Source organism: Microvirga arabica (assembly GCF_016811235.1).
GTDB classification, from domain to species: domain Bacteria; phylum Pseudomonadota; class Alphaproteobacteria; order Rhizobiales; family Beijerinckiaceae; genus Microvirga; species Microvirga arabica.
On sequence record NZ_JAFBID010000013.1, the window covers coordinates 55,794 to 106,650 of the forward strand.

Below are 50,857 nucleotides of genomic sequence, written 5' to 3' on the forward strand. Positions count from 1 at the left end.
GGCAGCCGCCCATGTAGAAGCCGTTCTCGTAGCCCTGCATCTTGAAGTCGCGGCCGTCGACCACGAGCTTGGCGCCTTCCTGCACGCCGATGTCCACGTAGGAGCGCACCTTCTCCATGTGGGCTCTCGTGACCATCGGGCCAAAATCGGCTGACGGATCGGTGGAGGGACCCACCTTCAGGCTCTCGACGCGCGGGATCAGCTTGTCCATGAGCGCGTCGGCGGTGGCCCGGCCCACGGGTACTGCCACCGAGATCGCCATGCAGCGCTCGCCCGCCGAGCCGTAGCCGGCGCCGATGAGCGCGTCCGCCGCCTGATCGAGATCGGCGTCGGGCATGATGATCATGTGGTTCTTGGCGCCACCGAAGCACTGGGCGCGCTTGCCGTTCGCAGTGGCGCGGGAATAGACGTATTGCGCGATGGGCGAGGAGCCCACGAAGCCCACGGCCTTGATGTCCGGATCGTCGAGGATCGCGTCCACCACTTCCTTGTCGCCGTTGACCACGTTGAGGATGCCGGCTGGCAGGCCCGCTTCCATCATGAGTTCGGCGAGGCGCATCGGCACGCCCGGATCGCGCTCGGAGGGTTTCAGGATGAAGGCGTTGCCGCAGGCGATCGCCGGCGAGAGCTTCCACAGCGGGATCATGGCCGGGAAGTTGAACGGCGTGATGCCGGCCACCACGCCCAGCGGCTGGCGGATCGAGTACATGTCGATGCCGGGGCCGGCGCCTTCCGTGAACTCGCCTTTCAGCAGGTGCGGAATGCCGGTGCAGAACTCCGCGACCTCGACACCGCGCTGGATGTCGCCCTTGGCGTCCACGATGGTCTTGCCGTGCTCGCGGGCGAGCAGCTCGGCGAGCGAATCGGTTTCCTGGGCGATGAGCTCGAGGAACTTCATCATCACGCGGGCGCGGCGCTGCGGGTTGGTGGCGGCCCAGGCGGGCTGGGCTGCCTTGGCGTTCTCCACCGCCTGGCGCAGCTCGTCCTTGGACGCCAGCGCGACCCGGCCGATGGTCTCGCCGGTCATGGGCTGGAAGAATTCGGTGGTGCGGCCCGATTTGCCGGCAACCTGCTTGCCGCCGATGAAGTGTCCGACCTCGCGCATGGCGTCTCTCCTCCTGAAGGGATGTTTTTCGTAAGACCTCTTCTATCATTGTTGAAATCGCACGACTATGGGTGAAGCTGAGGCACCGTTGTGCGAAAACGCCCATATGAAGGGGTTCATGAGCGCATTCGATTGGGACGATCTCCGCTTCTTCCTGGCCGTCGCCCGCGCCGGCCGGCTCACCGCTGCCGCCCGGCAGCTGGAGGCGGACCACACCACCGTGTCGCGCCGGATCTCGGCCCTCGAAGCGTCGCTGAAGGCCAAGCTCTTCGAGCGCAGCCCTCAAGGGTACACCCTCACCGAGCCGGGGGAGCGGCTGCTCCGGCACGCGGAGGCCATGGAGACTCAGGCGCTGTCCGTGGCGAGCGAACTGGGAGGCGCGGATCTCGCCCTGTCCGGCACCGTCCGCATCGGCGCGCCGGACGGGATCGGCACCTACTTTTTGGCGCCGGAACTCGGGGCCTTGGCCGAGCGACATCCGGGGCTCACCCTCCAGCTTGTTGCCCTGCCGCGCACCTTCTCGCTCTCCAAGCGTGAGGCTGACATTGCGGTTACGCTGGAGCAGCCCACAGAAGGGCGACTCGTGTCGCGCAAGCTCACGGATTATCGGCTCAGGCTCTACGCATCGAAGGATTATCTCAAGCGCCACGGGCCAATTGCGGACCTTTCGGACCTCTCGGGCAAAACCCTGGTGACCTATGTGGCGGACCTGCTCTACAGCCCGGTGCTCGACTATTTTTCAGGTCTCGAGAAATACACCGCCCGCCGCTTCGAATGCGCCAGCGTGGTGGCGCAGGCCGAGGCCGTTCGGGCCGGAATTGGCATCGGCATCCTGCACGATTACGCGGTGCGGCAGTTCCCGGAGCTCGAGGTGGTGCTGCCGGAAATATCGTATCTCCGCACCTACTGGCTCGTGACCCACGCGGATGTGCGGTCCTTACGCCGTGTGGAGGAGGTTTATTCCTTCATTCTGAGCCGCGTGAGAGCGAACCGGGGGCTGTTCGTGTGACCCCTCCGTGTCATCCCCGGCGGTCCGCAGGACCGGGAAGGGGATCCACCCACAGACGCTGAGCTAATGGATTCCCTTCCTCTCCGCTTTCGCTCCGACCGGGAATGACAGCGCGGATGATCCTTTGCCCTTCACGAAGCCCCCTGAACCCACTAAGTCAAATCCAAACAAACCCACGGAGATCCCGATGCCCTCCAAGCTCGACCAACTGCGCGCCATGACGGTCGTCGTCGCCGATACCGGCGACCTCGATGCGGTGCGCCGCCTGAAGCCCCAGGACTGCACCACCAACCCGACCCTGCTCCTGAAGGCGGTCGAGACCCCGGCCTATGGCCACATCATCGATGAGGCCCTGGCCTGGGGCCGCTCTCAGGGTGGCTCCCGCGAGGGTGTGATCGCGGCGATCTGCGACCGGCTTGCCGTGGCCTTCGGTGCGGAGCTCGCCGGCATCGTGCCGGGTCGGGTCTCGACGGAGGTGGACGCGGACCTCTCCTTCGACACGGACGCGACCCTCGCTAAGGCGCGGGCCATCATCAAGGCCTACGAGGAGCGCGGCATCGGGCGCGAGCGGATTCTCATCAAGATCGCCGCCACCTGGGAGGGCATCCGCGCGGCGGAAGTGCTCCAGAAGGAAGGCATCGACTGCAACCTCACCCTTCTCTTCAGCCAGGTGCAGGCCCAGGCCTGCGCGGAAGCCGGCGTGTTCCTGATCTCGCCTTTCGTCGGCCGCATCCTCGACTGGCACGTGAAGGCGGGCGGCGGACCCTACACGGGCGAGACCGATCCGGGCGTGCTCTCCGTGCGCAAGATCTACGCCTCGTACAAGGCTCAAGGGATCAAGACCGTGGTGATGGGCGCCTCCTTCCGCTATACGGCTGAGATCGAAGCACTCGCGGGATGCGATCGCCTCACCATCTCGCCTGCGCTCCTCGACGAACTTGCGGGCTCGCAGGGCGAACTGCCGCGCAAGCTCTCGCCCGACAATGTCGAGACGATCGCGCCGCTGCCGCGCACGGACGAGAAGAGCTTCCGCTTCGCCATGAACGAGGATGCGATGGCGTCCGAAAAGCTCTCCGAAGGCATCCGCTCCTTCGTGAAGGATCTGCGGTCCCTGCGCAGCCTCGTGGCGCAGCGGCTGGAGGAGAAGGAGGCGGCCTGACACCGCCTCCCGCTTTAGCATACCAGAGCCGGCTCAACGATTGTCGGGCCGGCTTCTCACTGCCTGCAATCCCTGCCGCGTGATGCGGTAGGGGCCGCCGTTCATTGATGCGATCAGCCCTTTCTGGCGCAGCGCCTTGAACAGGTCGAGCGTGCAGAGGGTGAGCAGCCACCCTTCGCGGGTGAGGCATTCGATATCGGAGATGCGGCCGTTGTCGTCCTTGTAGTGATGGATGACGCCGCCTTGCGCGAGCACGTGGAGCACGCGCTGCCCATTGCGTGAAACGTTCACGGGAATAACCTGAAGCTTTGATGATAGTGTCGGAGGGTGCGCGCACGTGCGCGTTCGGCTGAACGGTCAGCCGCTGCCCGCTGTACTGCCAGCGGGCCTTACCGGGTCTCGGTCTCTCCGCGCATAAAAGCTCCAAAAGGAAACGGCGGCGTTATAAGCGCCGCCGTATCGTGTCGTCAAGATTGCGCGAATTGCCACCACTGTCATTCCGGGGCCGCGCAGCGGAGCCCGGAATCCATAACCGCCAACGGAATGAACAAAGGCGCTGCGGTACATGCAGCGCCTTTTTCTTGAGATGTCGTGTTTATGGATTCCGGGCTCGGCCTATGGCCGCCTCGGAATGACAGTGGAGAGCTATTTCTTCTCCGCCAGCGCCTTCTCGCGGATGGCCGAAAGCGACATGCTGGGCGTAATCGCTTCCGGGTCGAGGATGCAGTGCAGGATCGCGGGCTTGCTGGAGGTGAGCGCCCGCTGGAGGGCCGGGGCGAAGTCCTCCGTCATCTCGACGCGCTCGCCGTAGCCGCCGAAGGCGCGGGCATAGGCGGCGAAGTCCGGGTTCTGCAGCATGGTGGCCGAGACGCGGCCGGGATATTCGCGTTCCTGGTGCATGCGGATCGTGCCGTACATGCCGTTGTCGAGCAGCACCACCAGGATCGGCAGATCGTATTGCACGGCGGTGGCGAATTCCTGCCCGTTCATGAGGAAGTCGCCGTCGCCGGCGAACACCACCACGGGACTGTCGGGCCGCAGGCGCTTGGCGCCCACCGCTGCCGGCACGCCATAGCCCATGGAGCCGGAGGTGGGCGCGAGCTGCGTGCCGTACTCCCGGAAGGGCCAGAAGCGGTGCACCCAGGTGGCGAAGTTGCCTGCCCCGTTGCAGAAGACCGTGTCGGTTGGCATCACCTCGCGCAGGTGCCGCATCACCTGGCCCATCTGAAGCGCGCCGGGATGCTTGATCTCGCTCGGGTCGCTCCAGGCGAGATAGCTTTCATGCGCCGCCTTCGTGCCCGCGCTCCAGGGCAGCGAAGCCGGCGGATGCACGGCCTCGAGCGCTGCCGTGAAGGCGTTGGGCGAGGCGTTGATGGCGAGATGCGGCGCATAGACCCGCCCGAGCTCGCTCGAATCGGGATGGATGTGCACCAGCGTCTGCTTGGGAGCCGGAATGTCGAGCAGCGTGTAGGCCTGGCTCGGGATCTCGGAGAGACGCCCGCCGACGAGCAGGACGAGATCCGCGTCCTTGATGCACGCCAAAAGCTTCGGATTCACGCCGAGCCCGAGATCGCCGATGTAGGAGGCGTGGTCGGCGGGAAACAGCATCTGGCGACGGAACGTGCAGGCGACCGGCAGCTCGAAACGCTCGGCAAAACGCACGAAGCGCTGCACGGCCGCTTCCGACCAGCGACTGCCGCCGAGGAGTGCAATCGGGTTCTTCGCGCCGTGAAGGAGCTTCTGCAATTCGGCCATCTGCGCGGGACCGGGATGCGTCTCGATCACCTGGTAGCGCGGCGCGTCGGCCACAGTTGCCATCTCGGTGAGCACGTCTTCCGGCAGCGCGATCACCACGGGGCCGGGACGGCCCGAGGTGGCCACATGGAAGGCGCGGGAGACGATCTCGGGAAAGCGTGCCGGATCGTCCACTTCCGTGGCCCATTTGGCCAGCGGGCCGAAGGCGGCGCGGTAGTCGAGCTCCTGGAACGCCTCGCGCTCGCGCATGCCGCGCTCGATCTGGCCGACGAACAGGATCATCGGCGTCGAATCCTGCTTGGCGATGTGGATGCCCGGCGAGGCGTTGGTGGCACCGGGGCCGCGGGTGACGAAGCAGATGCCAGGCCGGCCCGTGAGCTTGCCGTAGGCCTCCGCCATCATGGCCGCGCCGCCTTCCTGGCGGCAGACCGTGATACTGATGTTCGCGTCATGCAGCGCGTCGAGCGCCGCGAGATAGCTCTCGCCCGGAACGCAGAAGATGTGATCGACTCCGTGCAGAGTCAGCTGATCGACAAGAATCTGGCCGCCGGTGCGGGAGGGCGCTGTCATGGAAGGCTCACGATGTAAGAGTGCTTGAACAGAAAAAAGGAGGGCATTGCTGCCCTCCGTGTGTCGTTTCAGACGATCAGGCGTCCACGTCGAACTTCACGCCCTGGGCGAGCGGAAGCGTGTTGCCGTAGTTCACCGTGTTGGTGGCGCGGCGCATATACGCCTTCCAGGAATCCGAGCCGGATTCGCGGCCGCCGCCCGTCTCCTTCTCGCCCCCGAAGGCTCCGCCGATCTCGGCGCCCGAGGGGCCGATATTCACGTTAGCGATGCCGCAATCGGAGCCCGTCGCCGAGATGAAGGCTTCGGCCTCGCGCATGTTGAGCGTGAAGATCGAGGAGGACAGGCCGGCGCCCACTGCGTTGTGCAGTTCGATCACCTCGTCGAAATCCGAATAGCGCATCACGTAGAGGATCGGCGCGAAGGTTTCGCGTGTCACCGGGCCGGTTTGGCCAGGCATCTCCACGAGGGCGGGACGGGCATAGACGCCGTCGCCCGCCACATCCGTGAAGCGTCCGCCGCCATGCACCTTGCCGCCGGCTGCACGGGCCTCGTCCAGCGCACGCTCCATGCCGTCGAAGGCAGCCTGATCGATCAGGGGGCCGACGAGCGTGCCGGGCTCGCGCGGATCGCCGATCTTCACGCTGCCATAGACCTTGGCGAGGCGCGGCACGAGGCTGTCATAGACGCTCTCATGCACGAAGAGGCGGCGCAGCGTGGTGCAGCGCTGGCCCGCCGTGCCCATGGCGGCAAACGCGATGCCGCGCAAGGCGAGGTCGAGATCGGCGGAAGGAGCGACGATGGCGGCGTTGTTGCCGCCGAGCTCCAGGATCGCCCGGGCAAAGCGTTCGGCGAGCTTGGGCGCGACCTGACGGCCCATGGCGGTGGAACCGGTGGCGGAGAGGATCGGCACGCGGTGATCCTCGACCAGGATCTCGCCGACCTCGCGGCCGCCGAGCAGCACCTCGCACAGGCCCTCCGGCACGCCGCCGAAGCGCTTGGCCGCGCGCTCCACGATGGCCTGTGTGGCGAGCGCAGTCAGCAGGGTCTTCTCGGACGGCTTCCACACCACGCTGTCGCCGCACACGAGCGCAAGCGCCGCATTCCAGGACCACACGGCCACGGGGAAGTTGAAGGCGGAGATCACGCCGCAGACGCCGAGCGGATGCCAGGTTTCCATCATGCGGTGATCGGCGCGCTCGGTGGCGATGGTGAGGCCATAGAGCTGGCGCGAGAGGCCGACGGCGAAATCGCAGATGTCGATCATCTCCTGCACCTCGCCGAGGCCCTCGGAGACGATCTTGCCGGCCTCAAGCGTCACGAGGCGGCCGAGATCGTCCTTGGCGGCGCGCAGCTCCTCGCCGAGAAGGCGGATGAACTCGCCGCGCCGGGGGGCCGGGATCTTGCGCCAGGTTTTGAAGGCGGCGTCGGCCCGGCCGATGGCGGCCTTGGACTCCTCCGGCGTGGTCTCGCGCACATGGGCGATCACCTCGCCGGTGATCGGGGAGCGGGCCGGGCGGCCACCGGCGGCAAAGGCGCTGTCCGGCACGCCGAGGCGCGCGAGAATGGCGCGGGCCTCGTCCGCCACGGAGGCAGGCGCGGAGGATACGGGTTTCAGGCTCGCGGTCATGGTTATCTCCCTCGATGCGGGCTTAAGGCTCGGCATGGAGCCCTGGCCGTCGCTGGTCCTTGGAACGAAACGACGGCGGCTGTCAGGCCACCGTCTTAAAGCATTTTCGGAAAAGCAGGGAACTGCTTTTCCCGAATAGGGTCATGCGGTTTTGGTAAGAAGCTTGGCTCAGAGCATCCTCCTCACAAGGGAAGCTGTCATCCCCGGCGAGCGTCAGCGAGGGAAGGGGATCCATGATTGCGCTCGGCGCTATGGATTCCCTCCCCCTCCGATGGCTGCGCCATCTCCGGCCGGGAATGACATTCCCCTTACGCCACCGCGTCGAGGCGGATGTTCTTCACCGCCGGCTCGTGGCTCTCGTCCAGGCGCTCGCCCGCATAGACGCGGCCGAAGCGGTTGGCCAGGAAGCTGTCGAGGTCGATCTCCTCCTGGCGGACGAAACCCTGTTTCGTCAGCTTGCCCTCGACCAGCAGGTCGAGCATGGCGCAGATACCGGCAGCCGTCGTCACCTGAATGGCCGTGCGCTGGGTGCTGGCCACCTTTTGGCCATAGATGCTGCGGGCATAGGTCTCCTGCACGTAGCGGCCGCCGCGCTCGCCGGTCACCGTCACGAACACGATGACCATGTCCTGCATGGTGGCCGGCACGGCGTTCTCCAGGATGTCCTTGAGCACCTCGCGACGGTTGCGCAGCTGCAGGTCGTTGAGCAGCACCCGCATGAGGGCGCAGTGGCCCGGATAGCGGATGGTCTTGTAGTTCAGGTTGCTCACCTTGCCTTCGAGCGTCTCGCACAGGGTGCCGAGGCCCCCGGAAGTGTTGAAGGCCTCGTAGCGCGTGCCGTCGAGAGAGAACTCTTCGAGTTCCTCCATGGCCGGGACCTCGCGCAGCTTGCCGTCGACCACGGCCTCGCAGCGCTCGATATACTCGTTGATGACGCCGTCCGTGCTCCAGGTGAGGTTGTAGGACAGGGCGTTCGACGGATATTGCGGCAGGGCGCCGACGCGCAGGCGCACCGTATCGAGCTTGTCGAAGCGGCTCGCGATGTCGTGCGCCACGATGGAGATGAAGCCCGGCGCCAGACCGCATTGCGGGATGAAGGCGGTCGAGGCGCCCTCGGCCAGTTCCTTCACCATGCGGGTGGTGGCGACATCCTCCGTGAGATCGAAGTAGTTGACGTCGGCCAGGCGCGCAGCCTGGGCCACGTGGCCGGTCAGGTGGTAGGGGGCGGCGCTGAGCACGGCGTAATGGCCCTTGAGGGCGTTCTGCAGGGCGACCGCGTCACCGAAGTCGAGCTGGATCGTCTGCACGCCATCCTTGGCAACGGCTTCCAGGGCCTCGGCTGAGGCATCCGCGACGATGACGCGGTAATCGCCGGTCTCGTGGAGCAGGTCGACAATGGTGGAACCGATCTTGCCGGCGCCGATGACGAGAATCGAGTGCATTCAAACCTCCCTGTGAGGGAAGCAGAAAAAGGCGGATCGCTGCAAAGCGCCATAGACAAGCTGACGAAAAGCCGGGTAGCTTTCGGCATAATGCCATCATAACTGGTCATAACGATGCTCGATGCCACCGATCGTGCCTTGATTGCCCTGCTGCGGGAGAATGCCCGCATCGGCCATGCGGAGGCAGCGAGACGCCTCAATCTCTCCCGCACGACCGTGCAGGCGCGGGTGGAGAGCCTGGAACGGCGCGGCGTGATCGCCGGCTATACCCTGCGCCTTGCGGAAGAAGTCACCAGCCGCATGGTGCGGGCACATGTGACCATTGTGGTGGCGCCCAAGGCCTCGGGTGGCGTGGTGTCGGCGCTCCAGCGCATGCCTGAATTGCGCGCGCTTCATTCAGTCGCGGGTGTTTTCGATCTTCTGGCGGTGGTAGAGGCTCAGGACGTCCCCTCCCTCGACGCCGCCATCGACAGGATCGGCGCGGTCGAGGGCGTGGAGCGCACCCAGTCTTCCATCATCCTCTCAACGAAGTTCGAACGATGACCCTAGCCAGATCCCTCTCAGCCGATGTGGTGATCGTCGGCGGCGCCGTCATGGGCTCCTCCGCGGCCTATCACCTGCTCGCCGATTCCAGCTTCAAGGGACGCGTCATCGTGGTCGAAAAGGACCCGACCTATCAGCTCTCGGCCTCGGCGCTCTCGGCGGCTTCCATCCGGCAGCAATATTCGAGCGCCGTGAACATCCGCATCTCGCTCTACGGTATCCAGTTCCTGCGGGGCATCGGGGATCACCTGGCCGTCGATGACGACCGGCCGGAGCTCGGGCTGCGGGAGGGCGGCTATCTCTATTGCGCCACGGAGGCCGGCGAGCAGGTTCTGCGCGAGAACCAGGCGCTGCAGGCGACAGAAGGCGCGGACATCCTTTTCCTGGAGCCGGACGAGCTGAAGAGCCGCTTCCCCTGGCTCAATGTGGAGGATCTCGCGGCCGGCACCTGGGGCCGCTCGGGCGAGGGCTGGTTCGACGGCTGGGGGCTGCTCCAGGCCTTCCGCAAGAAGGCGCGGTCGCTCGGCGCCGAATACGTGAAGGGCGAGGTGGCCGAGATCGAGCGGGAGGGCGGTACTGTTACGGCGGTGCGCCTCAAAGACGGCACGCGGATTGCCTGCGGCACGCTGATCAACTGCGCCGGCTCCGGCGGGCGGGCGATCGCCGCCATGACGGGCCTCAACATTCCGGTCCAGGCCAAGCGCCGCTACGTGTTCACCTTCGCCTGCAAGGAGCCGGTGGAGAACTGCCCGCTGCTCATCGACACGTCCGGCGCCTATGTGCGCCCGGAAGGCGAGGGGCATTTCATCTGCGGCGCCTCGCCGGAAGCCGAGCTCGATCTCGACTGGTCCGACGAGGATCCGGCCAGCCAGGAAATCGACCACTCGTTCTTCCAGGAGTTCATCTGGCCGTCGCTCGCCCATCGCGTGCCGGCCTTCGAGGCGATCAGGCCCGGCCGCGCCTGGTCAGGCCCCTACGACATGTGCCTGCTCGATCACAACGCCATCATCGGCCAGGCGGGCGAGCTGAAGAATTTCTATCTCTGCAACGGCTTCTCGGGCCACGGCCTGCAGCAGGCCCCGGCCGTCGGACGCGGTCTCGCCGAGCTGATCGTCCACGGCAGCTATCGTACGCTCGACCTGTCCGAGCTCGGCTACGAGCGCGTGCTCGCCAACCGGCCGCTTCTCGAAAGAAACGTGATCTAGAGCCCCATCTCGTCCGACGTGCTGTAGGCCCAGATCCGGCCGCCGCGGTTCATATGGCGCTGCATCAGACCCGGCTGGTCGGCGGAAGGCCGAGTGTCGACGGCAAGTTCGTTGACGCCTTCGCGATTCGCCCGCTCATCGCTGCGGCGGGCGCCGGTGCCCACCGTCGTGCTCGAGCCCTGATTGGTCTGGGCGAACTCGTCCGTCCTCAGGTCCGTGGTGCCGAGATCGTCCGCGCCCTCCGCCATCAGGCCCATGCCGGGCAGGCTGCTGGTGGTGGTCATGCCGCCGCCGGAGCCGCCCGTGATCCCGGCGCCGAGCGGCGCACCCGCATCGGCGCCTGTCCGGTCACTCCCATTCTGCGAGAGCCATTCCCGGCTGCTGCCGTCGAGATCGACCGGGTCGAACATCTCCAGCACGCGCATGGCGTCCTCGGCATCGTCCCGGTCGACCCGGGCGGCGATCAGGGTATGGCCCCGGTGAAGCCCCTGCTCGAAGAGCCGCCGGTCGGATTCCGGCAGGTTCAGGTCGTGGAGGGCCTCCATAGAATCGTCCCGGGCCGAGAGGCTGCGGAAGCCCGAGATCGAGGAGATCTCGCGGGCATCCTGGTTGCCGACGGCAACGATTCTGTTCTGGGCGATCCCCGTCTCGAGCAGGGACTGGAGGGCCTGACGGGCTTGGGCCGGATCCCTGAACAGGGCTGTGATCATCTGGGGCATGGGGCTCTCACCTATGGTTACTCCCTCAACGAAGAGGCGCTCGGGCCTGTTCCCATGGGATGCCATTAAGCCTTTTGGTGAAAGGGGCTTCCATTTTGAAGCCGGCTATGATTGTCATGTTTTTGTCATAGAACCGTCATCCGGGCTTAATGCAGGGATGATGAACGACAAGAACGTCCCAGACGGGATGATACGGGAGAGATTAGAATGATGAAGAAGTCGCTCCTCGGCGCCCTGGCCCTCGGCCTCGCGACGAGCACCTCCGCCTTCGCCCAGACGGAGATCCAGTGGTGGCACGCCATGACCGGCGCCAACAACGACGTCGTGAACCGTCTGGCTGAAGAGTTCAACGCGTCCCAGAAGGACTACAAGGTCGTCGTCAGCTACAAGGGCCAGTACGCCGACACCCTGAACGCCGGCATTGCCGCGTTCCGTGCGGGCAACGCTCCCCACATCCTGCAGGTGTTCGAAGTCGGCACGGCGACCATGATGGGCGCCCGCGGCGCGATCAAGCCGGTCCAGGAGATGATGAAGGAAGCGGGCGAGAGGTTCGATCCGCAGGCCTATCTCCCGGCGATCACCGGCTACTATTCCACGGCGAAGGGCGAGATGCTCTCCTTCCCGTTCAACTCCTCCTCCATGGTCATGTGGGTCAACCGGGACGAGCTGAAGAAGGCCGGCGTCGCCGAGATTCCGAAGACCTGGCCCCAGGTGTTCGATGCCGCCAAGAAGCTCAAGGCTGCCGGCCACGACACCTGCGGCTTCTCGAATGCCTGGGCGTCCTGGGCCAATGTCGAGCAGTTCTCCGCCTGGCACAACATCCCGATGGCCACCAAGGCCAACGGCCTCGACGGCTTCGACACGGAGATGAAGTTCAACTCTCCGACCCACGTGAAGCACCTGCAGAACCTCGTGGACCTGCAGAAGGACAAGACCTACGACTACTCGGGCCGCGACTCGAAGTCCGAGGGCCGCTTCACCTCCGGCGAATGCGCGATCTTCCTCACCTCCTCGGGCTTCTACGGCAACGTGAAGGCCAACGCGAAGTTCGACTGGGCGAATGCGCCGATGCCGTACTACCCGGACGTCCAGGGCGCTCCGCAGAACTCCATCATCGGCGGCGCTTCCCTGTGGGTCATGGGCGGCAAGAAGGCTGACGAGTACAAGGGCGTCGCCAAGTTCTTCACCTTCCTGTCCGACACGGATCGTCAGGCAAGGCTGCACCAGGAGTCGGGCTATCTCCCGATCACCAAGGCGGCCTACGAGAAGACCAAGGCGTCGGGCTTCTACGAGAAGAACCCCGCTCTCCAGACGGCCCTGATCGAGCTGACCAACAAGGAGCCGACCGAGAATTCCCGCGGTCTGCGCTTTGGCAACATGGTCCAGATCCGCGACGTGATCTCCGAGGAGATCGAGTCGGCTCTCGCCGGTCAGAAGTCCGCCAAGGACGCTCTCGACGCGGCCGTGAACCGCTCCAACCAGATCCTGCGTCAGTTCGAGCGCACCGTTCGCTAAGCTGATCAGGCACTAACAGATATCCATCCCGGGAAGCTTGAAGACGCTTCCCGGGATGATCTTATGGATCACCCTCGCAGACCGGTTGATGCCGTCATCTGCCCATCACCGGACCGACGTTAGAGCGATGGAAAAACGAGCTCACATTTCAGGTTGGACGCTGCCGCTCCTGCTGATCCTTCCGCAGATGGCGATCACCGTCATCTTCTTCTACTGGCCGGCCTCGCAGGCCATCTGGCAGTCCTTCCTGCGGGAGGATGCCTTCGGCCTCGCGTCCGAATTCGTCGGTTTCGAAAATTACGCCGCGCTGTTCGAGCAGCCCGAATATTACCGGGCGATGATCACGACCGCGATCTTCTCGTCGCTGGTCGCCTTCTTTTCGCTTGCCTGCGCCCTGCTGCTGGCAAGCCAGGCCGACAAGAACATCCGCGGCGGGCACGCCTTCAAGACCCTGCTGGTCTGGCCCTACGCTGTGGCCCCTGCCATCGCGGGCGTGCTGTGGCTCTTCATGTTTCATCCGACGCTCGGCACGCTCTCGAAGCCCATCAAGGCGACCGGCATCGACTGGAATCCGATGCTGAATGCCAACCACGCCATGACCCTCCTGGTGCTCTCCGCCACCTGGAAGCAGATCAGCTACAACTTCCTGTTCTTCCTGGCGGGCCTGCAGGCGATTCCGAAGAGCGTGATCGAGGCTGCCGCCATCGACGGCGCCGGACCCCTGCGCCGCTTCTGGACCGTGATCTTCCCGCTCCTGTCGCCCACCACGTTCTTCCTGCTCGTTGTCAACATCGTCTACGTGTTCTTTGACACCTTCGGCATCATCGATGCGGTAACGGGCGGCGGCCCTGCCGGGCAGACCACGACCCTTGTCTACAAGGTCTATGCGGACGGCCGTCTCGGCGGCGATCTCGGCGGCTCGGCTGCCCAGTCGGTGATCCTGATGATCATCGTGATCGCGCTCACCGCCATCCAGTTCCGTTATGTCGAGCGCAAGGTGCAGTACTGATGGTCGAGAATCGTCCCTTCGCCCAATTCATGGCCTATCTGACGCTGGCCCTGGGTATCCTCGTCGTAGCCTTTCCGGTCTATCTGGCCGTCATGGCGTCCACCTTCGACACGGCGACCATCATCAACGGCAACATGCCCCTGGTGCCCGGCGATCAGGCGGCAGAGAACTACAACCGAACGCTGCTCTACGGCGGCATGCATGCCCGCCAGCCTGTCGGCGGCATGATGTTCAACTCGATGATCATGGCGCTGGGCATCGCGATCGGGAAAATCCTGATCTCGATCCTCTCCGCCTATGCGGTGGTGTACTTCAAGTTCCCGTTCCGCAAGACCGCGTTCTGGATCATCTTCATCACCCTGATGCTGCCCGTCGAGGTGCGCATCTACCCGACCTACAAGATCGTCGCGGATCTCGGGCTGCTCGACACCTATACGGGTCTCATCATGCCGCTCATCGCGTCGGCCACCGGCACGCTGCTCTTCCGGCAGTTCTTCATGACGATCCCGGACGAGTTGCTTGAGGCCTCAAAAATCGACGGTGCGGGCGCGTTCCGCTTCTTCAAGGACACGCTGCTTCCGCTCTCCATGACGACGATTGCGGCGCTCTTCGTGATCCAGTTCATCTATGGCTGGAACCAGTATCTCTGGCCGCTGCTGATCACCACCAAGAGCTCGATGCAGACCATCGTCATCGGCATCAAGATGATGATCACGACGACGGACGCGCTCACCGAGTGGAATGTCGCCATGACTACCGCCGTGCTGGCCATGCTGCCGCCGGTGCTTGTGGTGATCCTGATGCAGAGGCTCTTCGTGAAGGGTCTCGTCGAAACGGAGAAGTGACGCGCTGAACCGCGCTTAGCCCTCGCGGTGAGACGCCGTGAGGGCTTCTTCTCGAAAAGCTTGAACGATTTTCGCCCGACGCTTTGAGCCGAGCGGGCCACGGTTAAAAGGAAGAGTACGATGGCAGGGGTGACGCTGGATACGGTCAGGAAGATCTACGCAGGCAATGTTGAGGCCGTGAAGGGCGTGTCGCTCGGCATCGAGGACGGCTCCTTCTGCGTGCTCGTCGGTCCGTCGGGCTGCGGCAAGTCCACGCTGCTTCGCATGATTGCCGGCCTAGAGACGATCTCCGGCGGCGAGGTGAAGATCGGCGACCGGGTGGTCAACCAGGTCGAGCCCGCCGACCGCGACATCGCCATGGTGTTCCAGAACTATGCGCTCTACCCGCACATGAGCGTCTACGACAACATGGCCTACGGCCTGCGCAACCGCGGCACGCCCAAGGACGAGATCGAGAAGCGCGTGAAGGAAGCGGCCCGCATCCTCGCCATCGAGTCCTTCCTCGGCCGCAAGCCGCGCCAGCTCTCCGGCGGCCAGCGCCAGCGCGTCGCCATGGGCCGCGCCATCGTGCGCAAGCCGCAGGTGTTCCTCTTCGACGAGCCGCTCTCCAACCTCGACGCCAAGCTGCGCGTTCAGATGCGCGTGGAGATCAAGCGCCTGCAGCGGGCCCTCGGCGTCACGTCGATCTACGTCACCCACGATCAGGTCGAGGCGATGACCCTCTCCGACAAGCTGGTGGTGATGTCCGGCGGCCAGATCGAGCAGGTCGGCACCCCTGCCGAGGTGTATCGCCGTCCCGAGACCCGGTTCGTGGCCACCTTCATCGGCTCTCCGCCCATGAACATCCTGCCCGGCACCGTGGAAGGCCCCGGCCGCGTCTCCGTCGGCGGCCAGTCGATCGCCGTCACCGACATGCGCGACGGCCTGACGCCGGGCTCCGCCATCGAGGTGGGCCTGCGGCCCGAGGACGTGCAGGCGGGCGGCACCGGCACGAGCTCGCTGTCCATGGATGTGGACTTCGTCGAGGAACTCGGCGCCACCCAGCTCTTCCACGGCAAGGTCGCCGGCGCGGAGTTCATCGTCCAGGCCTCCACCGGCCAGCTGCCGGCGGACACCCGCAAGCTCACGCTCGCGGTCGATCCCGGCAACGTCCACCTCTTCGACCCGCAGACCACGAAGCGTCTCGGCCGGGTGTAATTACGGCTTCGGCTGGTCCACTGCGCATTACAGGCCTCGGGCATGCCCCGGGGCCTTTTTTGTTTTGATTAAGGAGCGCCGCTGTCATCCCCGGCGGCCGCAGGCCGGGAAGGGGATCCACTTACACGCTCGGTGCTATGGATTCCCTTCCCCTCCGCTGCGCTCCGGCCCTCTCCAGTCCTGACACTCTCCCCGTCATCCCCGTCCCGGACTTGATCCGGGGATCAGTTCTGGGGATCCGCGTCTTCCCTCGTGTTCCGCTTGATAGACCTCATCCTGAGGAGCAGAGGGAGACGCAAGGGATTGCAGACGTGGATGGCCGCAACAAGTGCGGCCATGACGAGCAGGGGGCGCGTGCATGTTCTCACTTTGTTCTTGACTGTTGCTGCAAGCTCGGCTATAAGGTTGCGTAGACCTGCCTCTGTCGGGGGGCGCGCTCGCGAGGCGTCGCAGTGTGGAGGCAGGCACGGTCTCGCAGGCTTGCCTCGCAAGCGGGTCTGGCGGGAGGCCCAGGCTGTGGGCCGGTGGTCGGAATCGGTCTCAGGCCCCCGTCGAGCAGACGGACCCCGCCTGAGGCGGTCACCGGGCTGGCCTCGCTTGTCCTCCTAAAGAAGCCGTGCGCGAAGAGGCATTCCGGCTCTTCCCTTTCACCATTCATCATCGAGCCGGGCTGCCTGTCGCGCCACCCTCGATCCTACCCACAGGCTCGCAGCTCACGCTGCGGGCCACACGGTGCTGGCTCTTTGACAGAGACCGTCATCCCGGACGGCAAAGCCGATCCGGGATCGCGCAAACTAGCCTGGCACTGTTATCCCGGGGCGGCTTCAGCCGAGCCCGGGATCCAGAAGCCGACGGTGCCGGACAAGGCGCGACGCTGATCGCCTTTCCTGAGATGTCGGCGGTTCTGGATCTCCCCGCCTGCGCGGGGATGACAAGGTTGAGGTTCAGGCGCTTCATTCGGAAAGCGGTCCCGGATCGGCTTGCGCCGTCCGGGATGACGCTGAGAAGCAGCGCCGCGACGCAGCGGTTGCACCGCATCCGAACCCCCGGTATCCCTTTAGGTTCAACGTGAGGAACAGCGATGACGGTCAAGCTCGACGGGGCCACTCTCGGCATTCAGGACGTGGTGCGCGTGGCGCGCCGCGATGCTCAGGGGGCCTACGCGCAGGCGGCCTTGGCTTCCGAGGCGCGTGAGCGGATTGCCGCGACGCGGGATTACATCGACCGCACCTGGATGCATGACGACGCGCCGCTCATGTATGCCTTCAACACCGGCGTCGGCCTGTTCAAGGACCAGCGCGTGCTGATCTCCGACATGGCGGCGTACCAGCGCAAGACCGTCTATGCGCACGCCACCGGCGTCGGCGAGCCCTTTGCCGAGGATGTGACGCGCGCCATGATGCTCCTGCGCGCCAACGCCTTCGCGTCCAATTATTCCGGCCCACGGGTCGAGCTTGTCGAGCGGCTCATCGCCTTCATCAATGCGGGCCTGCATCCGGTGATCCCGCAGAAAGGGTCCGTCGGCGCCTCGGGTGATCTCGCGCCGCTGGCGCACATGGCCGGTGCGGTCTGCGGCTTCGACGAGGCCGACATGATCTATCAGGGCCGCGTCATGCCGGCGCGTGACGCCATTCGTCTCGCGGGCTTCGATCCCGATTTCGAGCTCGGGGCGAAGGACGCCTCCGCGCTCATCAACGGCTCGACCACGTCGCTGGCGCTCGGTGCTCTCGCCACCCACGATGCACGCCGCCTGCTCAAGCATGCCGATATCGCCATGTGCCTGTCGCTGGAAGCGATGCGCGGCGAGCTGGCTGCCTTCGATCCCCGCGTGCACAAGGCCCGTCCACACCCCGGCCAGGCCAAGGTCGCGCGCAATCTCCTGCGCATCCTCGACGGCACGAAGCGCTGCTCGCAATCGGCCCGCGACATCGTCTTTCCCGACGAGCCGCGCCAGCCCGGCCAGCCCGCATCGCCCCGCGTGCAGGACGTCTATTCCCTGCGCTGCACGCCGCAGGTTCATGGGCCTGTCATCGAGGCGGTGGAGTATGTGGAGCGCATCATCGGCACCGAGATGAACTCCGCTACCGACAACCCGCTCATCTTCGACGACGGGCAGGGTGGCTACGTGTCGATCTCGGGCGGGCATTTCCACGGGCAGTACATGGCGCAGGCCATGGATTTTCTGGCCATCGCCATGGCGGATCTCGGCACCATCTCCGAGCGGCGGCTTGCACGCCTCGTCGATCCCACCATGTCCTACGGGCTGCCGCGCAACCTGCTCGCGGGCAAGCGCGGGCTCAACACGGGCTTTGCCACCGTGCAGTGCTCCATGTCGGCGCTGGTCATGGAAAACCGCGGGCTTGCGACGCCCGGCTCGGTGGACTCGATCCCGGGCAAGTCCAACGCTGAGGATCACATCTCCAACTCCACCTGGTGCGGCCGGAAAGCCCGCACAATCGTGGAGAACGTAGAGCAGATCGTGGCGGGCGAGTTGCTGATGGCAGCCCAGGCGCTGACGCTGGTCGAGCCGCTCGCGGGCGACTATCCGCTGGGCAAGGGCTCGCGTGCCGCCATGGAAGCGATCCGTGCCGTCATTCCGCCGGCGCTCGAGGGCGACCGCTGGTACGCAACCGAGATGCGCCAGGCCCTTGAGCTCGTGCGCTCCGGCGCTGTCGTCGAGGCGGTTGAGGGCGCCATCGGCGAGCTGGAATAAGCAAAAAGGCCCGGGATGACCGGGCCTTTGATTTTTGGAGGCGATGCTGATCAGCGGCAGCGTCGCACCGTGCGGTAGACCACATTGCCGTTCGGGCGCACGATGCGCTCGCGGATGGTGCGGCAGCGATCCACCCGGCGCTGCCAGGCGGGGACTCCGCACCGGCGCACGGTGCGGTAGACCACGCGGCCGTTGGGGCGCACGGTGCGGATGCGGCGCGTCACGCATTGCACATTGTCCACCAGCGACGGCGCCTGAATCTGCTCAGGGCTGAAGCGCGCATGAGCCTCCTGTGGGGCGGCGAAGAGGCCTGCACCGAAAACAAGAGCGAAAGCGGGGAGAATGATGGCGCGCATGATCCATTCCTTATCGTTGGAGGAGGGGGCTGACGACAACGACAGGTCTATGGCATGGTTCCTGAAGCCGGAATGAACCTCATGTTGTCACGCGTTGCAATTCGCCCCGTTCAAGCCTCGGACGGCGCCGAGCTGGTAGCGGCCAACCTCGCCAGCATCGCCCTGCACGAGCCCTGGGTGTCGCCCTGCCGCAATCATGCGAGCTTTCTCGGTTATCTCACCCGCTGCGATGGCGAGCGCTCCATGGGGTTCATCGCCCGCGAGCGGGAGAGCGGACGAATCGTCGGGGTGGTGAACCTGAGCGAGATCGTGCGTAACTTCTTCCAGAGCGCCTATATGGGCTATTACGGCACGACCGGGATGAACGGGCGCGGGCTGATGCGGGAGGCCGTGGGCCTCGTCGTCACGCACGCCTTTCGCGATCTCGGGCTGCATCGCGTGGAGGCGAACATCCAGCCTGCGAACCAGCCCTCTCGCGCCCTCGTGCAGCGGCTCGGCTTCCGCCAGGAGGGCTTCTCGCCGCGGTATCTCAAGATCAACGGCGAGTGGCGCGATCACGAACGCTGGGCGGTGCTGGCGGACGAGTGGAAGGGCTGATGTTCAGATCTTGGGGGCGAGCTTCTTCTGCAGGAAGAAGCGGCTGCTGCCGACCGGATAATCCTTGAGCTCACCGAAGATCTCATAGCCCAGGCGTTGGTAGAGGGTGAGTGCCTGCGGGTTCATCGTATCGAGCCATGCTGAATGATAATCGCGGCGCTTTGCTTCCTCCTCGGCCATGGCAATCAGTTGCGTGGCAAGCCCCATGCCTCTGAAAGACTCGGGCACGAAGATCAGCTCGATGGCAAGCCAGCCGCCTGCCGTTCGGCCGCAGAGGCCGCCGACAGGCTCATTGCGTTCCGGATCACGGATTTCAATCGCGAGATCCTGGCCGGGCGGATGATTGGCAAAAAGCGTTCTGTTGAATCTGCGCACGCCTTCAAGGACGACTTTCTGGAGCGCGGAGTCGTCCTCGACGAACGCGAGTGTGGGCACTTGTGTCATCGATTGAGTCTCACGCAGTGATCTGCTTGACCGCCGCGAGCAGCACCCGCGCTGCCGCATCCGCATCCTCGACCGTGATCGATTCCGCCGGGTTGTGGCTGATGCCGCCTTTGCAACGCACGAAGAGCATGGCGGACGGGCAGAGATTGGCCATCGCCACCGCATCGTGGCCCGCGCCGGAAGCGAGATGAAGCGGCTCGATGCCGAGGCCCCGCACGGCGGCCTCCAGCTGCTCGATCAGGTCTTTGTCCATGGGCGTGGCGGGCGAATCCATGAACGGCTCGATGACGAGTTCGACGCCGCGCCTTTGCGCGGCCGCTTGGCACTCGGCCATGATGTCCTGCACCATGGCCTCGCGCACCGCATCGTCCGGCGCTCTGGCATCGAGGGTGAAGTCGACGCGCGCAGGAATGACGTTGATCGCGCCGGGCTGCACCTGGGCCACGCCCACGGTCGCCACCGTGTCGGTGCGCGTGGAGCCGGCCCTCTCCACGATGCCGATCATCTCGGCCACAGCGGCCAATGCATCGCGGCGCATGGTCATCGGCACGGTGCCAGCGTGGCCTGCCTCGCCGATCAGGTGAGCCCGAGCCCGGGTAATTCCGTTGATGGCGGACACGATGCCGACCGGCAGGTCCTGCGCCTCAAGCTGCGGGCCCTGCTCGATATGGACCTCGAGATAGCCAAGAGTGCGCGCCGGATCGCGGGCCAGCGCCACAGCACCGTCCGGATCGCCCCCGAAGGCGATCAGAGCATCGCGCAGTGCGATGCCGTCCTGATCCCGCCCGTCGAGCCATGCCGGGTTGAAGCGGCCGGCAAGCGCCTGGGAGGTTGAGAGATTGGTCGGGAAACGCACGTTCTCCTCGTCGCCGAAGGCCACGATCTCGATCGGACAGGAAGGCTTGATCCCCTGTTGCTTCAAGGCCTCGACCACGGCGATGCCGAGCACGACGCCGAGATTGCCGTCATAGCGACCGGCATCGACGACGGAGTCGATATGTGAGCCGATGAGGAGGGCGGGCGCGTTGGAGTCGGTCCCCTCCATGCGGCCGATCACCGAACCGAGGGCATCGATATGCGCATCGAGCCCTGCCGCCTGCATCAGGCCGAGCGTTGCTTCGGCAGCCTTGCGATGCGCGGTCGACAGATAGAGCCGCGTGATGCGGCCGGGCTCGTCCGTATGCTGGGCGAGGTCTTCGATCATCGCCATCACGCGATGGCCGAGGGTGAGATCGGTGGCGTTTGTCATAGGCCTGAGAGTTTCAGGAACCGGACCGCTTCGCAAGGGGAGGTGGGCCGGATCCAGAGCATTCACCTCCGTCGTCATCACCGGCCTTGTGCCGGTGATCCCGATCAAAAGAGTGCGGCGCTTTACAGAAGCGGGATGACCGGGACAAGCCCGGCCATGACAGCTGGAGTTCGTACAGAAAACCTTAAGCCGCGACGCCGAGCTTCTTCTGCAGGCTCGTGGACGAGGTCGTGTATTGGAACAGGAGCTTCTTCTCCGGATACACGTAGCGGTGCACTTTCTGCGCCGCCAGCGCGCCCTCGTGGAAGCCGGAGAGGATGAGCTTCAGCTTGCCTGGATAGGTGTTGATATCGCCGATGGCGAAGATGCCCGGGACATTGGTTTCGAACTTCTCCGTATCCACGGGGATCAGGTTCTCATGCAGGTTCAGGCCCCATTCGGCGATGGGCCCGAGCTTCATGGTGAGCCCGAAGAAGGGCAGCATCACGTCGCAATCGACAAGGTGCTCCGAGCCGTCGTCCTTGCGGATCACGGCGCCTTCCAGCACGTGATTGTCGCCCTTGAGCGCGCTCACCTGACCGAGGTGAAGGTCCATGTCGCCGGCGGCGACCAGGGAACGCATCTTCTCCACCGTGTGGGGCGCGGCACGGAAGGCGTCACGGCGATGGAGCAGGGTGAGGCGCTTGGCGATGGGCTGCAGGTTCACGGTCCAGTCGAGAGCGGAGTCGCCGCCGCCGACGATCAGCACCTTCTTGTTGCGGAACATCTCCATCTTGCGCACGGCGTAGAACACGCTCGTGCCCTCGTAAGCCTCGATGTTGTCGATCGGGGGCTTCTTGGGCTGGAACGAGCCGCCGCCGGCCGCGATGATCACCGACTTGCAGACGAAGGTGGTGCCGTTCTCGGAGGTCTTGACCCGGAACAGGGGCGCCTCGGGCGTGCCGATGGATTCCAGGCTCTCCACCATCTCGTTGAGATGGAAGGTGGGATTGAACGGCTCGACCTGCGCCATGAGGTTGTCGACGAGGCCCTGGCCGGTCACCATCGGGAAGCCCGGAATGTCGTAGATCGGCTTCTCAGGGTAGAGCTCGGCGCATTGGCCGCCCACTTTCGGCAGAATGTCGATGAGGTGGCATTTAATGTCGAGGAGGCCCAGTTCGAACACGGCGAACAGGCCCACGGGCCCGGCACCGATGATGACGACGTCCGTTTCGATATGGTCGGTCATAAACAGGCTCCTTCGAGAGGCCTTTTCGAAAGCACGGCCTCTCCGTCTTGGCAATGTGACAGGCTGGCAATCAAGCGCCGGTGGGCGCCAGGGTGACTTCCAGGCCGTCGAGTTCGGGGGTCCACAGGATCTGGCAGGACAGGCGGGAACTGGGCTTCGTGACCACCGTGTCGAGCTGGTCCTCCTCCTCCTCCGTGGGGGGAAAGAGCTTGTCCATCCACTCCTCTGCCACGAAGACGTGGCAGGTGGCGCATTCGCAGGCTCCGCCGCACAGGCCCTCGATGGGCAGGCCCCAATCCCGGATGATCTCCATGACCCGCCAGCCCTCGATGGCGTCGAGGGTGTGGCGCTGGCCGGCCCGGTCGGTCACATGGATGACGCCCATGAAGCGGGAATTCCTTCGTGCGGATTCTGGGATGGGGCGCAGGAGGGTGCGCCGGATGGGCTGGATATCGGACTTTCAGTCCGCTCCGTCAATGGTTTAAGGCCCCGTTTGTTTCGGGCTTAGACCCCCAGGGTCTCCGCCCTCAGGGTCTCGTTCGCCATAAGCTCAGCCATGGAGCCCTGGAAGCGGATTTCGCCGCGTTCGATGACGCACGCCCGGTCGCTGATGCCCGCCGCAAAGGCCCAGTTCTGCTCGGACAGCAGCACGGCCACGCCTTCCGCCTTCATGGCCCTGATCGCCTCGGCCATCATCTGGACGATCACCGGGGCGATGCCCTCGGAGGGCTCGTCGAGCAGGATCGCATCCGGGTTGCCCATGAGGGTGCGGGCAATCGCCAGCATCTGCTGCTCGCCGCCGGACATCTGGCTGCCTCGCCGGCCGCGCATCTCGGCGAGGTTCGGAAAGAGCCGGAAGAGCCGCTCCGGCGTCCAAGGGGACCGGCCGGAGCCGGCCGGCCGGCGGCCTGTCTCCAGGTTTTCCTCGACGGTGAGATCGGTGAAGATGCGCCGGTCCTCGGGCACGTAGCCCAGGCCCAGCCGGGCGATCTTGTAGGTGGGCAGCTTGCCTAAGGAATGTCCCTTGAAGGTGGCCTGCCTGGCCGAGGCCGAAACCAGTCCCATGATCGCCTTCAAGGCGGTGGTCTTGCCAGCCCCATTGCGCCCGACCAGGGCCATGACCTCGCCGGCCTGGAGCCGGAAGGTGAGGTTGAACAGCACTTGGGCACGGCCATAGAAGGCACAGAGATCCCAGACCTCGAGAAGCGGCGCATTCATGCGGGGCTCACCCCTCTCAGTGGCTCCAGGGCGCGCGCGTCGCCCAGATAGGCGCGCTTGACCTGCTCGTCCTGCCGGACCTCGTCAGGCGTTCCGGAGGCGATGATCTGGCCACGCAGGAGCACCAGCACGCGGCCCGCATGGCCGAAGACCACGTCCATGTCGTGCTCGGTGAAGAGAACCCCGATGCCCTGGGATTCGGCGATTGCAGCGGTGAGGTCCATGAGCGCCGCCCGCTCCCGCGGAGCCATGCCGGCGGTGGGCTCGTCCATCAGGAGCAGTTTGGGCTGGCCGGCGAGCGCAATGGCGAGCTCCACCCGCTTCACGTCGCCATAGGCGAGCGCGGAACACGGAGTATCCGCCGCCTCCGCCATGCCGACCCGTGAGAGCAGCTCGACGGCCTTGTCGCGATGGCGCTCGCGAGCCGGGCTCCAGAGGCCGTGGCTCTGGCGGTAGCAGCTGATGAGCGCCATCTGGACGTTCTCGGCAGCAGACATGGACAGGAAGGTCTGCGCCACCTGGAAGGTGCGCCCCACGCCGCGGCGGAAGCGCTTCTGCGGCGACGCGTGGGTGATGTTCTGCCCGTCGAGCAGAACCTGTCCGCGGTCGGGCCGCAGCTGGCCGCCGACCATGTTGAACACGGTGGATTTGCCGGCACCGTTCGGTCCGATGATGGCCAGCATTTCACCCCGCGTGACCGTGAAGCTCACGTCGCGTGCCGCCACCACGCCGCCGAAGGATTTGTGCAGACCTTGTACCGCAAGAAGCGTCATGTCCGCGCCCCCCACCAGTCGCGAACGGTGCCGACAAGACCGCGCGGGAAGATGAGAACCATGGCGATGATGCTCAGGCCCAGCAGCAGCCGCCAGAGCGGCGTGAGCGGCATGATCCAGTCACGCAGGCCGTGCAGGGCCGCGGCACCCACGAGCGGCCCCATCACGGTCTGGATGCCGCCCAGCAGCAGCATGGTGAGCGCGTCCACGGAGGTGGAGATGCCAAGCAGGCTTGGATCGACCGAGCCACGGGAAAACGCATAGATGCCGCCGGCAAGGCCCGCCGCGGCACCGGCAATGGTGAATGCGAACCAGCGGTGCTGGCGGATCTTGAGACCGATGGCCTCCGCGCGGGCTTCCGAGTCGCGGGCTGCGCGCAAGGAATAGCCGAACGGCGCGTCGATGATGCGTTTCAGAAGCAGCACCGTGATAACGGTCAGGACCGCGGTCAGGAGATAGTAGGGGATTGGCCCGCTTGCCCAGGGCGAGGGCCAGACACCCACGATGCCGTTGTCGCCGCCGGTCACCTCCACCCATTGGAACGCGACCGCATAGAGAATCTGCGCGGCGGCCAGGGTCATCATGGCGAGATAGATGCCGGACAGGCGCACCACGAAGGCGCCGACCAGAGCGGCGCCCAGTGCCGCCAGCGCAAGGCCGAGCGGCAGCGCCGCCTCCATCGAGACCCCGTACCATTTGACCGCGAGCGCTGCCCCATAGGCCCCGAGGCCGAAGAAGGCCGCATGGCCGAAGCTCACGATGCCGCCGACGCCGATGAGAAGCTGCAGGCTGAAGGCGAAAAGCGCGAAGATCAGGATCTCGGTGGCCACCTTCAGGAGATAGGCATCCGCCACCAGCGGGAAGGCGGCGAGGATCGCCATGAGGGTGATCAGAATGAAGGAGCGGCCCGCCAGCGGCCTGCGGCTTGCGATGCCCACCGCGTGAGTGCCCCCAATGATTTCGGCGCGTCCGAAGAAACCGTAAGGCCGGATCGCCAGCACCACGGCCATGAGCAGGAAGACGACAACGAGCGTGCTCTTGGGAAAGATCAGGATGCCGAAGGCCTGCAGCTGCCCGATGACGAGCGCGGCCAGAAAGGCGCCCGGCACGCTGCCCATGCCGCCCACCACCGTGACGACGAAGGCTTCGGCGATGATCGACAGGTCCATGCCCGTATTCGCCGACACGCGCGGGATCTGCAGCGCGCCGCCGAGGCCTGCAAGGAACGCGCCGAGAAACAGCGTGCCGGTGAACAGCAGGGCCTGATTGACGCCGAGCGACGCCACCATGTCGCGATCCTGCGTGGCCGCGCGCACCAGGACGCCGAAGCGGGTCTTGCGCAGAAGAAGCCACACGAGGCCGAGCACGATGGGGCCGGCGGCGATCAATACGAGTTCGTAGGAGGGAAAGCGTCGTCCCAGAATCTCCACCGGCGCGCGCAGGCCCGGTGCGCGTGGCCCGAGAATGTCCTGCGGGCCGAATACCTGCACCACGAGATCCTGCACCACGAGCACGACACCGAAGGTGGCAAGGAGCTGGAAGAGTTCCGGCGCGCCGTAGATGCGCCGCAGGAGCAGGACCTCGATGATGACGCCGATGAGGCCGACGATGATCGCCGAGGCCAGGATGCCGGCCCAGAAGGTCACGGGCCCGAAGGAGAGTTCGAGCAGCCGCGGCACCAGGGTCGCGGCCGTGTAGGCGCCGATCATGTAGAGCGAACCGTGCGCGAAGTTCACGATCCGCGTGACGCCGAAGACGATCGTCAGGCCGCAGGCGGTGATGAAGAGCGAGGAGGCGCTGGACAGGCCGCTGAGGGCCTGAACGGCGAGGAAGGCGGGGTCCACCGGCTACCCTCCCCTTGAGGGGGAGGGTCGGCCGTCAGGCCGGGGTGGGGTGGGAAGCGCGACGGCTTCGGATTGAGGCGAGCCATACAGGGCCGCGTGAATGGTGTCGAGAACGCCGTTCATGTTCTCGATGAGTTCGGTGTTCCAGAAGCGGATGACGCGGTAGCCCTCGCTTTCGAGCCAGCGGGTACGGGCTTCGTCCTTGGCGGCAATGTCATCATGAGAGTGATGGCCGCCGTCGAGTTCGATGAGGAGACGGGCCTTCAGGCAGGCAAAGTCCGCCACATAGGGGCCGATGGGAACTTGGCGGCGAAAGTGGCTGCCGTAGACGGAGATGTTCTTCAGAGCGCGCCAGAGGGCCTGCTCCGGCTCGGCGGCATTCGAGCGAAGCTGTTTTGCTCTCTCACGTCTGAAGCGGTTGATGTTCGACATGACTGGTTTTCTGTTGTGGTGCCACCCCACCCCGACCTGCGGTCGACCCTCCCCCTCAAGAGGAGGGTAAAGGCGCGGCTAGTCCTTCCGAACCGCCTTCACCTCGGCCTCCGTCGGCATGAACGAGGCGCCGTCCTTGTAAGCCCAGTCGGTCATGCCGCCGGCAGCGCCTTTCAACACGAGCTTGCCGACCCAGGCGCCCATGGTGGCTTGGTTGTCGATGCCGCGCATGGTGACGGGCCCGATCACGGTGTCGAATTTCGCGTCCTCGAGCGCCTTGATCACGGCTTCCGTCTCTGTGGAACCGGCACGCTCGATGGCGTCGCGGATCATGGTCATGACCATGTAGCCGAGGAGCGAGCCGAGGCGCGGCGTGTCGTTGTACTTGGCGCGGTAGGCGTCGATGAAGGCCTTGTGCTTCGGGTCTTTGATCTCGTCCCAGGGGTAGCCGGTCACGGTCCAGCCCTCGGGCACCTCGTCCTTGAGCGGCAGGAGCCATTCGGGCTCGCCGGTCAGGAGCGAGAGAACGGTCGCGCCTTCGAAAAGCCCGCGGGTGTTGCCCTCACGGACGAACTGGGTGAGGTCGGGGCCGAAGAGCACGTTGAAGATGCCGTCGGGCTTGGCCTGCTCGATGGCGGACGCGGTGGCGCCCGCCTCGATCTTTCCGAGCGCCGGGTACTGCTCGGCGACGATCTGGGCTCCGGGCACCCGCTCCTGGATCAGGCGCTTGAACACGGCGGCTGCCGACTGCCCGTACTCGTAGTTCGGCGCCACGATGGCCCAGCGCTTGGCCCCGGAGGCCTTGGCCTGATCCACCAGCATGCCGACCTGCATGAAGTTGTTGGGCCGGATGCGGAAGGTGTAGCGGTTGCCTTGAGCCATCGTCACGGCGTCGGTGAGCGGTTCGGCCGCGATATAGACGATCTTCTTCTGGTTGGCATAGTCGGCCATAGCGACGCCGACATTGGACAGGAAGGAGCCGAACAGGAGCGAGACGCCCTCGCGGCTCACGAGTTCGTCGGCCACCCGCGTGGCGCTGCCCGTCGTCGCGCCGTCGTCGCGGGAGATGATCTCGATCCTGCGGCCCAGCACGCCGCCCTTGGCATTGATCTCGTCCAGAGCCATCTGCCAGCCGTTGCGGTAGGGCACCGTGAAGGCCGCCCACTGCGCATAGGAGTTCAGCTCGCCGATCTTGATCGGAGCCTGCTGCGCCTGAGCCGCCGGTGCTCCGAGGGCGAGCGCCGCTCCAAGAGCAAGCCAGCGGATCGTCGATATCGTCGCCATCACGGCATCCCTTCCATCGCGAATGTGCCTGGATTTAGGGCCAACCGGGCCGAGAAGAAAGATACAAACTGCCAAGGTTGTTCAAATCCTGCCTTGCCCCTCACCGGGAGAGGATGACACATTCGCACCTCCTTCGTTCCCTTAAGTGACAGACCGATGCTCCTCGACCGCGATCCCGCCCATGCCTTCATGCCCTATCCGGCCGTTCCGGTTCCCCATGCGCCGGCAGGGCCGCTGTCCGGCCTGACCTTTGCCGCCAAGGATCTGTTCGATGTCACGGGCTATCCGACGAGCGCGGGATCGCCCCACATGCTCGCCATGTCGGGCATCAAGACCCGCACCGCCCTAACCGTGCAGAAGCTCCTCGATGCCGGTGCGCGCCTCGTGGGCAAAACGATCACGGACGAGCTCGCCTTCTCCATGAGCGGCAAGAACGCCCATTTCGGCACGCCGGTGAACGGCGGAGCGCCCGACCGGATTCCTGGCGGCTCGTCCTCCGGATCGGCGGCGGCCGTGTCGAACGGGTTGTGCGACTTCGCCCTCGGCACCGATACGGGCGGATCGGTGCGGGCACCGGCCAATCATTGCGGCCTCTTCGGCATTCGGCCGACTCATGCCCGGGTGAGCCTCGAACTCTGCCACGACCTTGCCCCCTCGTTCGACACCTGCGGCTACTTCACCCGTGACGGCGCCACCTTCGAGCGGGTGGGCGCGGTGCTGCTGGGCGAGGACACGACGCCTCTGCCACAGAAGCCTCGGGTGCTCCTGGCGCGGGACGCCATTGGGTTGCTGCACGCAGAGGTGCGGGACGCGCTCGCGCCGGCCCGGCGCCGGGCCGTGGCTGTGCTTGGCGAACCCGATGAGGTCGATGTCGCCACCGAGGGCTTCACGGCGCTCTACTGGGCCATGCGCTACATCCAGAGCCGGGAGGCCTGGACGGTCGATGGACCGATGATCGAGCGCTACCATCCGCCCCTCGGACCGGGCGTGGCCGACCGGTTCGAATTCTCCAGGGCCGTGACCGACAGCCAGGTCGCGGAAGCCCAGGTGATTCGCGCTGCGTTCCGCAAGCGGTTCAGCGCCCTGCTCGACGGGGCCGTGCTGATCCTGCCGACCATGCCCGATATCGCGCCGCTCCTCACCGAGAGCGACGAGTCGCTGAACGATTACCGCAACAACGCCCTGAACCTGCTCTGCCTGTCGGTGCTGTCGGGCCTGCCGCAGGTGTCGATCCCGCTCGCCTCCCGCTCGGGTGCTCCGCTGGGATTGTCGATTATGGGGCCAGCCGGGTCGGACCTCGGTCTCGTGCGGCTGGCGCGGCGCATCGCCGAGAGCGCATAGCTAACGGGACCCATCGGACACCGCCGGAGTTACCGGCACAGCGAGAAGCACATCACAAGCCTATAAGGGGAAGCCATGACGCATCCAGCCGTTCACCCGGAAACGCCTCATGTGGCGGTGGCCAGCGCCTGCGTGCTGGGAGAGGGACCGGTGTGGGATCACCGCTCGAACACCCTGTTCTGGGTCGACATCAAGAACCCTGGGGTGTGGCGCTACCGGCCGGACACGAAGGAGCATTTCCGGGTCGATGCGCCCGAGCGGATCGGCTTCATCGCTCTGACGCCTGACGAGGATGTGGTGATCGCAGGCTTCAAGTCGGGTCTTGCCCGGTTCAACCTCAAGACCGGCGCGGTCGAGCCTCTCGTGTCTCCCGACAAGGACAAGCCCAGCAACCGCATCAACGACGGCCATGTGGGGCCGGACGGAGCGATCTATTTCGGCACCATGGACGACGAGGAGGAGAATGCCTCCGGGGCCTTCTGGCGCTGGGACGGCAAGGAGCTGACCCAGTTCCATTCCGGCATCGTGGTTACCAACGGCCCAGCCTTTAGCCATGACGGACAGAGGATCTACGCGACCGACACGACGGGCCAGACGATCTATGCTCTCGATGCCGGCGAAGGGCAGATCGGTGAGCCGCGTCCCTTCGCGCGCTTCGAGCAGAGCTGGGGCCATCCGGACGGCATGGCGGTCGATGCGGAGGGCCATGTGTGGGTCTGCCACTGGGGCGCCTCGCGCATCACGCGGTTTGCTCCTGATGGCACGGTGGAGCGCACCGTGTCGGTTCCCACCGCCCAGGTGACGAAATGCGCCTTCGGCGGGCCCGATCTCACCACGCTCTACATCACCACTGCGGCCATTGGGCGCGATCCGCAGATCGACGTGATGGCGGGCCACCTCTTCAAGGTGGAGACCGGCGGCATCCGCGGGCTGAAGACCAACATCTTCGAAGGATAGGCACCATGAGCATCGAGCACTTCGGCTCCCTCAACGGGCAGGATGTCCTGCAGGTCTCGCTCGCCGGTCCTGACGGCATGGAGATGAAGGTCCTGACATGGGGCGCGGTGGTGCGCGACCTCGTCGTGCCGTCCAAGGCCGGCTCCCAGAGGGTGGTGCTCGGGCTCAACTCCGTCGAGGATTACGTTGCCCATTCCCCCTATTTCGGCGCCATCGTCGGGCGCCACGCCAACCGCATCGGTGGCGCGTGCTTCACCCTGAACGGGGAGACCCATCGTCTCGATGCCAATGAGGGCCGCAATCAGCTGCATGGCGGCAGCATGGGCTTCGGCACGCGGCTGTGGAGCCTCGTCGATCACACCGATGCCAGCGTCACCTTGAGTCTCGTGTCGGAGGATGGCGACATGGGCTACCCGGGCCGGCTTGTGGCTACCTGCACCTACACGCTCCTGCCCTCATGCGGGTTGCGGATCGTGCTGGAGGCCACCTGCGACCAGCCGACGCCCGTGAACCTCACCACCCATGGCTATTTCAACCTCGATGGCAGCGCGGACATCCTCGCCCATCACCTGATGATCGCCGCCGACTACACCACACCGACCCGTCCCGATCTCATCCCGACTGGGGAGGTCCGGCGCGTGGCGAACACCGGCTACGACTTCACCACCTTGCGGCCCATCGGCGCGGCCGAGTTCATGCAGGAGCGCATCCTCTACGACATCAACTACGTGCTTCATGGGCCCTATGGCGAGCTTCGGCATGCCGCGACCCTGGCATCGCTCAAGAGCGGCGTATCCATGGAACTCTGGACAACGGAGCCCGGTGTTCAGTTTTATGACGGTCACCTGATGGACCTGCCGGTGCGAGGCCTGGAAGGAGTCAGGTACGGCCGCCACGGAGGGCTCTGCCTGGAGCCGCAGCGCTTCCCCGACAGCCCCAATAAAGCCCATTTTCCGTCGTCTCTTCTGATGCCAGGACAGGTGTCTCGCCAGGTCAGCGAGTTGAGGTTCGCTCGCTGACGCAGGGAACTTTGCTCACGGGTGCGGGTTCTTCTTTGTAGGCGTTGCGTTTCCAGACAAACACAAACAGTAGGGGAAGGCGCCCATGCCGGTGCTCGATGCAAAAGCCTTGGAAATCGATCCCAAGGGAATGGTTTTCCTCAAGAGCATCCTGCGCCCGCCCGTCTCTTCCGAGGTAACCCCAAAGGATAAGCCCCGCATCAGTCGCATCCGGCTTCACATGCCGCGACGGGTGCGCGAAGCCGTCACCGGGACGGCGTGACGGGCCCTGCCGAGCCCGCCACTTTTCTCACTCAAGCATCCGCACCCGTAAGCACCAGTCCGCGCTTGGCCAGGAGAGCGTCCGCCGTCGGCAGGCGTCCGCGGAAGGCCGTGTAGGCCTCGGCCGGATCGCGCAGATTGCCGGCGGAGTAGATGAAGCGCTTCAGCTTGTCGGCCATGTCGCGATTGAAGGCATCGCCCGTCTCCTCGAAGGCCGTGAAGGCATCCGCGTCGAGCACCTCCGACCAGAGATAGCTGTAATAGCCCGACGAGTAGCCGTCGCCGGAGAACACGTGCGTGAAATGCGGCGTGCGGTGGCGCATGATGATCTCGCGCGGCATGCCGATCTTCTGCAGCGTCTCCGCCTCGAAGGCCGATGCATCGAGGTTGCTGAGATCCTTGCGACGGTGCAGTTCGAGGTCAACGAAAGCCGAGGCGAGGAATTCCACCGTGGCGAAACCCTGGTTGAAGTTGCGCGCTGCCATGAGACGCTCGAGCAGTTCTTCCGGGATCGGCTCGCCGGTTCGATAATGAGTTGCGTACCGGCGAAGGATGTCGGGTTGGGAGAGCCAGTGCTCGTAAAGCTGCGAGGGCAGCTCCACGAAATCCGTCGACACGGCCGTTCCGGCCAGAAGCGGGTAGGTCACGTTCGAGAGAAGCCCGTGCAGCCCGTGGCCGAACTCATGGAACAGGGTGCGTGCATCGTCGAAGCTGAGAAGCGACGGCTCGCCCGTGCCGCCCTTCGAAAAGTTCATCACGTTGACGATAATCGGGCGAATGTCGCCGGTGAGCTTTTCCTGCGAGCGGAAGGCGCTCATCCAGGCGCCGCTGCGCTTCGACGGGCGGGCAAAATAATCGCCGATGAAGGTGCCCAAATGCCGGCCGTCCGCATCCATGACCTGCCAGGCCCGAATGTCGGGATGGTATTTTGGGAAGTCCTTCAATTCCTGGAAGCTCAGGCCGAAGAGCCGTTGGGCGGTCTCGAAGGAGGCCTCGATGATGCGGTCGAGCTGGAAGTAAGGCTTGATCGTCGCCTCATCGAGATTGTGCCGAGCCATGCGGACCTGATCCGCATAATAGCGCCAGTCCCAGGGCTCGATGGCGATGTTGTCGCCGATGGATTGCGCCTGCGCCTGCAGATCCTTGCGCTCCTGCTCCGCTCGGGCGCGGGCTGGTTTCCACACGTCGTTCAGGAGCTTCGTCACGTTGTCAGGCGTCTTCGCCATGGTGTCGGCGAGCTTGAAATCCGCGAAGGTCTCGTAGCCGAGAAGCTTCGCCCGCTCGGCGCGCAGGGCCGCCGTCTCGGCGATGATAGCCTTGTTGTCGGTCGCATTGCCATTGTCGCCGCGTGCCGCCCAGGCCTTGAAGGCCTGCTCGCGCAGGTCGCGTCGCTTGGAGAATTGCAGAAACGGCTCGATGCTTGAGCGGGAGAGCGTGATGACGTGTTTGCCCTTCAAGCCCCGCTCCTCGGCAGCCTGTGCGGCGGCCTCGCGCAGGAAGGAGGGCAGGCCTTCGAGATCCGCTTCGCCATCAAGGACGAGCTGATAGGATTTCTCGTCCGCCAAAACGTTCTGGGAGAACTGGGTGCCGAGGCTCGCCAGCCGCTCGGTGATGGCGGCCAGCCGCTTCTTCTCCTCGGGGCCGAGCTTGGCGCCGGCGCGCACGAAGATGGTGTGATAGCGGTCGAGAACGCGCATCTGCTCAGGGCTGAGACCGAGGCTCTCGCGCTTCTCGTAGAGCGCCGCCACGCGCCGGTAGAGCGCCTCGTTCATGAAGATGCTGTTGCGGTGCTTGGCGAGAACCGGCGCCATCTCGCGCTCGATGGCCTGGAGCGCGTCGTTGGTGTGCGAGCCCGCGAGGTTGAAGAACACGCCGCCCACTGTCTTGAGCGTCCGGCCGCTGCGCTCCAAGGCCTCGATGGTGTTGGCGAAGGTGGGGGCGTCCGTGCTTTCGGCAATCGCCGCGATCTGGGTCTGCTGCTCGGCGAGCGCGGTGTCGAAGGCCGTCCTGTAATGCTCCGGCGCGATGCTCTCGAAGGGTGGAAGACCGAACGGGGTCGTCCATGGCGTGAGAAGGGGATTGCCTGCGAGAGCCGCGTCTGAAGCCGTCATGATCGCTCCTGCCTGTTGATGAGGTGGCCTCAAGTCTTAGAGCATCGTGCGGAAAAGTGGACCCGGTTTTCCAGTCACACGATGCTCTCATCCTAGAAAGAAGCATCGGATTCGATCCCAAAAGTGCAAGTCCACTTTTGGGCCCGATGCTTTGGTCGTGTCAGCCATCCACGGAAAGAGGGTCTGAATCCATTGCAGCCCGACTGCCGGCGAGGTGGCGCTGCAGGAAGGCGAGAGCCCTGCGGGTTGCATCCTCTTCCGCCGCGCCCCTGAAGCCGTGGCCCTGGCCGGGATAGACCTTCACCTCGTGCGGCACGTTCTGCTGGCGCAGCAGGGCTTCCACCGCATAGGCGTTCGCCACCGGCACAATGGGATCGGCCGAGCCGTGCAGCACCAGGGTCGGCGGCAGGCGCGAGGTGGTGGCGACCGCGCCCTGCGGCAGCGGCCCGAAATAGTTCACCAGCGCCTTCACCCGCGGATCGGTGCTCGACACGGCAAGCCCCAAGGCGGCTCCTAAGGAGATGCCCACGATGCCGATCCGGCTCCCGTCGGCACCCGGATGATTCGCCGCAAAGGTCAGGGCATCCTGAACCGTGCTCATCCAGGGCATGAAGTTCTGGAACAGGGTGCTGAACGACGCCCGCTTCTCGCCCGTGCGGTCGAGATAGTGAACCAAGTGAACCTGATATCCGGCTGCCGCCACGGTGCGGGCCGCTTCGCGGTACTGGCTGTTATAGCTCAGGCCGTCGGCGCCGTGTAGCATGAGGAGCGTGGGACGAGGCGAAGTGCCGGAGCCTTGAAAGGTTTCAACGGCAATCGCCTTGCCGCCGCTCTTGAACGTGTTGCGCTGTGCGGTGAGAGGCATCGAGAGGGACTTGTCCTGTTGGGCCTGGGCGTTGGAGGAGACAGCAAGGGCTGCCCCGATCAGAAGGCTGCGTCTGGTGATCGACATGGGAGATTAAAAGCCGCTCGGCGGGAATTTCGTGCCCTTGAAATGGGTGCGCATGCCGGCCGCTTGCAGATGGCAAAAGGTCCCAGCATTTCGAACGGACAAGCTTTCGGCCAAGGTTGAGGATCGTTTCAGGCTTGAGCACGTTGTTTGCAGGCCAGCGGGATCGTCTCGCCGGCCTGTTGAGATCACCTGAATGCGTCCAGCACCCACTCCTGCGCCTTCTCCGGAGACCGAGATCCAGCCCCCAGGCGTCCCGGGGCTTTCCGGCCTGCTGACCCTGGCCGTGGGCGTGGTTGTGCTGGCCGCGCTCTATGTCGGGCGGGAGGTGTTCCTGCCCGTCGTGCTCGCCATCCTGCTGGCGTTCGTGCTTGCTCCGTTCGTCGAGCTGCTGCGCCGGTGGCGCATGGGCCGGGTGCCGGCCGTCATCATCGCGGTGCTGGTCGCCCTCGGGATCATCATCTCCCTGGCGACCGTTATCGGGTTCCAGGTCGCCGGCCTAGCAACCGACCTGCCGCGCTATCAGAGCACCATCGAGACGAAGATCGGCCACCTGCGCGAGGGGTCGCTCGGCAAGCTGCCGGCGATCCTTAAGGATTTCGGCCGCCGCTTCGACCAAGCCGTGGCGGAGCCCCCGCCGGAGCAGCAGGCACCCGCGTCTCCCAATGCAGCCACGCCCCCGCCTCCCGAGGAGCCGAAGCCTCTCCCGGTGGAGGTGCATGAGCCGGATCCGACGCCGGCCCAGGTCGCCAGGAACGTGCTTCTGCCCCTGCTCGAGCCGCTGGCCACCATGGGCATCGTGTTTGTGGTGCTGATCTTCATCCTCATGCAGCGCGAGGATTTGCGTGACCGCATGATTCGCCTGTTCGGGGCGAGCGACCTGCATCGCGCCACGGCCGCCATGGACGATGCTGCGCGGCGCCTGAGCCGCTACTTCCTGACCCAGCTGGCGCTGAACGCGTCCTTCGGCGTCGTCGCAGCGGCAGGTCTCTGGCTGATCGGGGTGCCGAGCCCGATCCTATGGGGCGTATTCGCGGCCCTCATGCGTTTCGTGCCTTACATCGGTTCGTTTCTCGCTGCCGTGCCACCAATCCTGCTGGCCGCAGCCGTCGATCCTGGCTGGTCCATGGCTCTCATGACGCTTGCATTCTACGCGATCGGCGAGCCGATGATGGGTCATGTGGTCGAGCCCGTGGTCTATGGGCAGAGCACGGGCCTTTCATCCTTTGCCGTCGTGATCTCGGCCATCTTCTGGACCTGGATCTGGGGGCCGGTCGGCCTGCTGATCGCAACCCCTCTGACCCTCTGCCTCGTGGTGCTGGGGCGCCATGTGGAGCGGCTCGAGTTTCTCGATGTGATGCTTGGCGACAGACCGGCGCTGACGCCGGCGGAGAACCTCTACCAGCGCATGCTCGCGGGCGATCCGGACGAGGCCCTGGAATCGGCGGAGCTTCTCCTCAAGGAGCGCTCGCTGACGTCCTACTACGATGAGGTTGCCCTCAGGGGCCTGCAGCTTGCCGCCAACGATGCGACGCGCGGCGTGCTCACTCATCGCCAGCTCGATCAGGTCAGGGACGTGATCCGCGCCCTGGTGCAGGATCTGGGTGGGCATGACGATGTGGAGCCCGAGCCGGAGGACACCGAGGACGAGCCGGTCGCGGCTCCGGCCAGCGAGAAGCCCGCCAACAAGGAGCCGGCGGTGCCTGAGCCGATGCCCGAGGAGAGCCGGGTGCCGGAGGCCTGGAGAGCGGACGGCGCGATCCTGTGCATCGCAGGCCGCGGCCCCCTCGATGAAGCGGCCTCCGAGATGCTGGCTCAACTCCTGAGCAAGCACGGGCTCGGCACCCGCGTGGTGCCGCACGAGGCCGTGTCGCGCCGGCAGATCTTCAACCTGGACATGACCGGCGTGCAGATGGTGTGCATCAGCTATCTGGAGATCAGCGGCACGCCGGCGCATCTGCGCTATTTGCTGCGGCGGCTCAAGCAGAAGGCCAAGGCTCCGACCCTGGTCGGCCTGTGGCCCGCCGAGGATGCGGTGCTGAAGAGCGAGACGATGCGCACCCAACTCGGCGCCAATTACTACGTCTCGTCCCTACGCGATGCGGTGGTGCAGTGCCTGAAGGTGGCCACAGGCGAGGAGAAGCAGCCGGACCCGGCCAGTTCAGAGCGTGCAGATGCGGCAACGGCAGCCAAGCGGCTGCCGTTGCCTGCATGATGATTTAGGCCGCTTCTCCCTTCAGGAAATTCTCGGCGTAGTGGCAGGCGACCTTCCGTCCGTCGAGCTCCCGCAGGGCCGGACGCTCGACCTTGCAGCGCTCGGTCACATACGGGCAGCGGGTCGAGAACACGCAGCCCTTCGGCGGGTTGAGCGGCGAGGGGAGTTCGCCTTTGAGCACGATGCGCTTGCGCTTCACGCCGGTGATGCCGGGCGTGGAGGAGAGGAGCGCCTGCGTGTAGGGATGCAGCGGACGCGCGTAGATCTTCTCCTTCGGGCCATGCTCGACTGCGTGACCGAGATACATGACCAGCACGTCATGGGCGATGTGCCGGACGACACCGAGGTCGTGCGAGATGAAGAGATAGGCAAGCCCCATCTCCTCCTGCAGATCGGCGAGAAGGTTGAGCACCTGCGCCTGGATCGACACGTCGAGGGCGGAGACCGGCTCGTCCGCCACCACGAGCTTCGGCGAGAGCATCAGCGCGCGGGCGATTGCGATGCGCTGGCGCTGGCCGCCGGAGAACATGTGCGGATAGCGGTTGTAGTGCTCAGGCCGCAGGCCCACTTTCGCCATCATGGCCCGCGCGCGCTCGGTGCGCTCCGAGCTTGAGAGCTTGGTGTTGATGGCCAGCGGCTCCTCCAGGATCGTGCCCACCTTCTTGCGCGGGTTGAGCGAGCCGTAGGGATTCTGGAATACGAACTGCACCATGCGGCGCAGATCCTTGGCGTAGTTTGCAGGCGGGTTGACCGCATCGATGCCGTCGAGGGTGAGTGCGCCCTCCGTTGGCTTCTCGATGAGTGTCACCATGCGGGCGAGCGTGGACTTACCGCAGCCGGATTCGCCCACGACCGCAAGGGTCTTGCCGGGCTCGATGGCAAAGGAAATGCCGCCGACCGCCTGCAACTCGGCCGGGTCCTTGAACAGGCCGCGCTTGATTTTATAGACCTGCTTCAGGCCTTTGGCTTCGACAACGGGAGCCTTCACGATGCAGCCTCCGTTCCAACGGGATGATCATGCTGAATCTCGGCGTTCCGGTTCGGGTCGCCGAGGGGATAATGGCAGCGGATATGGCCGCCGGCCCAGGCGCGTAGGTCAGGGCGCACGTTGCGCGAATGCTCCGTGGCATAGGCGCAGCGCGGGCTGAACAGGCAGCCCTTGGGACGGTCGTAGAGGCCGGGCACCACGCCGGGGATCGTCGCGAGACGCCCGCCTTCGCTGCGCTCCGGCAGAGCGGCCAACAGAGCCGCCGTGTAGGGATGCTGCGGCGAGGCGAAGAGGTCGACGGCGGAGCGCTCCTCCATGATCTGCCCGGCATACATCACCATCACGCGCTGCGCGGTGTCGGCCACGACGCCCATGTTATGGGTGATCATGACGAGGCCCATGTTGCGCTCCTTCTGGAGCGATATGAGCAGATCGAGGATCTGAGCCTGGATCGTCACGTCGAGCGCGGTGGTGGGCTCGTCCGCGATCAGCAGCTTCGGGTTGCAGGCGATGGCCATGGCTATCATCACGCGCTGGTTCATGCCGCCCGACATCTGGTGCGGATAGGCGGACAACCGGCTTTCCGGCGAGGGAATGCCGACCTGTCCGAGAAGCTCGACGGCCCGGCGCTCGGCGGCCTTGCGATCCATGCCTTCGTGCAGGCGCAGGGTTTCCGTGAGCTGGAACCCGACCGTGAAGGACGGGTTCAGGCTCGTCGTCGGCTCCTGGAAGATCATCGCGACATCTTTGCCGGTGATCTGGCGCCGCTCCTTGTCTGAGATCGTCAGGAGGTCGCGGCCGTTGAAGGCGAGCTTGTCGGCCCGCACCCGGCCAGGGAAGGGGATGAGGCCCATAAGGGCCAGCATCGTGACGCTTTTGCCGGAGCCGGATTCGCCCACGACGCCGAGAACCTCGCCCTCTTCGAGCCTGAGGCTTACGCCGTCGACGGCACGCATGATGCCGCCCTGGGTCGGGAATTCGACCGAGAGATTTTCAATTTCAACAAGAGCCATGATCAGCGCTTCAGTTTTGGATCGAGGGCGTCGCGAAGACCGTCGCCCAGAAGATTGAAGGCAAGCACCGTGATGAGGATGGCGAGACCCGGGAAGGTCACGACCCACCAGGCGCGGAGAACGAACTCGCGGGCATCGGCCAGCATGGTGCCCCATTCGGGCGACGGAGGCTGCGCGCCAAGGCCGAGGAAGCCCAGGGCCGCGGCATCGAGGATCGCGGTCGAGATGCCGAGCGACGCCTGCACGATCAGGGGTGCTGTGCAGTTCGGCAGCACTTCCTTGAACATTAGTCGCGTCGTGCCGGCGCCGCTGACGCGGGCGGCCGTCACGTAATCCTTGGAGGTTTCGGTAATCACCGCCGCGCGGGCCAAGCGCACGTAATGCGGCAGAATCACCAAGGCCACCGCGAGCATCGCGTTCATCAGGCCAGGGCCCAGCACCGCCACGATCACGATGGCGAGCAGAAGGCTCGGCAGCGTGAGGATGATGTCCATCAGGCGCATGATGAAGATCTCGGTCAGGCCGCGGAAGAAGCCGGCCACGAGACCGAGCACGGTGCCGATCGCGATGGAGATCGCCACCACCACGATGCCGATGAGCAGCGACAGCTGCGCCCCGTAGATCAGGCGGGACAGGATATCGCGACCGATGGGATCCGTGCCGAGCGGATAGGCGATCGAGCCGCCCTCCTGCCAGAACGGCGGCTTCAGGGCGATGGTGGTGTTGGTGAGGTTCGGATCGTGAGGGGCGATCACGTCGGCCAGCAACGCGATCAGCACGACGGCCACGATGATCACGAGACCGGCAACAGCGCCGTGATTGGCGCTGAAATAGCCCCAGAACTCACGCAGGGGATGGGGAGGGGTGGCCGTCGGCGCTGCGACAGCCGGAGCTTCCATGGTTTCAGTGGTCATCGCGTATGCCTGATGCGAGGATTGATGAGGCCGTAGGCGAGGTCGACGAGGAGGTTCACGCTCATGACCACCACGCCGAGCAGCAGCGCACCGCCCTGCAGGACGGGATAATCGCGCCGGAAGATGGCGTCGATGAGCCATTTGCCCACGCCGGGCCAGGAGAAGATCGTCTCGGTCAGGATCGCGCCGGTGAACAGCACGCCGATCTGCAGGCCGATCACGGTCACGACGGGAATGAGAGCGTTCCGCAAGGCATGCAGCGCGACGATCCGGAACCGGGAGAGGCCCTTGGCCTTGGCGGTGCGGATGTAGTCCTCGCCCAGCACCTCCAGCATCGCCGAGCGCGTCATGCGGGCGATCACCGCAAGCGGCACGGTGCCCAGCACGATGGTAGGCAGGATCAGGTGCCTGACCGCCGACCAGAAGGCCTCCGGCTCATCCGACAGGAGCGTGTCGATCAGAAGGAATCCGGTGATCGGCTCGATGTAGTACAGCACGTCGATGCGGCCGGAGACGGGCGTCAGGTCGAACTGCACCGAGAACAGCAGGATCAGGATCAGGCCCCACCAGAAGATCGGCATGGAATAGCCGGCCAGCGAGATGCCCATGACCCCATGGTCGAAGATCGAGTTTCGTTTGATCGCCGCGATGATGCCGGCCGGAAGACCGAGCAGAAGCGCGAAGAGGATCGCGCAGGTGGCGAGCTCGATGGTGGCCGGGAACAGCGCCGAGAACTCGCTCAGCACCGGCTCCTGCGTGATCATCGATTTGCCCAGGTCTCCCTGGAGGACGCGCGAGAGATAGATCCCATACTGCACGAGGATTGGCTGATCGAAGCCGTACACCTTGCGCAGTTCTTCCAGGCGGGCGGGATCGATGCCACGCTCGCCTGCGAGAGTTTCGATCGGATCGCCCGGCACGAGGCGGATCAGGAAGAAGGCCAGCAGCGTGATCCCGAGGAAGGTCGGAATGATAAGGCTGACGCGGGTGAGAATGAATCTGAGCATCGGCTGAATGTAAAAAGGCGGAGCGGCCTCAAAAGCCGCTCCGCCGTAGGTTGAAGGGAAGTGAGCTTACTTGCTGTTGATGTCCACGCCATAGAAGGTGTGGCGACCGAACGGCGAGAGCTTGAAGTCCACGACTTCCTTGCGGACCGGCTTCAGCTGCACGGCGTGAGCCACCGTGAACCAGGGAGCCTGCTCCTTGAAGATCAGCTGAGCCTGCTCATAGAGCTTCGTGCGCTCGGCCTGATTCGTGGTGACCTTCGCCTTCGTCACGAGATCGTCGAAGGGCTTGTGGCACCACTTGGCGATGTTGGAGCCCGAGTTGCTCTGCGCCGAGGCGCAGCCCAGCAGGGTGTGCAGGAAGTTGTCCGGATCGCCGTTGTCGCCGGTCCAGCCGAGCTGAGCCATCTGGTGCTCGCCGGCCTGAGCCCGCTTGCGGTACTCACCCCACTCGAAGCTCTTGATCTCGGCCTTCACGCCGATCTTGGCGAGGTCGGCCTGCATGAGCTCCGCGATGCGGCGCGCATTCGGGTTGTAGGGACGCTGAACCGGCATCGCCCACAGGTCGGTCTCGAGCCCATTCGGGTAGCCGGCCTCGGCGAGCAGCTTCTTGGCGGCTTCCGGGTTGTACTCGTCTTCCTTCACGGAGTCGTTGTACGACCACATGGACGGCGGGATCGGGTTCTTGGCCGGAACGCCCGAGCCGAGGAACACGGCGTCGACGATCGCCTTCTTGTTCATGGCCATGTTGAAGGCCTTGCGGACGCGCACGTCGTCGAAGGGCTTCTTCGTGGTCTGATAGGCGAGGTAGCCGACGTTCAGGCCGGCCTGCTCGAGGATCTGGACGTTCGGGTCCTTCTTCATCGCCTCGAGGTCAGCCGGATTCGGATACGGCATGACATGGCATTCGCCCTTCTGGAGCTTCGCCCAGCGCACGGAGGCATCCGGGGTGATCGAGAAGACGAGGTCGTCGATCTTCGCCTTGCCGGCCCAGTACTCGGGGAACGCCTTGTAGCGGATGATCGCGTCCTTCTGGTACTGCACCAGAGAGAACGGGCCTGTGCCGATCGGCTCTTGGTCGATCTTCTCCGGGGTGCCGGCCTTCATCATGGCGTCGGCGTATTCCTTCGACTGCACGCTCGACCACATCATGGCCATGTTGGCCAGGAACGGCGCCTCAGGCTGATTGAGGGTGATGCGGACGGTGTAGTCGTCGACCTTTTCCACCGACTTCAGCAGCTTGGGCATGCCCATGTCGTTGAAGTAGGAGTGGTTCGGGCTCGTGACCTTGAAGAAGGGATTTTCTTCCTTCCACTGACGCTCGAACATGAACACGATATCATCGGCGTTCATGTCGCGGGTCGGCTTGAAATTCTTGTTGGAGTGCCACTTCACGCCCTTGCGCAGGCTGAAGGTGTACACCGTGCCGTCGGCGGAGACTTCCCACTTCTCGGCGAGGCTGGGAACGACCTTGGTGCCGCCGCGCTCGAACTCGACGATGCGGTTGTAGATCTGCTCAGCGGCGTCGAAGGACGTGCCGGTGGTGTTCACGCCGGGGTAGAAGTTCTCGGGGCTGCCTTCGGAGCAGTAGACGAGGGTTTTGGCGGCCAGGGGAGCGGCGGCCAGAAAGGCCGGAACGCAGATGGCTGCGAAAAGGGCTGACTTTTTCATTACCTTTGGTCCTCTGAGACGGCTCTACTCGTGGCCGTTCTGTGACGGAGTTAAGGTGCGAAGCCCCGATATTGTCAATCTGTCCATGCAACAATGGATAATTTTTAGAGGGAATTAACTATTTTCTGAGCCTGCGGCAGTGTCAAGGCGCAGGATTCTTGTCAAATTTCCGCGATTCTTCATGGTTTCGGTCAATTCCCGCCCTGAGCGGGTTTGTCCACAATTGGACGAACAATCCGCCCGGCAGAACGAACCGTCATTTCCGCTGCTGCCCGGACGCTTCACCGACCTTTGCGGCGAGATCGGCGCGGGTAAACGGCTTGTGCAGCATCAGATATCCCTCCGGAACGCGTTTTGGATCGGCATATCCGGTCACGAGCAGGATGCCGAGGCCGGAGCGGACCTCACGGGCCTTGTCGGCAAGCTCGGTTCCCGTCATGCCCGGCATGGCGAAGTCTGCGATCAGCACATCGAGCTGGTCGTCGGCTTTCAGGATGTCGAGGGCTGAAGACCCGTCGGCCGCTTCTACGACCCGGTGGCCCATCTCGTTCAGGTAAGCCGCCGTCACCGTGCGCACTTCCGCGTCGTCATCCACGAGCAGGATGCGCACCTTGGGAGCATCCGGGGCGATAGACTGCTCCTCGAGAGGTGTGCCGCCCTGTGCCTCCACGGCGCGTGAGAGATAGAGTTCCACAGTTGTGCCGACCCCAACCGTGCTGTGGATCGTCACCGTGCCGCCGGATTGCTGCGCCAGGCCGTAGACCATGGGAAGACCCAGGCCTGTGCCCTTGCCCACTTCCTTGGTGGTGAAGAAAGGCTCCAGCACACGCGCCAGCACCTCCGGCGGAATGCCGGTACCGGTGTCGGCCACCGCAATTACCACGTAATCCCCGCCGGCGAGATCGGTGATCCGGCCTTCCTCGACCGCCTCGTTGCGGGTCGAGAGGGTGAGAACGCCGTTCTCCGCCATGGCGTCGCGGGCATTGATGCACAGGTTCAGGATGGCGAGCTCGAGCTGGTCCGGGTCGACCATGGCGGTCCAAAGCTCATCCGTGAGCTGCCGCTCGATCCGAATCACGCCGCCGAGCGTGCGGGTCAGCAGGTCGCCCATGCCAGCGATGACCTGGTTCACGTCCACGGCCTGCAGGCGCAGGTCCCGCTGGCGGCTGAAGCTCAGGAGCCTCTGGGTCAGGGATGCGCCCCGTTCCGCCGCATAGGTGGCATTCTGCAGAAGCCGCGTCAGGCGCGGATCGTCGGGCGCCCGGCGCGAGGCGAGGTCCAGGCTGCCGAGCACGGCCATCAGCAGATTGTTGAAGTCGTGGGCCACGCCTCCGGCGAGGGTGCCGAGAGCCTGCATCTTGTCGGCCTGACGCAGGCGCATCTCCATCAGCTTGCGCTCTGTGATGTCGCGCTCGATGGTGGCGAGATTCGTCACGCTGCCCTGCTCGTCGAGGATTGGGATGTGGTTGATGAGACACCACTGCGTCTTGCCGTCGGGCAGCACGCGCTCCTCGATCACCTCGTCGGGCTGACGCGCTTCGATGGCGCGGCGCTCCGCCTCTTCGATCATCGCGGCCCGCTCGGGCGAGACGTAATCCCTCTCCTTGCGGCCCAGGCAGTCGCCGGCGGTGCAACCGAGGCTCCTGGCCTTGCCGGCGTTCAGGCGCACGAAGCGGCCTTCCAGGTCCTTGAACGAGATCAGGTCGTCCGTGCTCTCCATCAGCCCGTGCAGCAGCGCGCGTTCGGTATCGAGCTCCCGCGCCAGCAGGCGCCGCTGGTAGGCGGAGGCCACCATGTTGGAGAGGGCGGCAGGATCCCAGGGCTTGGGCACATAGGCCATGATGCGGCCTTTGTTGACCGCGCCGATGACCGCCTTCAGGTCCGCATAACCGGTGAGAAGGATGGCCTCGGCATCCGACACGTGTCTCGCTTTCGCCAGGAACTCGTCGCCTTGCATTTCCGGCATGCGCTGGTCCGAGATGATGATGGCGATTTCCGGCTCGCGCCGGAGAATATCGAGGGCCTGGATGGGGGATGAGGACGTCAGCACCCGGTAGTCGTTCTCGAAAAGATCTTCGAGGGCGACCAGGATATCCGGCTCGTCGTCGACCACCAGAATCGTGCCGTTCGTTGCTGTCATCTCGCTCGTCAAGGTCATGAAACAATCTGCCTCGGGATCGTGATGATGAAGCTGGCGCCGCCCGCCGGCCCCGTATTCACCGTGATCGATCCCTTGTGAGCCTGGACGACGCTATAGGCGATGGCCAGTCCAAGTCCAGTTCCAGACCCGACGGGTTTGGTCGTGAAGAACGGCTCGAAGATGCGCTCCCGCAATTCCGGTGGAATTCCCGGTCCCGTATCGGTGATCCTGATCGTATAGGTTGTCTCGTTGCTCTCGGTGTCAATGTCTATGCCGCCGGTTCCCTTGATGGCGTCGGCCGCATTGCCGACGATGTTCATCACGACCTGATTGAGCAGGGCCGGCGAGCAGTAGAGATCCGGAACCGCGTTGTAGTGGCGCCGCACATCGATCCGGGTGCCCAGCTTGTGGCCCAGGAGGGCCAGGACGGTCTCGATTGATTCGGGCACGTTGACCGTCTGGAAGTCGCCCTCGTCCAGGCGCGAGAAGCGCCGAAGATTCAGGACCAGTTCCTGAATCCGGCCGAGTCCGAGTTTCATCGCGCCAATCCGGTCGAGGGATTTTCGAACCTGCCGCTCAAGCCCGACTTCGGGTGGGAGCTTCCCTTCGATTTCCGTGAGCAGCCGCTCAACCGTTCCCTGGTGCGCCTGGATGAAGGCCAGAGGGTTGTTGATTTCATGGGCGATGCCCGCCACCAATTCGCCAAGGGACGCCATCTTGGCGGCCTGGACGAGCTGGGCCTGAGTTCCCTTCAGGAGGTCGTTGGCCTCTTCCAGCTCGCGGTTCGCCTTGGCGAGCGCATCGGCCGAGGCGGCCTCGGCCCGAGCGCGGGCAAGCGCGATCTCGCGCTCGCGCAGTTCCGCCTCGATGCGCCAGTTTTCGTCCTGCATGAGCTTGCGCCGCACGAGCGCGCGGATGCGCACCCGCATCCCATCGGCCTCGATACTGGTCGGGATGATGTCGTCGACACCTGCGGCAAAGGCCCGGGCAAGGAGCTGCCCACCCTCCTCGTGGCCGAGGCCCACGATAGCGAAGCTCGGAGCGTCCGTCCCCGGCAGAGGCGCCAGACCCCGGTAGAGGTTCAGCTGGCGGCAGAGTTCGATGCCGTCGAAGCTCGGACTGAGCAGGTTCACCAGAATGCAGTCCCAGGTGGCATCCGCCGAGTGCACGAGGCGAAGGGCCTCGGCAGGATCTGCGGCGGCCGTGACCGCATAGCCCTCATGGGCCAGCATGTCCTGAAGATAGGTGCGGCGGGTGAGGCTGTCGTCCACGATCAGGATGCACGCCCGTCGAAACGTTCCGAAGCTGGGAGACTGCCGCTCCTCCTGCTCATTGCTTATCAGCGACGAGCGTCGGCGCAGAAGCGCCTTGATCCGCAGGAGAATCAGCTCCTGCTCCGCGGACTTGGAGATATAGGCGTCGGCCCCGCTCTCCAGCCCCTGTCGCTCGACGGTGCGCTCCCGGGCTTCCGTGAGCATGATGACCGGGATGGCGCGGGTGCGGACGTTCAGGCGCATCTGCCGGGTCAGCTCATCCCCGTTCATGCCGGGCAGGTGGTAATCGGCGATGACGAGGTCGGGAAGCTTCTCGTTCAGCCCGTCGAGGGCGGCCTCGGCGGTCGAGCGCCAGGACACCCGGAAGCCGTTCGTCTCCAGCATGTGGCGCAGCTGCAGCGCCTGGGTTTCTGAATCCTCGACGAGAAGGATTTCGGCGGCCTGCGCCATGGGGGCCGTGCTCATTCGCCGTCTCCTCGGGCCAGGCGCAGGATGCGTGGCGCGATCATGTCGAGGGGCAGGCTGACATTGACGCCGCCCATGCGCGCCGCCGCCGCCGGCATGCCGTAGACGACGGCCGTGCTTTCGTCCTCCGACACCGCGTAGCCACCGGCCTGGCGCAGCTCGACGAGGCCTTGGGCGCCGTCCTCCCCCATGCCGGTGAGGATCACTCCCAGGCCTCTGCGACCGAGCGAGCGTGCCATCGATTGGAACAGCATGGTGGCCGAGGGGCGCTGGTTGCCGAGCGGCGGCTCGGCGCTCAGCTTCAGGGTGCCGGCCGAGGACAGAAGCAGGTGCCGGTCGCCGGGCGCGACATAGACCCGGCCGGGGGCCGGGATCTCTTGGTCTTGGGCGAGGCGCACATCGAGAGAGACGAGCCCGTTCAGCCAGGAGGCGAAGCCTTCCATGAAGGGAGCCCCCATGTGCTGGACGAGCAGGATCGGCAGCGGAAAGTTTGCGGGCAGGGCACCGAGGATCTTCGCCAGCGCGGGCGGTCCGCCGGTCGACGCCGCAATCCCCATGATGCTCGGGCGCGTCATGCCCCATTCCGGTTCGCGCCTGGGTGCGGCGGCCTCGCGCCAGGGCGTGAACGAGCGCTGCCGGACGACGGGCACCTGGCTCATGATATAGAGCTGGGTGCAGATGGTGCTGGCGATGGCGGCATAGCCTTCGCTGGAGAGGCCGACGGGCTTCTCCACCACCGTGAGCGCACCGGCCCGCAATGCGTTCATGGAAATCTTGAGCGAGGAATCCTCGATGCTGTCGGCAATGACCACGATGGGCGTCGGCTGCTCCGACATGATCCGGCGCGTGGCCTCCAGCCCGTCGATCCCCGGAAGGCGGATGTCCATGGAGATCACATCCGGCCGCACGCGGCCGATCTCCCGCAGCGCCTCCTCGGCGGAACCGACGGCAGCGGCCACGACGAGGCGCGGATCGCTGGCGATGATATGGACGAGCAGCTGACGGACGACGAGGGAATCCTCGACGACCATCACCCGAACCCGAGACTGCGGCGCCATACTCATCACACGGAACTCACAACACCTGTCCGATCGTGGCCAGCAGCTCGCGCTGATCGAACTTCTGCTTGGTAATATAGGCGCTCGCGCCGAGATCGAGACCCCTGCGCACGTCCTCGGGGTCGGCGCGGGACGTCATCAGGATCACCGGGAGAGTCGAAAGCCTCGGGTCGTTCTTGATCGCCTGCAGCAGGCCGAAGCCATCCATGCGCGGCATTTCCACATCGGCGATCACGAGATCGATCATGGCTTCGCCCGAGCGCAGCACATGAAGGGCGTCAATACCGTCGACGCTGAGCAGAACCCCGTAGCCCTGCGCCTCCAGGATGCTCTTCTCCAGGGTGCGGGTGGTGATGGAATCGTCAACCACGAGGATCGTCCGGGCCTGGCGCTCCTCCTCCTGGACCCACTGCGTGAGACCCAGGCCTCCGCTTGCGAGGCGGCTTTCGTTCCTGATCCAATGCTCGATCAGGCGGTCCGGGCTGAGCACGAGAGCCGGCATCTCGTCTTCCATGAGCACGGTTCCGGAGACCAGATCGTTCAATCCGACAGCCTGGACATCGCTGACGAGCATGGTTCGCACGTCGTGGAACGCGTTGACCGCAAGGGCACAGGTTCGGGAGCCATGGCGGACCAGAACGGCTTTCACGTGGCCGGCCTCGGTGGGCAGGGGAGCATGAGGGGATCCTGTCAGAGCGGCGAGGGCGACAATTGGAACGATAACGTCCTGCCCCCGGATCTCGATCCGGGCTGCCGGGCGGCCTTCTACACTCTCCAGGGTGTCCGCACGCAGGCGCAGGAGGCGCTCCACCGTATGAGCAGGCAGTCCGAACATGCGGCCCTCTGTCTCAAGCAGCAGCAGCGGCTGACGGGCAGCCGTGAACGGCACGTTCAGCACGACCTCCGTGCCGTGCGGGTAGCGGGGCCGGAGCAGAACCGACCCTTGCAGCTTGCGGACCGCTTCCGCCACGACGGACAGGCCCATGCCGCGGCCCGACAGCCTGTCGACTTCGCCTGCCGTCGAGAAACCCGGTGTGAAGACGATGGCGAGCAGCTGATCCATCATCGGCGGCGGGTGGCCTGGAGCCCTGGAATGGAGCAGCCCACGCTCGATGGCGACCTGCTCGATCCGGGCGAGATCGGGACCGCGCCCGTCGTCGCGGATGCTGACGACGAGACGACCGCCGCGTGAGGCCAGTTCCAGGGTGACCTCGGCCCGCTCGGGCTTGCCTTTGGCCATCCGTTCGTCAGGCGGCTCCGCGCCATGGCTCACCGCATTGCGCAGGAGATGCATCACGGGATCCTTGAGGGCCTGAAGCACCTGCCGGTCGACTTGGATTTCGAGACCGAGGCTGCGCACATCCACATCGCGACCGGCCTTGCGGGCGATCTCGCGCACCATCTGCCCGAAGGCGCCGAACACCGTCTCGGCCGAAACCAGGGACACCCGGTCGACGTTCTCGCGGAGCTGGCGGGCGGCCTGCTCGACGGACCAGCTCGAATGCCGTCGCTCGCGGGTCAAGGCGGAGATCCTGCGGAACAGACCCTTCAGGCCCTGGTCGAAATCGCGCAGGCGCGGGGTGAACGATGCGGCGTTGCGCGAGGCACGACTCCCTGGCTGTGCGGCCGCGCCCGAAGCGTTCATCTGCTCTTGCAGCTGATCCCAGCTGCGCCTCAAGCCACGGATCTCAAGCTCGACCTGCCGCAAGTCGTCATCAAGGCTTTCATTTGCCTGCAGCACGGTCAGAAGCTGATGCATGGAAGTGGAGAGCTCCTCCATCTGATCGGCCGCCACGCGCAGATATGCGCTGCCGCCGGCGTCAACGGGAGCGCCTGCATCGGCCTTCGACGGTGAGGGCTCCGATTCGCGAGGTGTCGTCAATGTGGGCGCGGGCTGCGCCTCAACGGGCGACGCTGAGGGCTTGAGAATGCCGGCGACGAGATCCTCGATCAGGTCGAGATTGCGCCGCACCGTGGCGACTGTCGGCTCGTCGAGGGATTGCTGCCCTTCGAGAACCTGGGAGAACAGCGCCTCGAGCTGGTGCGCGACCTCCTCCACAGAGGGCATGTCAACGGCGCGGGCCGCACCCTTCAGGCTGTGCGCCCGGCGAAAGACATCCGTCAGGTCGATCTCGCCCCGGCCGGCCTGGTCGAGCGCAGACCGGATCGCACCGAGATGCTCCCGATGCTCCGCGTCGAAGGCCTCCAGCAGCTGTTTGCGGATATCCGTCACGATGCGCACATCTCCATGCCCGCCGCGTTAGAGACGGTAGCGTTCGGCAAGGCCGAGGAGCTGCTGCGACAGCTGGGACAGATTGGCCGCCGCGGTATCGAGCTGGCGGGTGCCGGCCGCCGTCTGCTGGCTCGCCTGGCGGATGTTCTGAAGCGCACCCATCACCTGCTCGATGCCGAGCTGCTGCTGGTTGGTGGAGGCCACGATCTGCTGGAAGGTCTGCACGCTCTCCTGGATCTGCCCCGAGATGCCGGTGATCGTCTGCTGCGTGATATCGGTGCGCTCCTTACCGGCGGCCACGCGCTTGACGGCCTCCTCGGTGAGCATCACCGACGAATTGATGCCGCGCTGAATGTCGCCCAGGATCGAGCGCACCTGCGTGGTCGCATCTTTGGCTTGATCGGCGAGCGTCTTCATCTCGGAGGCCACGACCGCAAAGCTGCGGCCGTTCTCGCCGGCTGCTGCCGCCTCGATGGCCGCGTTGAGAGCCAGAAGATGCGTGCGCTCGGAAATGTCGTTCACGGAGGCGATGATCTCGCCGACGGCCTGCGTCTTCTCGCTGAGCGCCACGATGTTTTCCGCCACCGCCTCGGCCTGCTCGCGGATCGCGTCCATGGCGCGCGCCGTATCCTCGACCGCCTGGAGTCCCGACATGCTGGTCTGAGCCGCCGCCTGTGCGGAGGCGATGACCTCTTGCGCGCGCTTGCCGATCTGGGCGCCCGAATGGGTGATCTCGTCGACGGTCGCGGCGGTCTCCTGCACGGCAGCGAGCTGCTCCTCGACGGAGGCCGCCTGTTCCTGGGTCGAGGCGCGGATCTCGGCTGCTGCCGCATTCAGGTTCTCGGTCGCCTCTCGGCTCTGGCGTGCGAGCTGGCGCAGGCCCTCGACCATGGAGTTGAGCATCGTGCCGAGATGTCCGATCTCGTCCTTTCCGGTCGTGGCCATCTGGCCGCCCAGCTCTCCGCGTCCCACCCGCTCGACGAAGCCCATGAAGGCGCCGAGGGGGGTTATGATGGAGGAGCGGAGAAGATAGCTGATGATCAGGCTGAGAAGAGCAGTGCCGGCGAGAGCGACGATGATCGAGGTCCGGCTCCTCTCATAGATCTCGCCGGCCTGCCGCTGCCCGACAACGTTGGCCTCGGCCAGAACGGCCCTGGCATTGTCAAGGGTTCTGACCCATTCGGTGCGCCGCTCGTCCAGGATCGCCTGGGTTCTCTGCATGGTGGCAAGATCGCCGCTCCGCAGCTCGGCAAACTGCCGCTCGCTTGCGGATCGCAGCTGGCGCAGGCCTTCGCTGGCCTCTCTGAGAAGATCCGTCACCCGCTGCCAGGCGGCCCCGCGTTCCGGAGTGATCGACTGCGCCGCGAAACCGCCCGCCATGGCCGTCGCCTGGGCGATATCGGCTT

Annotated in this window: 43 protein-coding genes (1 of these 43 running past the window's edge); 15 read left to right on the plus strand and 28 right to left on the minus strand. The window is 65.2% G+C overall.

Translation table 11 applies throughout. From position 1 onward, the window contains the following. Window positions 1-1,105, minus strand: partial view of a CoA-acylating methylmalonate-semialdehyde dehydrogenase gene (locus tag JQC81_RS09435; RefSeq protein ID WP_203271559.1) — the 5' portion only. It extends 392 nt beyond the left edge of the window; only the first 1,105 of its 1,497 coding nucleotides appear in the window; its start codon is at window positions 1,103-1,105; its stop codon lies off the left edge, out of view. Between the two features lie 118 nt (window positions 1,106-1,223). Here JQC81_RS09435 and JQC81_RS09440 point away from each other — a divergent pair, with 118 nt between their 5' ends. Both JQC81_RS09440 and tal read left to right on the plus strand, forming a co-directional pair. Then, window positions 1,224-2,114: a LysR family transcriptional regulator gene (locus JQC81_RS09440; RefSeq protein ID WP_203271560.1), complete on the plus strand. Its 891-nt coding sequence runs from the start codon at window positions 1,224-1,226 to the stop codon at window positions 2,112-2,114. A gap of 187 nt (window positions 2,115-2,301) precedes the next feature. Then, window positions 2,302-3,273 carry a transaldolase gene (gene tal / locus JQC81_RS09445; protein ID WP_203271561.1) on the plus strand — a complete coding sequence of 324 codons (972 nt, stop codon included), beginning with the start codon at window positions 2,302-2,304 and terminating at the stop codon, window positions 3,271-3,273. A gap of 33 nt (window positions 3,274-3,306) precedes the next feature. On the opposite strand, the gene JQC81_RS09450 is transcribed toward tal, so the two are convergent. The 4 genes from JQC81_RS09450 to JQC81_RS09465 form a co-directional block, all read right to left on the minus strand. Then, a complete protein-coding gene (locus JQC81_RS09450) occupies window positions 3,307-3,564 on the minus strand; it encodes a YjhX family toxin (RefSeq protein WP_203271562.1) in 258 nt (85 codons plus the stop codon). Window positions 3,565-3,918: 354 nt separating this feature from the next. Next, entirely contained in the window at window positions 3,919-5,598 is a 1,680-nt protein-coding gene (locus JQC81_RS09455) for a thiamine pyrophosphate-binding protein (RefSeq protein ID WP_203271563.1), read from the minus strand. A 76-nt stretch (window positions 5,599-5,674) separates the two neighbouring features. After that, a complete protein-coding gene (gene amaB, locus JQC81_RS09460) occupies window positions 5,675-7,225 on the minus strand; it encodes an L-piperidine-6-carboxylate dehydrogenase (protein WP_203271564.1) in 1,551 nt (516 codons plus the stop codon). 308 nt (window positions 7,226-7,533) lie between these two features. Continuing rightward, on the minus strand, window positions 7,534-8,667 hold the full coding sequence (locus tag JQC81_RS09465; RefSeq protein WP_203271565.1) for a saccharopine dehydrogenase family protein: 1,134 nt from the start codon (window positions 8,665-8,667) through the stop codon (window positions 7,534-7,536). 114 nt (window positions 8,668-8,781) lie between these two features. On the opposite strand from JQC81_RS09465, the gene JQC81_RS09470 reads away from it, so the two are divergent. Then, a complete protein-coding gene (locus JQC81_RS09470; protein ID WP_036348044.1) occupies window positions 8,782-9,210 on the plus strand; it encodes an Lrp/AsnC family transcriptional regulator in 429 nt (142 codons plus the stop codon). Next, window positions 9,207-10,415 carry an NAD(P)/FAD-dependent oxidoreductase gene (locus tag JQC81_RS09475; protein WP_203271566.1) on the plus strand — a complete coding sequence of 403 codons (1,209 nt, stop codon included), beginning with the start codon at window positions 9,207-9,209 and terminating at the stop codon, window positions 10,413-10,415. The genes JQC81_RS09470 and JQC81_RS09475 overlap by 4 nt, the downstream gene beginning before the upstream one ends. On the opposite strand, the gene JQC81_RS09480 is transcribed toward JQC81_RS09475, so the two are convergent. Then, window positions 10,412-11,134, minus strand: a complete 723-nt coding sequence (locus JQC81_RS09480; protein WP_203271567.1) for a hypothetical protein — start codon at window positions 11,132-11,134, stop codon at window positions 10,412-10,414. The two genes, JQC81_RS09475 and JQC81_RS09480, sit on opposite strands and share 4 nt — an antisense overlap. A gap of 207 nt (window positions 11,135-11,341) precedes the next feature. On the opposite strand from JQC81_RS09480, the gene ugpB reads away from it, so the two are divergent. The 5 genes from ugpB to JQC81_RS09505 all read left to right on the plus strand — a co-directional run bounded on the left by ugpB (window position 11,342) and on the right by JQC81_RS09505 (window position 18,413). Then, entirely contained in the window at window positions 11,342-12,649 is a 1,308-nt protein-coding gene (ugpB, locus tag JQC81_RS09485; protein WP_376772384.1) for a sn-glycerol-3-phosphate ABC transporter substrate-binding protein UgpB, read from the plus strand. 127 nt (window positions 12,650-12,776) lie between these two features. Then, window positions 12,777-13,658, plus strand: coding sequence for a sn-glycerol-3-phosphate ABC transporter permease UgpA (gene ugpA, locus JQC81_RS09490; RefSeq protein ID WP_203271568.1), 882 nt, complete (start codon window positions 12,777-12,779; stop codon window positions 13,656-13,658). After that, complete coding sequence (ugpE, locus tag JQC81_RS09495) at window positions 13,658-14,503, plus strand: sn-glycerol-3-phosphate ABC transporter permease UgpE (RefSeq protein ID WP_203271569.1); 846 nt, start codon at window positions 13,658-13,660, stop codon at window positions 14,501-14,503. Before ugpA ends, ugpE begins: the two co-directional genes overlap by 1 nt. Window positions 14,504-14,623: 120 nt before the next feature. After that, window positions 14,624-15,700 carry a sn-glycerol-3-phosphate import ATP-binding protein UgpC gene (locus JQC81_RS09500; RefSeq protein WP_203271570.1) on the plus strand — a complete coding sequence of 359 codons (1,077 nt, stop codon included), beginning with the start codon at window positions 14,624-14,626 and terminating at the stop codon, window positions 15,698-15,700. 1,081 nt (window positions 15,701-16,781) lie between these two features. Continuing rightward, window positions 16,782-18,413 (plus strand): HAL/PAL/TAL family ammonia-lyase, encoded by a 1,632-nt coding sequence (locus JQC81_RS09505; RefSeq protein ID WP_203271571.1) that lies wholly within the window; start codon window positions 16,782-16,784, stop codon window positions 18,411-18,413. A 50-nt stretch (window positions 18,414-18,463) separates the two neighbouring features. On the opposite strand, the gene JQC81_RS09510 is transcribed toward JQC81_RS09505, so the two are convergent. Further along, window positions 18,464-18,808: a hypothetical protein gene (locus JQC81_RS09510; protein ID WP_203271572.1), complete on the minus strand. Its 345-nt coding sequence runs from the start codon at window positions 18,806-18,808 to the stop codon at window positions 18,464-18,466. A gap of 42 nt (window positions 18,809-18,850) precedes the next feature. Between JQC81_RS09510 and JQC81_RS09515 the strand changes: the two genes are divergently transcribed. Continuing rightward, on the plus strand, window positions 18,851-19,366 hold the full coding sequence (locus JQC81_RS09515) for a GNAT family N-acetyltransferase (RefSeq protein WP_203271573.1): 516 nt from the start codon (window positions 18,851-18,853) through the stop codon (window positions 19,364-19,366). Window positions 19,367-19,369: 3 nt separating this feature from the next. Here the strand turns inward: JQC81_RS09515 and JQC81_RS09520 are convergent, their stop codons facing one another. The 9 genes from JQC81_RS09520 to JQC81_RS09560 all read right to left on the minus strand — a co-directional run bounded on the left by JQC81_RS09520 (window position 19,370) and on the right by JQC81_RS09560 (window position 27,838). Next, window positions 19,370-19,870: a GNAT family N-acetyltransferase gene (locus JQC81_RS09520; protein ID WP_246520329.1), complete on the minus strand. Its 501-nt coding sequence runs from the start codon at window positions 19,868-19,870 to the stop codon at window positions 19,370-19,372. Next, entirely contained in the window at window positions 19,821-21,059 is a 1,239-nt protein-coding gene (locus tag JQC81_RS09525; protein WP_203271575.1) for an allantoate amidohydrolase, read from the minus strand. The genes JQC81_RS09520 and JQC81_RS09525 overlap by 50 nt, the downstream gene beginning before the upstream one ends. 184 nt (window positions 21,060-21,243) lie before the next feature. Beyond that, window positions 21,244-22,287: an NAD(P)/FAD-dependent oxidoreductase gene (locus JQC81_RS09530; RefSeq protein WP_203271576.1), complete on the minus strand. Its 1,044-nt coding sequence runs from the start codon at window positions 22,285-22,287 to the stop codon at window positions 21,244-21,246. Window positions 22,288-22,357: 70 nt separating this feature from the next. Beyond that, the gene (locus JQC81_RS09535) at window positions 22,358-22,672 is read right to left on the minus strand and encodes a 2Fe-2S iron-sulfur cluster-binding protein (protein WP_203271577.1); all 315 of its coding nucleotides are present in this window, start codon (window positions 22,670-22,672) and stop codon (window positions 22,358-22,360) included. A gap of 119 nt (window positions 22,673-22,791) precedes the next feature. Then, a complete protein-coding gene (locus tag JQC81_RS09540) occupies window positions 22,792-23,505 on the minus strand; it encodes an ABC transporter ATP-binding protein (protein ID WP_203271578.1) in 714 nt (237 codons plus the stop codon). After that, the gene (locus tag JQC81_RS09545; RefSeq protein WP_203271579.1) at window positions 23,502-24,278 is read right to left on the minus strand and encodes an ABC transporter ATP-binding protein; all 777 of its coding nucleotides are present in this window, start codon (window positions 24,276-24,278) and stop codon (window positions 23,502-23,504) included. Before JQC81_RS09545 ends, JQC81_RS09540 begins: the two co-directional genes overlap by 4 nt. Then, the gene (locus tag JQC81_RS09550) at window positions 24,275-26,122 is read right to left on the minus strand and encodes an ABC transporter permease (RefSeq protein WP_203271580.1); all 1,848 of its coding nucleotides are present in this window, start codon (window positions 26,120-26,122) and stop codon (window positions 24,275-24,277) included. Before JQC81_RS09550 ends, JQC81_RS09545 begins: the two co-directional genes overlap by 4 nt. A 3-nt stretch (window positions 26,123-26,125) precedes the next feature. After that, window positions 26,126-26,554, minus strand: a complete 429-nt coding sequence (locus JQC81_RS09555) for an endonuclease domain-containing protein (protein ID WP_203271581.1) — start codon at window positions 26,552-26,554, stop codon at window positions 26,126-26,128. A 78-nt stretch (window positions 26,555-26,632) separates the two neighbouring features. Further along, a complete protein-coding gene (locus JQC81_RS09560) occupies window positions 26,633-27,838 on the minus strand; it encodes an ABC transporter substrate-binding protein (RefSeq protein ID WP_203271582.1) in 1,206 nt (401 codons plus the stop codon). 156 nt (window positions 27,839-27,994) lie between these two features. On the opposite strand from JQC81_RS09560, the gene JQC81_RS09565 reads away from it, so the two are divergent. The 4 genes from JQC81_RS09565 to JQC81_RS09580 all read left to right on the plus strand — a co-directional run bounded on the left by JQC81_RS09565 (window position 27,995) and on the right by JQC81_RS09580 (window position 31,417). Further along, a complete protein-coding gene (locus JQC81_RS09565; protein WP_203271583.1) occupies window positions 27,995-29,179 on the plus strand; it encodes an amidase in 1,185 nt (394 codons plus the stop codon). A 75-nt stretch (window positions 29,180-29,254) separates the two neighbouring features. Further along, window positions 29,255-30,136, plus strand: coding sequence for an SMP-30/gluconolactonase/LRE family protein (locus JQC81_RS09570; RefSeq protein WP_203271584.1), 882 nt, complete (start codon window positions 29,255-29,257; stop codon window positions 30,134-30,136). A gap of 5 nt (window positions 30,137-30,141) precedes the next feature. After that, window positions 30,142-31,155, plus strand: a complete 1,014-nt coding sequence (locus JQC81_RS09575) for an aldose epimerase family protein (protein ID WP_203271585.1) — start codon at window positions 30,142-30,144, stop codon at window positions 31,153-31,155. An 85-nt stretch (window positions 31,156-31,240) separates the two neighbouring features. Continuing rightward, a complete protein-coding gene (locus JQC81_RS09580; protein WP_203271586.1) occupies window positions 31,241-31,417 on the plus strand; it encodes a hypothetical protein in 177 nt (58 codons plus the stop codon). Between the two features lie 31 nt (window positions 31,418-31,448). Here the strand turns inward: JQC81_RS09580 and JQC81_RS09585 are convergent, their stop codons facing one another. Both JQC81_RS09585 and JQC81_RS09590 read right to left on the minus strand, forming a co-directional pair. Next, a complete protein-coding gene (locus tag JQC81_RS09585) occupies window positions 31,449-33,527 on the minus strand; it encodes a M3 family metallopeptidase (RefSeq protein ID WP_203271587.1) in 2,079 nt (692 codons plus the stop codon). A gap of 160 nt (window positions 33,528-33,687) precedes the next feature. Further along, window positions 33,688-34,479, minus strand: a complete 792-nt coding sequence (locus JQC81_RS09590; protein WP_246520330.1) for a dienelactone hydrolase family protein — start codon at window positions 34,477-34,479, stop codon at window positions 33,688-33,690. A 193-nt stretch (window positions 34,480-34,672) separates the two neighbouring features. Here JQC81_RS09590 and JQC81_RS09595 point away from each other — a divergent pair, with 193 nt between their 5' ends. Continuing rightward, entirely contained in the window at window positions 34,673-36,691 is a 2,019-nt protein-coding gene (locus tag JQC81_RS09595; RefSeq protein WP_203271588.1) for an AI-2E family transporter, read from the plus strand. 4 nt (window positions 36,692-36,695) lie between these two features. On the opposite strand, the gene JQC81_RS09600 is transcribed toward JQC81_RS09595, so the two are convergent. From JQC81_RS09600 to JQC81_RS09645, 10 genes are all read right to left on the minus strand, one after another. Then, window positions 36,696-37,679 (minus strand): peptide ABC transporter ATP-binding protein, encoded by a 984-nt coding sequence (locus JQC81_RS09600; protein ID WP_203271589.1) that lies wholly within the window; start codon window positions 37,677-37,679, stop codon window positions 36,696-36,698. Next, window positions 37,676-38,692, minus strand: coding sequence for an ABC transporter ATP-binding protein (locus JQC81_RS09605; protein WP_203271590.1), 1,017 nt, complete (start codon window positions 38,690-38,692; stop codon window positions 37,676-37,678). Before JQC81_RS09605 ends, JQC81_RS09600 begins: the two co-directional genes overlap by 4 nt. A gap of 2 nt (window positions 38,693-38,694) precedes the next feature. Next, entirely contained in the window at window positions 38,695-39,606 is a 912-nt protein-coding gene (locus JQC81_RS09610) for an ABC transporter permease subunit (protein ID WP_203271591.1), read from the minus strand. Continuing rightward, window positions 39,603-40,613: an ABC transporter permease subunit gene (locus tag JQC81_RS09615; RefSeq protein ID WP_203271592.1), complete on the minus strand. Its 1,011-nt coding sequence runs from the start codon at window positions 40,611-40,613 to the stop codon at window positions 39,603-39,605. Before JQC81_RS09615 ends, JQC81_RS09610 begins: the two co-directional genes overlap by 4 nt. Before the next feature lie 66 nt (window positions 40,614-40,679). After that, window positions 40,680-42,281: an ABC transporter substrate-binding protein gene (locus tag JQC81_RS09620; protein ID WP_203271593.1), complete on the minus strand. Its 1,602-nt coding sequence runs from the start codon at window positions 42,279-42,281 to the stop codon at window positions 40,680-40,682. A 256-nt stretch (window positions 42,282-42,537) separates the two neighbouring features. Then, window positions 42,538-44,439, minus strand: coding sequence for a response regulator (locus tag JQC81_RS09625; RefSeq protein ID WP_203271594.1), 1,902 nt, complete (start codon window positions 44,437-44,439; stop codon window positions 42,538-42,540). Further along, a complete protein-coding gene (locus tag JQC81_RS09630) occupies window positions 44,436-46,160 on the minus strand; it encodes a response regulator (protein WP_203271595.1) in 1,725 nt (574 codons plus the stop codon). The genes JQC81_RS09625 and JQC81_RS09630 overlap by 4 nt, the downstream gene beginning before the upstream one ends. Then, window positions 46,157-47,224, minus strand: coding sequence for a chemotaxis-specific protein-glutamate methyltransferase CheB (gene cheB / locus JQC81_RS09635; protein ID WP_203271596.1), 1,068 nt, complete (start codon window positions 47,222-47,224; stop codon window positions 46,157-46,159). The genes JQC81_RS09630 and cheB overlap by 4 nt, the downstream gene beginning before the upstream one ends. A 10-nt stretch (window positions 47,225-47,234) precedes the next feature. After that, window positions 47,235-49,451 (minus strand): hybrid sensor histidine kinase/response regulator, encoded by a 2,217-nt coding sequence (locus tag JQC81_RS09640; protein ID WP_203271597.1) that lies wholly within the window; start codon window positions 49,449-49,451, stop codon window positions 47,235-47,237. Between the two features lie 27 nt (window positions 49,452-49,478). After that, on the minus strand, window positions 49,479-50,857 hold a 1,379-nt coding region (locus JQC81_RS09645), incomplete at its 5' end, for a methyl-accepting chemotaxis protein (RefSeq protein WP_203271598.1).

Coding starts and splice junctions, on each gene's coding strand:
- JQC81_RS09440 (WP_203271560.1), top strand. CDS start 1,224: ATGAGCGCATTCGATTGGGACGATCTCCGCTTCTTCCTGGCCGTCGCC.
- tal (WP_203271561.1), top strand. CDS start 2,302: ATGCCCTCCAAGCTCGACCAACTGCGCGCCATGACGGTCGTCGTCGCC.
- JQC81_RS09455 (WP_203271563.1), bottom strand. CDS start 5,598: ATGACAGCGCCCTCCCGCACCGGCGGCCAGATTCTTGTCGATCAGCTG.
- amaB (WP_203271564.1), bottom strand. CDS start 7,225: ATGACCGCGAGCCTGAAACCCGTATCCTCCGCGCCTGCCTCCGTGGCG.
- JQC81_RS09465 (WP_203271565.1), bottom strand. CDS start 8,667: ATGCACTCGATTCTCGTCATCGGCGCCGGCAAGATCGGTTCCACCATT.
- JQC81_RS09470 (WP_036348044.1), top strand. CDS start 8,782: ATGCTCGATGCCACCGATCGTGCCTTGATTGCCCTGCTGCGGGAGAAT.
- JQC81_RS09475 (WP_203271566.1), top strand. CDS start 9,207: ATGACCCTAGCCAGATCCCTCTCAGCCGATGTGGTGATCGTCGGCGGC.
- JQC81_RS09480 (WP_203271567.1), bottom strand. CDS start 11,134: ATGCCCCAGATGATCACAGCCCTGTTCAGGGATCCGGCCCAAGCCCGT.
- ugpB (WP_376772384.1), top strand. CDS start 11,342: ATGATGAAGAAGTCGCTCCTCGGCGCCCTGGCCCTCGGCCTCGCGACG.
- ugpA (WP_203271568.1), top strand. CDS start 12,777: ATGGAAAAACGAGCTCACATTTCAGGTTGGACGCTGCCGCTCCTGCTG.
- ugpE (WP_203271569.1), top strand. CDS start 13,658: ATGGTCGAGAATCGTCCCTTCGCCCAATTCATGGCCTATCTGACGCTG.
- JQC81_RS09500 (WP_203271570.1), top strand. CDS start 14,624: ATGGCAGGGGTGACGCTGGATACGGTCAGGAAGATCTACGCAGGCAAT.
- JQC81_RS09505 (WP_203271571.1), top strand. CDS start 16,782: ATGACGGTCAAGCTCGACGGGGCCACTCTCGGCATTCAGGACGTGGTG.
- JQC81_RS09515 (WP_203271573.1), top strand. CDS start 18,851: ATGTTGTCACGCGTTGCAATTCGCCCCGTTCAAGCCTCGGACGGCGCC.
- JQC81_RS09520 (WP_246520329.1), bottom strand. CDS start 19,870: ATGCGGCAGCGCGGGTGCTGCTCGCGGCGGTCAAGCAGATCACTGCGT.
- JQC81_RS09525 (WP_203271575.1), bottom strand. CDS start 21,059: ATGACAAACGCCACCGATCTCACCCTCGGCCATCGCGTGATGGCGATG.
- JQC81_RS09530 (WP_203271576.1), bottom strand. CDS start 22,287: ATGACCGACCATATCGAAACGGACGTCGTCATCATCGGTGCCGGGCCC.
- JQC81_RS09535 (WP_203271577.1), bottom strand. CDS start 22,672: ATGGGCGTCATCCATGTGACCGACCGGGCCGGCCAGCGCCACACCCTC.
- JQC81_RS09540 (WP_203271578.1), bottom strand. CDS start 23,505: ATGAATGCGCCGCTTCTCGAGGTCTGGGATCTCTGTGCCTTCTATGGC.
- JQC81_RS09545 (WP_203271579.1), bottom strand. CDS start 24,278: ATGACGCTTCTTGCGGTACAAGGTCTGCACAAATCCTTCGGCGGCGTG.
- JQC81_RS09555 (WP_203271581.1), bottom strand. CDS start 26,554: ATGTCGAACATCAACCGCTTCAGACGTGAGAGAGCAAAACAGCTTCGC.
- JQC81_RS09560 (WP_203271582.1), bottom strand. CDS start 27,838: ATGGCGACGATATCGACGATCCGCTGGCTTGCTCTTGGAGCGGCGCTC.
- JQC81_RS09565 (WP_203271583.1), top strand. CDS start 27,995: ATGCTCCTCGACCGCGATCCCGCCCATGCCTTCATGCCCTATCCGGCC.
- JQC81_RS09570 (WP_203271584.1), top strand. CDS start 29,255: ATGACGCATCCAGCCGTTCACCCGGAAACGCCTCATGTGGCGGTGGCC.
- JQC81_RS09575 (WP_203271585.1), top strand. CDS start 30,142: ATGAGCATCGAGCACTTCGGCTCCCTCAACGGGCAGGATGTCCTGCAG.
- JQC81_RS09580 (WP_203271586.1), top strand. CDS start 31,241: ATGCCGGTGCTCGATGCAAAAGCCTTGGAAATCGATCCCAAGGGAATG.
- JQC81_RS09585 (WP_203271587.1), bottom strand. CDS start 33,527: ATGACGGCTTCAGACGCGGCTCTCGCAGGCAATCCCCTTCTCACGCCA.
- JQC81_RS09590 (WP_246520330.1), bottom strand. CDS start 34,479: ATGTCGATCACCAGACGCAGCCTTCTGATCGGGGCAGCCCTTGCTGTC.
- JQC81_RS09595 (WP_203271588.1), top strand. CDS start 34,673: ATGCGTCCAGCACCCACTCCTGCGCCTTCTCCGGAGACCGAGATCCAG.
- JQC81_RS09605 (WP_203271590.1), bottom strand. CDS start 38,692: ATGGCTCTTGTTGAAATTGAAAATCTCTCGGTCGAATTCCCGACCCAG.
- JQC81_RS09610 (WP_203271591.1), bottom strand. CDS start 39,606: ATGACCACTGAAACCATGGAAGCTCCGGCTGTCGCAGCGCCGACGGCC.
- JQC81_RS09615 (WP_203271592.1), bottom strand. CDS start 40,613: ATGCTCAGATTCATTCTCACCCGCGTCAGCCTTATCATTCCGACCTTC.
- JQC81_RS09620 (WP_203271593.1), bottom strand. CDS start 42,281: ATGAAAAAGTCAGCCCTTTTCGCAGCCATCTGCGTTCCGGCCTTTCTG.
- JQC81_RS09625 (WP_203271594.1), bottom strand. CDS start 44,439: ATGACCTTGACGAGCGAGATGACAGCAACGAACGGCACGATTCTGGTG.
- JQC81_RS09630 (WP_203271595.1), bottom strand. CDS start 46,160: ATGAGCACGGCCCCCATGGCGCAGGCCGCCGAAATCCTTCTCGTCGAG.
- cheB (WP_203271596.1), bottom strand. CDS start 47,224: ATGAGTATGGCGCCGCAGTCTCGGGTTCGGGTGATGGTCGTCGAGGAT.